The organism is Streptomyces sp. NPDC093591 (genome assembly GCF_044764885.1).
GTDB lineage: Bacteria > Actinomycetota > Actinomycetes > Streptomycetales > Streptomycetaceae > Streptomyces.
Window position 1 is genome coordinate 113,148 of the sequence record NZ_JBIWIY010000024.1, and the last position, 55,565, is coordinate 168,712.

General features: G+C 69.4%; 38 protein-coding genes and 6 pseudogenes (1 of these 44 only partly in view). 8 read left to right on the forward strand and 36 right to left on the reverse strand.

Annotated features, from left to right (window positions below):
• A protein-coding gene (locus ACIREI_RS40215) for a CitMHS family transporter (protein ID WP_403344255.1) crosses the window boundary here: on the forward strand, positions 1–824 show its 3' portion. The gene continues 472 nt to the left of window position 1, outside the view; the window shows 824 of its 1,296 coding nt (coding positions 473–1,296); the start codon falls outside the window, past its left edge; its stop codon occupies positions 822–824.
• Between the two features lie 180 nt (positions 825–1,004).
• Here ACIREI_RS40215 and ACIREI_RS40220 read toward each other — a convergent pair whose 3' ends face one another.
• Positions 1,005–2,000 (reverse strand): DMT family transporter, encoded by a 996-nt coding sequence (locus ACIREI_RS40220; RefSeq protein WP_403344257.1) that lies wholly within the window; start codon positions 1,998–2,000, stop codon positions 1,005–1,007.
• Positions 2,001–2,110: 110 nt separating this feature from the next.
• Here ACIREI_RS40220 and ACIREI_RS40225 point away from each other — a divergent pair, with 110 nt between their 5' ends.
• On the forward strand, positions 2,111–2,575 hold the full coding sequence (locus tag ACIREI_RS40225) for an Lrp/AsnC family transcriptional regulator (RefSeq protein WP_403344260.1): 465 nt from the start codon (positions 2,111–2,113) through the stop codon (positions 2,573–2,575).
• Positions 2,576–3,113: 538 nt separating this feature from the next.
• Here the strand turns inward: ACIREI_RS40225 and ACIREI_RS40230 are convergent.
• A complete protein-coding gene (locus ACIREI_RS40230; protein WP_403344263.1) occupies positions 3,114–4,868 on the reverse strand; it encodes an ABC transporter permease subunit in 1,755 nt (584 codons plus the stop codon).
• Between the two features lie 6 nt (positions 4,869–4,874).
• Positions 4,875–6,398, reverse strand: coding sequence for an ABC transporter substrate-binding protein (locus tag ACIREI_RS40235; protein WP_403344265.1), 1,524 nt, complete (start codon positions 6,396–6,398; stop codon positions 4,875–4,877).
• A 341-nt stretch (positions 6,399–6,739) separates the two neighbouring features.
• Between ACIREI_RS40235 and ACIREI_RS40240 the strand changes: the two genes are divergently transcribed.
• A complete protein-coding gene (locus tag ACIREI_RS40240; RefSeq protein ID WP_403344268.1) occupies positions 6,740–7,771 on the forward strand; it encodes a LacI family DNA-binding transcriptional regulator in 1,032 nt (343 codons plus the stop codon).
• A 41-nt stretch (positions 7,772–7,812) separates the two neighbouring features.
• Here the strand turns inward: ACIREI_RS40240 and ACIREI_RS40245 are convergent.
• The 7 genes and pseudogenes from ACIREI_RS40245 to ACIREI_RS40275 all read right to left on the reverse strand — a co-directional run.
• Positions 7,813–9,027: pseudogene (locus ACIREI_RS40245) on the reverse strand (MFS transporter); the annotation flags it as partial.
• Between the two features lie 912 nt (positions 9,028–9,939).
• Complete coding sequence (locus ACIREI_RS40250) at positions 9,940–11,565, reverse strand: AMP-binding protein (protein WP_403344271.1); 1,626 nt, start codon at positions 11,563–11,565, stop codon at positions 9,940–9,942.
• 2 nt (positions 11,566–11,567) lie between these two features.
• Entirely contained in the window at positions 11,568–12,458 is an 891-nt protein-coding gene (locus ACIREI_RS40255; protein WP_403344274.1) for a crotonase/enoyl-CoA hydratase family protein, read from the reverse strand.
• 35 nt (positions 12,459–12,493) lie between these two features.
• Positions 12,494–14,653, reverse strand: coding sequence for a 3-hydroxyacyl-CoA dehydrogenase NAD-binding domain-containing protein (locus tag ACIREI_RS40260; RefSeq protein WP_403344277.1), 2,160 nt, complete (start codon positions 14,651–14,653; stop codon positions 12,494–12,496).
• Positions 14,654–14,710: 57 nt separating this feature from the next.
• Positions 14,711–15,931 (reverse strand): acetyl-CoA C-acetyltransferase, encoded by a 1,221-nt coding sequence (locus ACIREI_RS40265; RefSeq protein WP_403344280.1) that lies wholly within the window; start codon positions 15,929–15,931, stop codon positions 14,711–14,713.
• 166 nt (positions 15,932–16,097) lie between these two features.
• Positions 16,098–16,808, reverse strand: coding sequence for a TetR/AcrR family transcriptional regulator (locus ACIREI_RS40270; protein WP_403344283.1), 711 nt, complete (start codon positions 16,806–16,808; stop codon positions 16,098–16,100).
• A 446-nt stretch (positions 16,809–17,254) separates the two neighbouring features.
• Positions 17,255–17,467 carry a hypothetical protein gene (locus ACIREI_RS40275; protein WP_403344384.1) on the reverse strand — a complete coding sequence of 71 codons (213 nt, stop codon included), beginning with the start codon at positions 17,465–17,467 and terminating at the stop codon, positions 17,255–17,257.
• A gap of 72 nt (positions 17,468–17,539) precedes the next feature.
• Between ACIREI_RS40275 and ACIREI_RS40280 the strand changes: the two genes are divergently transcribed.
• Positions 17,540–17,833 (forward strand): GH116 family glycosyl hydrolase, encoded by a 294-nt coding sequence (locus ACIREI_RS40280; protein WP_403344378.1) that lies wholly within the window; start codon positions 17,540–17,542, stop codon positions 17,831–17,833.
• Positions 17,834–18,038: 205 nt separating this feature from the next.
• On the opposite strand, the gene ACIREI_RS40285 is transcribed toward ACIREI_RS40280, so the two are convergent.
• Entirely contained in the window at positions 18,039–18,854 is an 816-nt protein-coding gene (locus ACIREI_RS40285; protein WP_403344285.1) for a helix-turn-helix transcriptional regulator, read from the reverse strand.
• 72 nt (positions 18,855–18,926) lie between these two features.
• On the opposite strand from ACIREI_RS40285, the gene ACIREI_RS40290 reads away from it, so the two are divergent.
• The gene (locus ACIREI_RS40290; RefSeq protein WP_403344288.1) at positions 18,927–19,643 is read left to right on the forward strand and encodes an SDR family oxidoreductase; all 717 of its coding nucleotides are present in this window, start codon (positions 18,927–18,929) and stop codon (positions 19,641–19,643) included.
• Positions 19,644–19,930: 287 nt separating this feature from the next.
• Here ACIREI_RS40290 and ACIREI_RS40295 read toward each other — a convergent pair whose 3' ends face one another.
• Complete coding sequence (locus tag ACIREI_RS40295; protein WP_403344381.1) at positions 19,931–20,773, reverse strand: SDR family NAD(P)-dependent oxidoreductase; 843 nt, start codon at positions 20,771–20,773, stop codon at positions 19,931–19,933.
• 129 nt (positions 20,774–20,902) lie between these two features.
• On the opposite strand from ACIREI_RS40295, the pseudogene ACIREI_RS40300 reads away from it, so the two are divergent.
• A pseudogene (locus ACIREI_RS40300) lies at positions 20,903–21,689 on the forward strand (ISAs1 family transposase); the annotation flags it as partial.
• A gap of 69 nt (positions 21,690–21,758) precedes the next feature.
• Here the strand turns inward: ACIREI_RS40300 and ACIREI_RS40305 are convergent.
• From ACIREI_RS40305 to ACIREI_RS40325, 5 genes and pseudogenes are all read right to left on the reverse strand, one after another.
• Positions 21,759–22,967, reverse strand: coding sequence for an amidohydrolase family protein (locus ACIREI_RS40305; RefSeq protein WP_403344291.1), 1,209 nt, complete (start codon positions 22,965–22,967; stop codon positions 21,759–21,761).
• Between the two features lie 170 nt (positions 22,968–23,137).
• On the reverse strand, positions 23,138–24,082 hold the full coding sequence (locus ACIREI_RS40310) for a fumarylacetoacetate hydrolase family protein (RefSeq protein WP_403344294.1): 945 nt from the start codon (positions 24,080–24,082) through the stop codon (positions 23,138–23,140).
• A gap of 14 nt (positions 24,083–24,096) precedes the next feature.
• Positions 24,097–25,056 (reverse strand): MBL fold metallo-hydrolase, encoded by a 960-nt coding sequence (locus ACIREI_RS40315; RefSeq protein ID WP_403344297.1) that lies wholly within the window; start codon positions 25,054–25,056, stop codon positions 24,097–24,099.
• Positions 25,057–25,222: 166 nt separating this feature from the next.
• Positions 25,223–25,330 (reverse strand): annotated as a pseudogene (locus ACIREI_RS40320) (oxidoreductase); the annotation flags it as partial.
• A gap of 333 nt (positions 25,331–25,663) precedes the next feature.
• Positions 25,664–26,169 (reverse strand): annotated as a pseudogene (locus tag ACIREI_RS40325) (ISAs1 family transposase); the annotation flags it as partial.
• A 1,428-nt stretch (positions 26,170–27,597) separates the two neighbouring features.
• Here ACIREI_RS40325 and ACIREI_RS40330 point away from each other — a divergent pair.
• Positions 27,598–29,027, forward strand: a pseudogene (locus ACIREI_RS40330) (type I polyketide synthase); the annotation flags it as partial.
• Positions 29,028–29,073: 46 nt separating this feature from the next.
• On the opposite strand, the gene ACIREI_RS40335 reads toward ACIREI_RS40330, so the two are convergent.
• From ACIREI_RS40335 to ACIREI_RS40380, 10 genes are all read right to left on the reverse strand, one after another.
• Positions 29,074–30,387, reverse strand: coding sequence for an RICIN domain-containing protein (locus ACIREI_RS40335; protein WP_403344299.1), 1,314 nt, complete (start codon positions 30,385–30,387; stop codon positions 29,074–29,076).
• A gap of 348 nt (positions 30,388–30,735) precedes the next feature.
• Positions 30,736–32,667, reverse strand: a complete 1,932-nt coding sequence (locus tag ACIREI_RS40340) for a glycosyl hydrolase 53 family protein (RefSeq protein WP_403344302.1) — start codon at positions 32,665–32,667, stop codon at positions 30,736–30,738.
• Between the two features lie 90 nt (positions 32,668–32,757).
• Positions 32,758–34,770, reverse strand: a complete 2,013-nt coding sequence (locus tag ACIREI_RS40345) for a family 43 glycosylhydrolase (protein ID WP_403344304.1) — start codon at positions 34,768–34,770, stop codon at positions 32,758–32,760.
• Between the two features lie 187 nt (positions 34,771–34,957).
• Positions 34,958–36,307 (reverse strand): right-handed parallel beta-helix repeat-containing protein, encoded by a 1,350-nt coding sequence (locus ACIREI_RS40350; protein WP_403344307.1) that lies wholly within the window; start codon positions 36,305–36,307, stop codon positions 34,958–34,960.
• 116 nt (positions 36,308–36,423) lie between these two features.
• A complete protein-coding gene (locus ACIREI_RS40355; protein WP_403344310.1) occupies positions 36,424–37,260 on the reverse strand; it encodes a carbohydrate ABC transporter permease in 837 nt (278 codons plus the stop codon).
• The gene (locus tag ACIREI_RS40360) at positions 37,250–38,266 is read right to left on the reverse strand and encodes a carbohydrate ABC transporter permease (protein ID WP_403344313.1); all 1,017 of its coding nucleotides are present in this window, start codon (positions 38,264–38,266) and stop codon (positions 37,250–37,252) included. Before ACIREI_RS40360 ends, ACIREI_RS40355 begins: the two co-directional genes overlap by 11 nt.
• Positions 38,267–39,550: an ABC transporter substrate-binding protein gene (locus tag ACIREI_RS40365; RefSeq protein ID WP_403344316.1), complete on the reverse strand. Its 1,284-nt coding sequence runs from the start codon at positions 39,548–39,550 to the stop codon at positions 38,267–38,269.
• Positions 39,551–40,109: 559 nt separating this feature from the next.
• On the reverse strand, positions 40,110–40,979 hold the full coding sequence (locus tag ACIREI_RS40370) for an SGNH/GDSL hydrolase family protein (RefSeq protein ID WP_403344318.1): 870 nt from the start codon (positions 40,977–40,979) through the stop codon (positions 40,110–40,112).
• A 34-nt stretch (positions 40,980–41,013) separates the two neighbouring features.
• Positions 41,014–42,084, reverse strand: coding sequence for a rhamnogalacturonan acetylesterase (locus ACIREI_RS40375; RefSeq protein ID WP_403344321.1), 1,071 nt, complete (start codon positions 42,082–42,084; stop codon positions 41,014–41,016).
• A 69-nt stretch (positions 42,085–42,153) separates the two neighbouring features.
• Positions 42,154–43,212, reverse strand: coding sequence for a glycosyl hydrolase 53 family protein (locus tag ACIREI_RS40380; protein WP_403344324.1), 1,059 nt, complete (start codon positions 43,210–43,212; stop codon positions 42,154–42,156).
• 864 nt (positions 43,213–44,076) lie between these two features.
• Here ACIREI_RS40380 and ACIREI_RS40385 point away from each other — a divergent pair.
• Positions 44,077–44,977: pseudogene (locus ACIREI_RS40385) on the forward strand (hypothetical protein).
• Between the two features lie 262 nt (positions 44,978–45,239).
• Here the strand turns inward: ACIREI_RS40385 and ACIREI_RS40390 are convergent.
• From ACIREI_RS40390 to ACIREI_RS40430, 9 genes are all read right to left on the reverse strand, one after another.
• Positions 45,240–46,478 carry a glycoside hydrolase family 5 protein gene (locus tag ACIREI_RS40390; RefSeq protein WP_403344327.1) on the reverse strand — a complete coding sequence of 413 codons (1,239 nt, stop codon included), beginning with the start codon at positions 46,476–46,478 and terminating at the stop codon, positions 45,240–45,242.
• Positions 46,479–46,720: 242 nt separating this feature from the next.
• A complete protein-coding gene (locus ACIREI_RS40395) occupies positions 46,721–47,605 on the reverse strand; it encodes an alpha/beta hydrolase family protein (protein WP_403344329.1) in 885 nt (294 codons plus the stop codon).
• Positions 47,606–48,133: 528 nt separating this feature from the next.
• Positions 48,134–49,135 (reverse strand): PaaX family transcriptional regulator C-terminal domain-containing protein, encoded by a 1,002-nt coding sequence (locus ACIREI_RS40400; protein ID WP_403344332.1) that lies wholly within the window; start codon positions 49,133–49,135, stop codon positions 48,134–48,136.
• 246 nt (positions 49,136–49,381) lie between these two features.
• Positions 49,382–50,143 carry a ribosome-inactivating family protein gene (locus ACIREI_RS40405; protein ID WP_403344335.1) on the reverse strand — a complete coding sequence of 254 codons (762 nt, stop codon included), beginning with the start codon at positions 50,141–50,143 and terminating at the stop codon, positions 49,382–49,384.
• A 154-nt stretch (positions 50,144–50,297) separates the two neighbouring features.
• Positions 50,298–50,576, reverse strand: coding sequence for a hypothetical protein (locus ACIREI_RS40410; RefSeq protein ID WP_403344338.1), 279 nt, complete (start codon positions 50,574–50,576; stop codon positions 50,298–50,300).
• A gap of 29 nt (positions 50,577–50,605) precedes the next feature.
• Complete coding sequence (locus ACIREI_RS40415; RefSeq protein ID WP_403344341.1) at positions 50,606–50,803, reverse strand: hypothetical protein; 198 nt, start codon at positions 50,801–50,803, stop codon at positions 50,606–50,608.
• 83 nt (positions 50,804–50,886) lie between these two features.
• Entirely contained in the window at positions 50,887–52,284 is a 1,398-nt protein-coding gene (locus ACIREI_RS40420; RefSeq protein WP_403344344.1) for a hypothetical protein, read from the reverse strand.
• The gene (locus ACIREI_RS40425) at positions 52,281–53,555 is read right to left on the reverse strand and encodes a glycosyltransferase (RefSeq protein ID WP_403344347.1); all 1,275 of its coding nucleotides are present in this window, start codon (positions 53,553–53,555) and stop codon (positions 52,281–52,283) included. Before ACIREI_RS40425 ends, ACIREI_RS40420 begins: the two co-directional genes overlap by 4 nt.
• A 917-nt stretch (positions 53,556–54,472) precedes the next feature.
• The coding region (locus tag ACIREI_RS40430) for a WD40 repeat domain-containing protein (protein ID WP_403344350.1) at positions 54,473–55,565 on the reverse strand (1,093 nt) is incomplete at its 5' end.

Here is a 55,565-nt window from a genome sequence, read left to right on the forward strand (position 1 = left end):
GCGCGGCCACCCGCGGCATCAGCGTCCTGCACCTGGATGCCAGTGAATACTTCGTCCACATGATCGGCCCGATGACGCTGACCAGCCTGGCCATCATCGCCGTCGCCTACTGGCTCGGCCTGCGCGAGCGCCGCAAGATCGACCCCGACAAGCTCAACGCCTATCAGCTGGAGGTCGCTTCCGGCGAGGCCATCCCCGCCGTGAAGGCCGACTGGCGCATGTGGGCCAACGCGGCCCTCACCGTCGCCCTGATGGCGCTGCTCATCCTCGAAGTCGCCGACCTCGTCGTGCTGTTCATGGTCGCGTTCGTCATCGCGCTGCTCCTCAACATCCGCACCATCGAGGACCAGCAGGAGCTCATCAAGCGGCAGGCCGCGAACGCGGTGCCCGTCATGATGCTCGTCCTCGCCGCCGGCGTCTTCACCGGCATCATGACCGACGCCGGAATGATCAAGGCCATGGCCGACGCGGCCCTCGCGGTCGTCCCCGACGGCTGGGGCAACCTCGTCCCCCTCTTCACCGCGGTCCTCGCCCTCCCTCTCGGCTTCTTCATGTCGAACGACGCCTACTGGTTCGGCGTGGTCCCCGTCCTCGCCGAGTCGGCCGGTCACTACGGCATCGACGCCAACGAAATCGCCCGCGCCGGAGCCATCGGCCAGATCCTCCACATGATGGGGCCCACCTCCGCGCCCCTGTGGGTGCTCCTCGGACTCGTCAAGGCCGAGCTCGGCGACTTCCACAGGACCGCCCTGCGCTGGGGAGTCCCCGTGTCCCTCGCTTACATCGCCTTCGCCCTGCTCACCGGCGCCATCTCCATCGCCTGAGGTCGGTCTCGGGCTGCGTCGACGGTCGGGATGCCGGTGGCACGACGAAGAGCGGCCCGACACTGGTCAGGCCGGCGAAACGCATGCCGTGCCGGGTGAGGCGTATGACTGAAAACGGGCCCGGGCGCGAAGCTCACGGCTCTGCCTCCCCAGTCGCGTACGGGCCAACGTCCCCAGCTGTCAGGCCACTTCGCTCGTTGATGCCGCGCCGGTCGGCGGCATCCCAGGCGTCATGCTGGGGGTGCGGTCAAGTGCCCTCCCCCCGGCCACTGGACGCTTCGGTCCGTTTTCGCGATGGCGGGGCGCGATGTTGAAGACCGTCACGCCGGTGACGATGAGCGCGAGGGCGGCGCTCACGCCTGGGGTGAGGGGCTCGTCGAAGAGGGGGATGGCGAGGAGCGCTGTCAGGACGGGACTGATCGCCCCGGCTGTCGCAGCGAGGTTGCTGCCGAGTGCGCGCACCGCGTAGGCGTAGCACAGGGTCGAGAGCAGTCCCGTCCCGATGTCCTGGAGGCAGGTGAAGAGCAGGACGTCGGAGATGGCGGCGGTGCCGGTCATCAGGTGTGAGGGCACAGCGGCGGAGGCGGCGAGCAGGGCGGCCATGATCGTGGCGGGGACGCAGATGGTGAGTACGACCCCAATGAGACCGAGCCCCGTCCGGCGCAGGCCGATCGTGTAGACGGCCCAGGCGCATCCGGCGGTCAGGAGAATGCCGATGCCCGCGGTCGTCGTGTTGGACGTCGTCTGTAGCGCGGTCGCCGCGATACCCGTGGTGATCGCGGCCAGGGCGATCAGACGTCGGCGGGAGATCCGTTCCCGCCACCCGAGGTACAGGATCACAGCGACGAACAGCGGGACCGTGCCGGGGATGAGGAGACCGATGAGCGCGGCGGACGTCAGGCGCCCGCCGAGCGCGGAGAGCAGAAAGTGCGGCAGCCCACCGATGCCGAGCATGAGCAGGACACCGATCCGTTCGCCCCTCAGTGCGCGGACGGTGCGCGCAAGCCATGGCGCCAGGATGACGACGGGTGTCGCGAAGCGGAGAAACGCCACGTCGATCGAGGTGAGGCTGGACGAGCTGATGCCCCTGACCGTCAGGGCGAACGAGGACCACAGAACGATCGCGGCCATGAGAGCGGCCGCTCCCATCAGCTTCGCCCGCATCTGATCGGCCATGGCCGGCTCCTTCCATCCCTGCTCCGATGCGAGCAATCCTAGGAAGGTGGCCGTAGCAGACGATTGCGAATTCTGCTGCTCAAGCGGCTGGCTGTGGCAGAATCTGCCACGTGGCGACTCTGGACGACATCGACCGGCACATCCTCCTCGAACTCCAGCGAGACGGCAGACTCACCAATCAGGAACTGGCGGATCGCGTGGGACTCTCGCCGTCGCCGTGCCTGCGGCGTGTGCGGCTCCTGCAGGAGAGCGGCGTGATCAGTGGCTACGCGGCGATGCTCTCCCAGGACGCGCTCGGGCTGTCGATCACCGCCTTCGTACGGATGACGCTCCTCGCACACACCCCGCAGGCCGTCGACGCCGTCGAAGACAAGCTCCGCTCGATTCCCGAGGTGGTCGAGGCATACCTGCTTGCCGGCGACGACGACTACCTCGTCAAGATCGTCATCGACTCCTTCGCCGCGTACGAAGACCTCGTACGGCGAGAGCTGCGGCCCCTCCCGTCCCTGTCCTCGATCAAGACGACCTTCGCGTTCGCCGTCACCAAACCGCCCTCGCCACTCCCCATCCCCTGAGCCGCACACCCTCAGCAGCCGTGACCACGGTGACCACCGGGCCGGGGACCCGGCGCATCAGAAGCCGGCCGCGTTTCCCGCGGCTCGAACCCCGGGGTGAGCGCGGGCCTAGTCGGCAGTGAACGCGCTCGCGTGCACTGCCGACGGGGGATGACCGCTCACACCAGCAGGAGCGTCTTGCCGATCGTCCGGCCGCAGTTGCCCGGCCGCGGCCTCCTCGAGTGCGGTGGTCGCCAGCTCGCGCAGGTTTCAGTCCCCTCTCCATCACCTGCCGCAGGCCGAGCACGGTGACACCCCGAGCCGTGAGCGCCGCGGCGTCCGTGTACGTGCCGCCGGCCGCGCCGGTCGGTACGAATCGCCCGCCGGCCTCGACCCAGAGAGGCCGCAGCGGCACCGATCTCGCCGCCCACGCCGTCGAAGACGACGTCGACCGCCGCGCCGCTGGTGAACGTGCGGACCCGCTCGATCCAGTCGGGCTGCGCGTAGGGCGCACCTGATCCACCCGCGACGGCGCCGGCGTGGTGCCCGCGTGGCCGGGTCACCTCTTGCGGGATCGCGAGGCCGTCGCCGTCACGGCGAGGACGGACAGCAGGACGAGTGCGCCGGCCGGTGCCAGTACGGTCCAGGGGGCCAGTTCCACGTACGGCTGGTTCTCCGAGAGCAGGCGGCCCCACTCCGGGGTGGGCGGCTGTTCGCCGAGGCCGAGGAAGCCGAGGGAGGCCAGGACGAGGACCGCGGTGGGCAGTCGTAGCAGCGCGTTGCGGACGAGGGCGGGCAGGACGGCGGGTATGTAGTGGTGGCGGAGCAGGTAGCGCGGGCCGGCGCCGAAGGAGAGCGACGCGAGCATGTGGCCGCTGGCCCGCTCCTCTTCGAGCAGCGCCGCCGTCTGGGCGGCGTACGGGGTCCAGCCCACCAGGCATACCGCGCACGCCGCACCCCACACCGACGGTCCTGTCACGGCCGTGGTCAACAGGCCCGCGAGGACGGCCGGGAGCGTCGAGATCACTTCCGTCAGGCCCGCGCTCAGCCGTCCGGCCATGCCGAGCAGGAGCCCGAGGGTCGCGCTGACCGCCGTGACCGCGAGGGCCACCCCGGCCGTGCGCAGGGCTCCGTGGCCCAGTCGGGCCAGGAGGTCGCGGCCGAGTGAGTCGGTGCCCAGCGGATGCGTGAGCGACGGGGGCAGCAGGCGAGCCGCGGTGTCCACGGCCAAGGGGTCGCGCAGCAGTCCGCCCACGACCAGAGCGAGGAGGGCGGCGGCGCAGGCTGCGGCGATCCAGCGTGTGGCGCGCTGTCGCGGCAGGGCCGCCGGGGGCGGGGTGGACAGGCCGCCGGCCCGTAGGGCGGGGCCCAGGAGGGCGCGCCGCAGGGTCTGGAGGAGCAGGCCGGCGGCGACGCCGAGGAGGATCAGGACGAGTGTCGCCGTCTGGAGGGGCGGGAGGTCCTGGGCGATGGCGGCGTCGAGGGCGAGGCGGCCGAGCCCGGGGATGTTGAAGATCTTCTCCACGGCGACCGCGCCGCCGACCAGGGCCACGACGGTGGGAAGGAGTTGCGGCAGTACGCCGGCCAGTGCCCGGCGCAGCGCGGTGCGGGCGACGAGGCCGCGCGGGAAGGCGAAGGCATGCCAGGTACGCGCCCACGGTTCCTGGAAGGCGGCGGGCAGGGAGCGCTCGACGAGCCCGCCGATCATCGCCCCGGACGGCACTCCGAGGGCGAGCGAGGGCAGCACCATGGACGCCGGCCCCTCCCAGCCGCTGGAGGGGAACCAGCCCAGCCACACCCCGCCCACGGTGGCCAGCAGCGAGGCGAGCAGGAACTTGGGCAGCGCGGCGAGGACGGCGGCCGCGGTGCCCGACTGCCGTCGCCGCAACCGGCGCCGGGAGCCGAGGTACAGGGTGCGGGCGCTGATCAGCGCGACGACCGCGACCGTCACCACGAACGCGCCGAGCATCAGCGTGAAGGAGACCGCGAAGGCGGAGGTCACCTGGGGCAGGACCGGTTCGCCGGACACCCAGGAGGTGCCCGCGTCCCCGCGCGGCAACCCGCCCAGCCAGTGCAGCAGGTGGGTCAACGGCCCCTGGTCCAGGCCGAGTTCCTCGCGTACGGCGGCCAGCTGCGCCGGGGTCGGATCCTGGTCCGCGGACCGGGCCCGCAGCACGGTCAGGGCCGGGTCGGTGCCGGACAGCCACGGCAGCAGGGCGACGGCCGCCGGCAGCGCGGTCCCGGCGGCGATGCGGCCGGCCCCGGCCCGCCACCAGGACGAGTCGGGGCCGGCTTCGGCCGAAGTGGCGCTCATCCGCCGCTACTTCAGGTGCGTGTCGACGTCGACGAGGGAGCGCTCGCGCGGGTCGAGGAGTACGCCCTCGACACCGGTCGCGATGCCCTGGACGACCTTCTCGTGGACGAGCGGCACCACGGCGTCGGTGCGCAGGATCTCCGCCTCCGCCCGCATGATCTTCTGGTGTCGCTTCGTCGTGTCGCCTTCCTCGGCGGCGGACTTGATGGCCTGGTCCACCTTGGAGTCCTTCAGCCCGGCGATGTTGTAGACGCCGTCGCTGGTGTAGTCGCTGGCGAGGTAGGCGACCGCGTCGCCGGTGTCGAGGAGCGTCACTCGGGAGAAGACGAGCGCGTCGTACTTGCCCGCGAGCAGGTCGGCCTCCATCTGCGTGTACTCGCGCACGTCCTGCTTCACGGTGAACCCGGCCTTCTCCAGCTGCTGTTGCAGGACACTGGCGGCCTCGGGGAGCTCGGCGCGGTTGGTGTAGGTGGCCAGACGCAGCGTCTTGCCCTTGGTCTCCGTCTTCACCTGGGCGGTGGTCGCGGCCTTCGCGCGGCCGGTCACCTCGACGCGGTCGTCGGCCGCCCAGGAGACGGCGGGCCCGAACAGGCCCTGCGCGGGGTCGGAGTAGCCGCCGAAGACGGAGTCGACGAGGGCGGATCCGTCCACGGCCTCGCGGGCCGCCGCGCGCAGCGAGGCGTCGGTGAAGATGCCGCTGCGGGTGTTGAGTACCAGGCTGTCGGTGCGTACCGAGGGCACCTCGTGGCGGGTGTCGGCGGCGAGCAACCCGGCCTGGGCGGTGGGGATCCACTCGGCGATGTCGACGTCGCCGGAGCGCAGGGCGTTGGCGCGGGCGGTGCCGTCGGCGATCCAGGTCACGTCGATGCCGGACGCCTTGGCCTTGCCGCCCCAGTAGCCGTCGTAGCGGTCCAGGGCGGCCTTGGTCTTGCCGGTGAGCTTGGTGATCTCGAAGGGGCCGGTGCCGGTGCCGACCGGGCTGACCGTGCCGTCCTTCGCGTAGGCCTTGGCGGAGAGGATGCCGAGGGCGGGGCTGGCCAGCCGCAGTGGGAGCACGGGGTCGGCGGTCTTGGTGGTGAGGGTGACGGTGTCGGCGTCGTCGGCCTTCGCCGTCAGCGTGACGTCACTGAGGACACGCGGCTTGACCTCGGCGGCACCCGCGTGGTCGAGCGCGTTCACGACGGACTGGGCGGTGACCTGGGTGCCGTCCTGGAAGGTCGCCTTGCGCAGCTCGAAGGCCCAGGTCGTGGCGTCGACCTGTCTCCAGGACTTCGCGAGGGCGGGCACGGCGGCCCCGTTCTTGTCCAGCGCGGTGAGGCCCTCGGCAACCGACAGCTTGCTCAGCACCGTCGCGTCGTTGCTGTACGGCGACAGAGCCTGCACCGGCGGCACCGCGAGCGCGACCCGCAGTCGCTCGCCCGCCCCTGCTCCCGCGTCCGTGCCCGAGCCGGCCTCTCCCGACGCGAAACAGCCGACCAGCAAGGGAGAGAGAGCGAGTGCCGCGAGGAGGCGACGAGGGGCGGTGCGCATGGGCGGGTCCTGTCGTGCGGGGAAGCGTTCATGCCCGGCACGCCGGACTCGGCGGCGAGGGCCGCGTCAGCATATAAGGCAAGCCTTACCAGATTTCACCCGGGTGGATGAATTCTCAACCACTGAGATCCTCTCCCCGGCGCCCGGCCCGGGGGGAACGTGATGGGTCCCGCATCCGGCCGGGGGAACGGGGTCTGGTCGGGGTTGAGGTCGTCGAGGGCGTGCAGGAACACCGGCGGTACTCCGTCAGCATCTTAAAGCGCTTTAGGTGCTGATATCATCAGTCCGGTTTCACGGATGCGTAAGGTGCGTTGCGCCGAGAGATTGCCGGGGAGGTCCACGTGGGCGATGCCGAGTCCGGGCGCCGGCGCAAGGGCGCGAACAAGCGCCCCCGGCTGGAGGACGTGGCCGCACGGGTCGGAGTGTCCACCGCGTCCGTGTCCCTCGTCCTGCGCGGTGTGCCCGGGCCCAGTGAGCGCACCCGGCAGCGCGTCCTGAAGGCCGCCGCCGACCTCGGCTACCAGGTGGACCGCACCGCCAGCATGCTCGCCAGCAGGCGCACCCGGCTGCTCGGCGTCATGATCGACGTCCACAGCCCGTTCCACGCCGAACTGGTCGAGCATCTGCACACGGCCGCCGAAGAGGTCGGCTACGACCTCGTGCTGAGCACCCAGACCCGCACCCGTGACGAGCACACCGCCGTCGAGACGCTGCTGGCCTTCCGCAGCGAGGCCCTGATCCTGCTCGGCCCGACCGCCCCCGCCGACACGCTCGCCGCCCTCGACCGCAAGGCCCCCGTCATCGTCGTCGGCCGCCGGATCGCCGACGGCGAGCTGGATGTCGTCCGTACCGCCGACGACGAAGGGGTCGGCCAGATCGTCGACCACATGGTGGGCCTCGGCCACCGTGCGATCGCGTACGTCGACGGCGGCAAGGGCGTGATCGCCACGGACCGGCGCCGCGGATACCGCACCGCCATGCGCCGGCACGGCCTGGACGCGCACATCAGGGTCCTGCGCGGGGCCAACACGGAAGAGGCCGGCGAACGGGCCGCCCGCCACCTCCTCGACTCCGGCGACCTCCCCACGGCCGTCGTCGCCTACAACGACCAGTGCGCCATCGGCGTCCTCGCCGCCCTCGCGCGCGCCGGAGTCGCCGTCCCCGGCGAGGTCTCCGTGGTCGGCTACGACGACGACACGCTCTCCCGCCTGAGCTGCTTCAACCTGACCACGGTCAGCCAGGGCGCCGAGGAACAGGCCCGGTACGCGGTCGCCGCCGCCGTGGAACGCCTCGACCAGGACCGCACCGAGCCCCGCGAGGTGATCCTCACCCCGCAGCTCGTGGTGCGCGGGACCATCGCCGGGCCTCGTTGAACCGCCGGCCCGTGTACCGGTGATCCCCCTGAGCCGGTGGCTCAGCGTTCCAGTGGCTTGTGGGCGGTCTCGGGGAGCCGCAGATACACGAGGGACGAGCCGAGGCAGAGGGCGGCGACGTACCAGGGGAAGAGGCCCGCGTGGCCGAGCTCCTTGAACAGGGTGCCGATGTACGGTGCCGTACCGCCGAACATCGCGACCGTCAGCGAGTACGGGAACCCGATGCCCGCCGCCCGCACCCGGGGCGGGAACACCTCGGCGTTCACGGCCGCGCTGATCGAGGTGAACCCGGTCAGCAGCACCATGCCCGCGCACTGTACGAGCAGCAGCACCGCGAAGGAGTCGTGCAGGGCGTGCAGCAGGGGCACGGTCAGGAGGGTGAAGCCCAGGCCGAAGAAGAGCAGGAGGGGACGGCGGCCGAAGCGGTCGGAGAGGAGGCCGCCGAGGGGCTGGAGCAGGCCGAAGAAGGCCAGCGAGATCGTTCCCGCGAGCAGCGCGTCCGACTTCTCGATGCCCGCGTTGAGTTCGGCGTACGTCGGCAGGTACGACGTCCACGTGTAGTACGCGATCGTGCCGCCCGCCGTGATCCCGCAGATCAGCAGGGACTGGCGCGGATGGCGGCGCAGCGCCTCCAACAGGCCGGGACGCGGGGCCCGTTGCTGCTCGGCGCTCCTCGTCTCCTGCGCGCCCTGCCGGATCCAGAAACCGACCAGGCTGAGCACGGCACCGAGCACGAACGGCAGCCGCCAGCCCCAGCCGTTCATCTGCGCGTCGCTCAACGTGTCCACCAGCAGCGTCGCGATACCGGACGCCACGAGCTGCCCGGCCGTCGTCGACACGTACTGGAAGCTGGAGAACAGCCCACGCCGGCCCGGCCCCGCCGACTCGACCAGGAAGGTCGTCGACGCCGCGAACTCGCCGCCCACCGACAGGCCCTGGAGCAGCCGGGCCAGGACCAGGATCACCGGAGCGAGGACGCCGGTCGCCTCGTACGTCGGGGTCAGGCCGACCAGCAGGCTGCTGCCGCCCATGAGGAGGATGGTGACCGTGAGCGCGGAGCGCCGCCCTCGCCGGTCCGCGATCGCGCCCATGAGCAGTCCGCCCACCGGACGCATGAAGAAGCCCACCGCGAAGACCGCGAACGTCGACAGCAGCGGCACCAGCGAATTGTCCGCGCTCTTCGGGAAGACCTCGGCCGCGATATAGGTGGCGAGGAACGTGTAGGCGTACCAGTCGTACAGCCTGACTCGTCTGCCGCTTTTTATTTCCGCAGGTCAGAGCTCATGTTTTCTCGCTGAACAAACTGTCCGGGTCGAATCCGGGTCGAATCTGGGTCGAATTCAGGTCCGCGTATTGTCCGCCCTGTCTAGCTGGCGGGTGGGCGGACAGGGCATATCGGGCGACTGGTTGATGCGACGGGCCGTCGGAAGGCGGCGGACAGGGGCCGGGAAGCCTCGGACGAATCGGGAGTATTGTCCGGCGCGTCCCCTGCGGTACAGCCGACGGATCCATGGGGGAGATCTGGGCACTCATCGGCAAGTCCAAGCACGCGGCACGGGTTCCAGGCCCGCTCCGCCTTCTGTCAGCGGCGATTAGAGACCTTCCCACGCACGGCCAGCTCGATTCCCCACATGGCAGTCACACTCAGTAGCCTCGGCGCTGGCTCGCGGACCTGGCGAATACAAGGGGCTGCGATCGTGTCACGTACCTGGTGTCCATCCGGGTGGAGTTGGTCTCCGCACACGGTGTAGACCTGTGGCCTCGCCCCGGCCGGGTCTTCGCCGCTGCGCGCTCGCACTCCGTCGCTCAGTTCGCCACGGCCATCGATCTCGCTTTTGGCCGCCGGGACTGGCTCACGTGCACCTGTTCACGTTGTCCGACGGCATACGGGTCAGCCCCCTGGACTGGTGGGACGACGAGGCCCTGGACGGCACCGTTGACGGCCATGCCGCCAAGCTGAGCAGGCTGCAGGCCGAGGAGCAGTTCGCGCCGATGCCGAAGCGGCCGACCCGCGGGCTCAGCGAGCCTCCGATCCTGCCGTGGTGGGGCGTGCCGCCGCGTGCGGTTCCGCAGAGGTCCGCGAGCCGGCCGACCCCGGCGTTGAAGTGGGTACCTGTCCGTCGGCTTGGCAGCTCTGGAAACCCACGCGGCGGCACGCCCCCGGTCGATCAGGGAAGCGGCTTCAGGCGGCCGTCGCAGATCTGCCGTCGCAGCAGGAACTTCTGGATCTTTCCCATGGCGTTGGCCGGGATGGTGTCGGCCAGGTACCAGTGGCGCGGTGTCTTGAGCGGGGCCAGGGCGGCACGCAGGTGGTCGTGGAGTTCGGCGGCGGTGGGCGGGTCGGCGGGGTCGGTGGCGTTGATGACGGCGGCGACCTGCTCGCCCCAGGCCGGGTCGGGGAGGCCGAGTACGGCGGCCTGTTGTACCCGGGGGTGGGTGCCGAGCGCCGCCTCGATCTCGGCGGGGTAGATGTTCTCCCCGCCTCGGATGATCATGTCTTTGAGGCGGCCGGTGACGGTGACGTAGCCGCGCTCGTCCATGACGCCCAGGTCGCCGGTGTGGAGCCATCCGTCGCGGTCGATGGTCTGGGCGGTGGCCTCGGGAAGGTCGTGGTAGCCGAGCATGACCTGGTAGCCGCGGGCGCAGATCTCGCCCGGCTCTCCCACGGGCAGCGGATCGGCGCCGGCGGGGCCGGTGATTTTGACCTCGACCTGCCACAGAGGGCGGCCGGCGGTGTGGAGTTTGTCTTGGGTGCTGTCGTCGGGGCCGGTCTGGGTGACGGAGGGGCTGAGTTCGGTCTGCCCGTAGAGGGTGGAGAAACGGGCGCCGAAGCGGCGCTCGGTCTCCTCGACCAGTTCCGGGGGCACCCGGTCGCCGCCGGACAGGACGGTCGCGCAGGCGCTGAGGTCGTAGGAGTCGAATGTGGGGTGGTTCAGCAGGGCGGTGAGCATCGCCGGGACTCCGGCGAAGAAGGTGGCCCGCCACTTCTGAAGTGCCTCCAGGACCAGGGTGGGCTGGAAGACCTGGACGAGTACGAGGGTGCCGGTGGCGGTGGCCACGCCGAGCACGGTCAGGTCGCAGCCGGCGGTGTGGAACAGCGGCAGCGCGCTGCCCCAGACCCCGTCCCGGGAGAATCCGGCGCGGGCGGCCACGAAGGTGGCGTTGGTGACGAGGCCGCGGTGGTGCAGGACGGCGCCCTTGGGGGTGCCGGTCGTTCCGGAGGTGTATTGGATCTGCGCCGCGGCACCCGGGTCGACCCGCGGTAGCGGTGAGGGGGCGGTGCCGCGGACCTCGGTGAGCCAGCCGGTGAAGGAGACCCGCTCGCGCAGTCGGGGAAGACGCGGCCCTATCCGCTTCACCGCCTCCGCCATGTCCGTCTCCCGGAAGGAGTCGGTGAGCAGTAGTCCCACGGCACCGGACTGGGAGAGCACGTGCTCGAGTTCGGCGTCGCGCAGTGCGGGGTTGACGGTGACCAGGACCAGCCCGGCCAGGGCTGCGCCGTACTGGAGGATGACCCATTCGGGGATGTTGGGGGCCCAGACGGCGATGTGCTCGCCCGGGGCGAACCGAGCGGCCAGCCAGGACGCGGCGTGCTCGGCGTCGTCCAGGAGCTCGGCGTAGGTCCAGGTGCGGTCGGCGCCGGACAGGGCGGCGCCCGGCGGGGCGATCTCGACCAGCGCCAGGCGGTCCGGGGCGGTCGACGCGGCGCCTCGGAGCACCTCCCCGATGGTGAGGTCGAGGACCGGGCGGGTGGTGTCGGCGGGCAGGTACGAGCGGGTCAGCGGTTCTTGCATCGTCACTCCTCCAGGTCTTGGGCTGTGGGGACCGGGCCGCCGCCGTCGGGAATCCAGCGGCCCGAGTCGCGCCACTTGACCGCCTCGTGGAATCCGTGGGTGGCGGCGAACTGCTGGAACCAGCGGCCCTCCGGTGAGTGCCGGGTGATGCCGTCGAAGAGGGTGGCCAGGATCTGGGTGCCGTGCAGGCCCATGTTGTCGTAGGCCTGGTTGATCATCAGTTTCTGCATGGCGAGCTGGTTGACCGGCACCCCCGCTATCCGGTCGGCCAGTTCCTCCACGCGCGCGTCAAGGTCCTGCGGCGGCGCGGCGTCCAGCACCAGGCCCCAGTCGGCGGCGGTCCGGCCGTCGATGGTGTCCCCGGTCAGCAGCATCCGCTTGGCGCGCTCGGCGCCCAGCCGGTACACCCACATCGCCGTGGTCGGGCAGCCCCACACCCGGGCGGGCATGTAGCCGATCCGCGCGTCCTCGGCCATGACGACCAGATCGCAGGACAGGGCGATGTCGCTGCCGCCGGCGACGGCATGGCCGTGCACCTTGGCGATGGTGGGCTTCAGCGACCGCCACAGGGTGAAGAAGTCGTCGCTGAAGCCCTTCATCCAGGCGAAGTCCTTGATCGGATCCCACACCGGGTTGCCGTCGGTGGCGCCCTGGGTGCCCTGTCCGTCCTCGGCGGAGATTTTCAGGTCGTATCCGGAGCAGAAGGCCCGGCCCGCCCCCTGGAGCACGATGACGTGCACGTCGGGGTCGTCGTTGGCCCGCCGGACGGCGGCGGCGATGTCACCGGGCATCCGGAAGTCGATCGCGTTGAGCCGGTCGGGACGGTTGAGGGTGAGGTACGCCTTGCGGTCCTTCACCTCGTAGAGGACGGTGGACTGCTGATCGTCGGTCATATGAGCTCCGTATTACGGCGGAATGCGGTGGTCGGTCAGAAGGTCTCGCCGTGCTCGGCTTTCTCGCGCAGCAGGGCGTTCGGGGCGAAGCGCTCGCCGTGCGCGGCGGCGAGGCGGTCGGCGCGGGCGACGAAGGCCGGCAGGCCGCCGGGGTAGCCGTTGATGTACTGCAGGACGCCGCCGGTCCAGGGCGGGAAGCCGATCCCCAGCAGGGATCCGATGTTGGCGTCCGCCGTGCTGGTCAGTACGCCTTCGGCGACGCAGTGTGCCGCCTCTACGGCCTCGGCGAACAACAGTCGTTCGGTGAGTTCGTGCAGGTCGATTCCGGCGGGGTCCCCATGTGGGGGAAACGCCGTGACGAGTCCCGGCCACAGACCGGTCCGGGCGCCCGAGGCGTCGTAGTCGTAGAAGCCGGCGCCTCGGGCGCGGCCGGGTCTGCCCAGCCTGGTCATCGTCTCCGCGACCGCCTCGGCCGGGTGCGCGCGGTAGTCGTCGCCGTCTGCGGCGCGCTTCTCGTCGCGGATCCTCAGCAGCAGCTCCAGGTTGAGTTCGTCCGCCAGCTGCAACGCGCCGACCGGGTAGCCGGCCCGCCAGGCGGCCTGCTCGACGGTCGCCGGGGCGATGCCCTCGCCGAGCATGGCCAGGGCCTCGTACACGAACGTCCCGATGACCCGGGAGGTGAAGAATCCGCGGCTGTCGTTCACGACGATCGGTGTCTTGCCGATCTGTGCCGCGAAGTCCAGAGCGCGCGCCAGGGCCTCGTCACTGGTCCGCTCACCGCGGACGACCTCCAGCAGCGGCATCCTGTCGACGGGCGAGAAGAAGTGCAGGCCGACGAAGTCCTTTTGCCGGTTCACCCCTTCGGCCAGGCCGCTGACCGGCAGGGTGGAGGTGTTCGAGCCGAGCAGCGCGTCGTCGGCGACCACCCGTTCCGCCTCGGCGAAGACGGCACGCTTGAGGGAGGCGTCCTCGAAGACCGCTTCCACGACCAGGTCGCAGCCGGTCAGATCGGCGTACTCGGCACTCGGCGTGATGCGGGCGAGAACCTCCTCCCGTCCGGCCTCGCTCAGCCGCCCGCGTGTCACGGCCCTGTCCAGGAGCCTGCGGGAGTAGTCCTTGCCACGTTCCGCGGCCTCAAGGGAGACGTCCTTGAGGACGACGTCGATGCCGCTGCGCGCGCAGGCGTAGGCGATGCCCGCGCCCATCATGCCGGCACCGAGCACGGCGGCCTTCGACACCCGGTGTCTTGGCAGGTCCTTCGGGCGTGAGCCGCCGGCCTTGATCGTGTTCAGGTCGAACCAGAACGCCTGGATCATGTTCTTCGCGGTCTGGCCGCGTGCAATGTCGACGAAGTAGCGGCCCTCGACTCTCAACGCGCCGTCCAGATCCAGCTGGGCTCCCTCGACGGCGGCGGCCAGGATGTGGTGCGGGGCCGGCAGCGGCGCGCCTCTGAGCTTCTTGCGCAGGGTGGCGGGGAGGGCCGGCAAGGTCGCCGCGAGGCCGGGGGATCCAGGGGCGCCGCCGGGGATCGCGTAGTCGGCCGCGTCCCAGCGCTGTACCGAGTGGGGGTGCGCGGTGATCCAGGCGCGGGCCTTGTCGAGCAGTTCCTCGCGTGTCGCGGCGAGTTCGTCCACCAGCCCGAGCCGTACCGCCTCGGCCGGTGGGTACCGGTTGCCCTCCAGGAGGACCTTGGTCAGGGCGCCGACGACGCCGAGCAGGCGGGTGGTCCGCGCCACGCCTCCTCCGCCCGGCAGCAGGCCGAAGGTGACCTCGGGCAGGCCGAACCTCGCGTGAGGAGTGTCCAGCGCTATGCGGTGGTGGCAGGCGAGCGCGAGCTCCAGGCCGCCGCCCAGGGCGGAGCCGTTCAGCGCCGCGACGACCGGCTTGCCCAGCGTCTCCAGCGTCCGCAGCCATCCTTTGACCTGTTCGATCTGCGCGGAGAACCGGGGTGCGTCGCTGTCGGTGACCCGGATCAGCTGCCGGAGGTCCCCGCCGGCCAGGAAGGAGTCCTTCGCGGAGGTGACGATCACGCCGGTGATCGCGTCCTTCTCGGCGGTGAGCCGTTCGACGGCCGCGGCGAGCGAGAAGCGGAAGGCGTCGTTCATGGTGTTGGCCCGCTGCCCCGGGTCGTCCAGGGTGAGCGTGACGACGCCGTCGGTGCTCTGCTCCCAGCGGATGGCGTTCGGGTCGGTCATGCGTGTGTTCCCGCTTCCTCGGCGCTTTCTTCGGTGGCCGGCCGCCTGATGTTTCGGTCAGAGGCGTTCGACGACGGTGGCGACGCCCATACCGCCGCCGGTGCACAGGGTGGCCAGGCCGTAGCGCATGCCGCGCCGCTCCAGCTCGTCGATGAGGGTGCCGAGGATCATCGCCCCGGTGGCGCCCAGCGGATGGCCCAGTGCGATCGCCCCGCCGTTCACATTGACCCTCTCGGGCGGGACGTCCAGGTCGCGCAGGAACTTCAACACGACCGCCGCGAACGCCTCGTTGACCTCCCACAGATCGATGTCGCCCACGGCCAGGCCCGCTTTCGCGAGCGCCTTGCGCGCGGCCGGGGCGGGAGCGGTGAGCATGATCGTCGGTTCGCCGGCCACAGTGGCCGTGGCGACGATCCGGGCGCGTGGGGTGAGGCCGAGGTCGCGGCCGGCCCGCTCACTGCCGACGACCGTCAGCGCGGCGCCGTCGGCGATCGCCGACGAATTGCCGGCGGTGTGGACGTGGTCGATCCGCTCGATCCAGTGGTACTTCTGCAGCGCCACGGCATCGAAGCCGCCCTGCTCACCGATGCCCGCGAACGACGGCTTCAGCGCGGCGAGCGCGGCCGGGCCGGTGTCCTGCCGTACCGGTTCGTCCCGGTCCAGAACGATGTGGCCGTTGACGTCGCGGACGGCGACGAGTGAGCGGTCGAACAGGCCGTCCGTCGCAGCCTTGGCCGCCCGGGCCTGGGACTCGACGGCGAACGCGTCGACGTCCCCGCGGCTGAATCCCTCGACGGTGGCGATGAGGTCGGCGCTGATCCCCTGCGGCACGAACGAGGTGCTGTAGGCCGTCTCGGGATCCGTCATCGCTGGTCCTCCGTCCGCGCCCATGGGCACCCGCGACATCGACTCGACCCCGCCCGCGAGGAAGAGGTCCTCCCAGCCGGAACGGACCTTCTGTGCGGCGATGTTGACCGCCTCCAGCCCTGAGCCGCAAAAACGGTTCAGTTGGAAGCCCGCACCCGAGGACTCGTATCCGGCGGCCAGCGCGGCGGTCCGGGCGAGGTTCGCTCCCTGGTCCCCGACCGGCGAGACCACGCCCAGGATCACGTCGTCCACCCGCAGCGGATCGAAGCCCGGATTGCGCTTGCCCACCTCGTCGAGGAGACCCACGACGAGGGAGATCGGTTTGACGGTGTGCAGTGAGCCGTCGTTCTTGCCGCGCCCGCGCGGGGTGCGCAGCGCGTCGTAGACGAACGCTTCTGCCGGACTGCCCATGGTGGCCGCTCTCCTGTCAGTACGTATGCTGGCGAGTGGTCCGGCCGTGCGTGCGGCGTCGGGGCAGCGCAAGGGCCGTGCTTGACTGGAAGTCACACAGTCGCTGCCGGTGCCCGACGGTGACAGGCCGCGGGCGTCTGGTGACCCGGCAGGCGATGTCGAGCGCTCAGCTCGTGGGTGCGGTCGATGCCCCGGTCGCAGGGCGGCTCTGCGTGACACGTGCCCCGTGTGCGGCACGCTCCGTCAGCCGTCCTTCCTGCGGACCGGCGGCAGCTGGGAAGCCTGGGGATTCGGTGAGCAGCGGCCGTACGATCCGGCCCCACCGCTCCAGCAGTTCGTCGCGGTCCGTGTCCTCCCGGTACAGCACGTCGGAGATCGCCAGGCCGCGCAGCAACTGCACGGTCAGCTCGGCAATCGCCGGGTAGGCAGGCGAGGTGGTGAGCTCGGGGCCCATCACCTCGTCGACCACCCGGTACAGGTCCCGGCGCGCCGTCCCCTCGGCGTGGCGCAGCACGTCCCGCAGCCGCGGGTTGGTGCGGGCCACCGCCCACAGCTCCATCTCCGCGCCGAACGAGGGCCCGCACATGACGGACCGGAGCACGCGCAACGAGCGGGACAGTGCGTCACCGTCCGGTGAGGCCGCCGCCAGTTCCTCACGCACCGCCCGCTCGTTCCGCGCCACGAGTAAACCGATCGCCGCCCCGAACAGGTCCTCACGGGTCGGAAAGTGATGCAGCAACGCACCCCGGCTGACACCGGCCCGCCGCTGCACCTCCAGGGTCGTCGTCGCCGCGACGCCCACCTCGATCAGCGACTCGACCGCCGCGCCCACGATCTGCGCCCTCGTGGCGTCGCGCTGTTCGTCACGCCTGGTCATGGCCTCCACCTTTCACAGTCAGCCTTGACTGCGAAATGAGCATCTCACGGTCAGTCCTGACTGTGAAGAGGTGAAGCGTCTCGGATTCCCCCTCCTCGTTGCGGGCACGGAGGGCGACCAGCCGGGAAGGCGGTGCGCCGAGGCAGACCTGCTTCGAGTTGCTGCCACGTGCACTGCGGGACTGGGCGTTCGTCCTGCCCCGGCCAGAGCTGCACACGGCACCCCCGGACGTGCGGCTTGCTGTGAGCTGGGTGGGGAAGGCGTCCCGCCCGCTGCCCGACCTGATGGATGGGGCCGTGATGCGGGCCGTGTGGCAAGTCCTCCAGTTGAAACAGGACGGTACGGTTGCAGCCGCCGAGTACCGCTGCCACCGATCCGGGACAGCATCCCTGGCCGCCGCGACGTCGTCCTGCCCAGAAGGGCCATCCACCGCACGCAGCAGCGCCTCACGCGCGGCCGGCCCCGGTCAGCGCCGGGAAGTTGGCGAGGTGGTCCGGGCGCTTGCGCGCGGCGTCCGACCGCTGGCGGATGAGCTGGTCGGTCTCGGAGCTCGAGCCGTACGTCATGATCTCGACCAGCGCGCGGACGCTCTCCGGCGACGGGTCGCTGTAGCCCTTCAGAAGGACCTTGAAGCTCTCGGAAGGACAGCCGCCGGGCATGAACCCACGACCCGGACGACCGAGTGGCCCGCGCTCGGTACCGTCTTCTTTGTCACCAAACCCCGCCAGGAGATCAACGTCTGGACCGGCACCAACTACCTGACAGCCTCGGTCTACCGGCGGGCCGGGACTCGCTTCGGGAAGCGGCAGCTCAGCGACCGTGGCGTCGAGATGGCCTCAGCCGTCGCCACCCAGGTCTGGGGGACCGAGCGCGACGGTTTCACATTCGACACCCCTGAAGCATGGGTCCGCGACGACGCGTCCCGCTACACCTATCCGGGCTACGAACGCCCCCTCGCCGTCTGGGACATTCTTGACGCCATCCAACCCGTGGAGCCCTTCTTGACGAGAGGCTCCGGCCGCTGACCGGATGCCTACCACGCAGCCTGTCTCCGATCCGCGTCAGAGTGCCCCGGGGCATCGGAACCTGAGAGCGGCCCATTGCCCCTACTAAAAGCCCGTGCAGATAGGCGGCGTGGAGAGCCTCAGTATCAAGGTGGGCACAGGCCCGAGTGAACATGTGGTTGCGACGCTCTGTGACTGCTGGGCAAACCTCTGCGCGTCTTCCGTTTCAGGTCGTCTGCCTGGCCAGCCTGTGCAGGGCCCGCGAGGCGGGTGATCCGGGGTCGGCCGTGATCAGGACGACTTCCTGGTCTTCCTCGGGTACGAGCAGGACGTCACAGTTCAACCGCAGCGTGCCGGCTTCCGGGTGGTCGACGGTCTTGGTGCGGTGCCCGGGAGCGTGGACCGGACGTGTCTGCCAGATCTGCCGGAACTCCTCGCTGCCGGCGTGCAGTTCGGCCAGCAGGGCGGTCAGCTGCGGGTCGTGCGGGTAGCGGTCGGCGGCCCGGCGCAGCCGCGCCACCACGATGTGCCCGAACTCCTCGGCGCCGACGCCCTCGTACATCCGTCCCTGGCCCAGGAAGCGGCGCCGGGCCAGGTTCGTCGTCCCGCGTGCGAGGTCGCCGCCGAGCAGGGCCTGGGCCAGGGGGTTCCAGGCGACTACGTCGTACGCCGCGTCGGTGACGATGGCAGCGGTCTGCGGCAGCCGCTCCAGCATCCGGGCCACGTGCGGGCGCACTCGCCGCACGACGTCGCTGCCGGGCGGCGCGCTCGATCCCGCCAGGCGGAACAGGTGGCTGCGCTCGGCCGGTGTGAGCCGCAGCGCCTGAGCCAGCGCGTCCAGGATCCGGGCCGACGGCCGCGGTCCGCGGGCCTGCTCCAGCCGCGTGTAGTAGTCGACCGACATGTGGGCGAGGTCCGCCACCTCTTCGCGGCGCAGGCCCGGCGTGCGGCGGGCGGTGCCCGTCGTCGTCAGCCCGATCTCGTGCGGGCGCAGGCTCGCCCGGCGGTCCCGCAGGAAGCGGGCCAGTTCCTGCCGCGCCATGCCGCCTCCTGCCGCTTGCCTGGTACAGGTTGTCCCTGGCAGGGCGCCCACCGCCAGAGGACCGTAGCTGCCATGAACGATCGCACAGCTCTGGTCACCGGTGCCAACAAGGGCATCGGCAAGCACATCGCCCGGCTGCTCGCCGCCGAGGGCCTCACGGTGTACGTGGGCGCCCGCGACCCGGGGCGCGGACAGCGGGCCGTCGAGGAGATCGGCGCCGGCGCCCGGCTGCTGGTCCTCGACGTGACGGATCCCGACGACATCGCACGGGCCGCGGCTCAGGTGGATCGGCTTGACGTGTTGGTCAACAACGCCGGCATCGCACCATCGTTGGCCTCGCCGGCTGACACCGGCGTCGAGGAGTTCCGGCGCGCGTACGAGACCAACGTGTTCGGGGTGACGGCGGTGACCAATGCCTTCCTGCCCGCCCTGCGCCGGTCCCCGCACCCGCGCATCGTCAACATCTCCAGTGGCACCGCGTCGCTGACCTGGAGCACGAACCCCAATCCCCAGTTCACCCCGGGAAGCGGCGGCGCCGCCGCCTACCGGTCGTCCAAGGCCGCCCTCAACGCCCTCACCGTCTTCTACGCCCAGACGCTGGCCGAGGACGGCTTCAAGGTCAACGCGCTCGCCCCCGGCCTGCGGGCCACCGATCTCACCCCCGGGGCCGCCGCTGCTGGCGACGACCCGGCCGAGGCCGCCCAAGGCGCCCTCCGCCTGGCCCTGCTGCCGGGCGACGGCCCCACCGGTGGCTTCTTCTCCTGGGACGGAACGCCCGTGCCCTGGTGAATCGGTGATCAGTCATGGGCAGCGCCGGGGGCGGGTGTCCCAGCGGTGGGTGGTCCAGGCTCGGCGGATAAGACTGCGGACGGTGATGATCGTGTCCGGGTGCCGTCGATGAGGCGTCGGAACGTGGACAACGCATGCGCCCGGGGCGTCAGGTGCCGGGTACCCGGCGAGTGCCGAGACACGAACCTTCTGTGTCGAGCCTGAAGCTGCAGCAACGCCAGCCTGCACCGGGAGGTTCCTTGCTGTCTCAACCGGTTCCCGCCAGGTTCACATCTGGTCCGGACCGGTCAGTCGCCGCGTGCCATGGCGATCATTCCTCTGAGGTCGAGTCCGGCTTTGGTGCCGCCGTCACAGAGGATGTCCACGCCGGTGAGGTAGCCGGGCTTGTCGCCCGCGCAGAACGCCAGGAGCTCGGCAATCTCTTCGGGGCGACCGTAGCGCTTGAGCGCGGCGTAGCCGGTGAGCTTGCCCGAGCCGCCCTTCTCCTCGAGCCGCCCCATCGCGGTGTCGAAGCTGCCGGGCGACACGGAGAGCACGCGGGCGCCTTTCGCGCCGAACGGGGCGGCGATCTGCTGCGAGTACCAGATGACGAAGTTCTTGCTGAGCGAGTACGCCAGACCGGGTCGCATGCCTTTCGGTGCCCGGCTCGCGCCAGCGGCGAGCTTCGCCGTGAAGCGGTCGCGATCGGTCAGAGCAAGACGGAAGATCCGCTTGGGGATGACCAGCCGCGGCGTCATGTGCCCGGCGATGGAGGCGAGGTTGACCAGCGCGAATCCCTCGGTGGCGACCGCGAGGGCGGCTTCGGTGATGTTGACGGTGCCGAGCGCGTTGATCCGGATGATCTTGTCCGCGGTGCCCATCTGCGGGCTGATGCCCGCGGTGTGCACGACCGCCCGCACGGAGCCTTCGCGGTCGGCCTGCTGGAACAAGGCCTCGACCGATGCTCGGCTGGTGATGTCGCAGGCGACCGCCGCCGCATCGACGCCGTGGTCGCGCAGTTCCGCCGCCGCAGCGTCGAGGCGTTGCCGGTTGACGTCGGTGATGACCACGCGGTGATCGCTGCCGAGAATCTTCGCGGTCGCGAGCCCCATGCCCCCTGCTCCGCCGGTGACGATCGCTGTCTTTGTCATTCGTGCTCCATCTCGGTATTTCCCGACCGTAGCACCGGGGCAGCCCCTGACCTGCGAACTCCAGCTTGATGGCGAGATGGATCGTCGCTTTCCGGGCAGCCCGCCGGGGGCCGGTACGTATACGTAGGTGTCGACTGCCGGCGCCGGGCGATCGCGCTGGACGGCAAGTGCCTGCGCGGCGCACGCCGGCCGGACGGCAGTCGGGTCTTCGTGCTGTCCGCCGTCCGCCACGGCGGTCGGCATCACCCTCGCCTCACGCGAGATCAGCGCGAAGACCAACGAAATTCCCGAGTTCGCGCCCTTGCTCGATCAGATCGACGACGCCGACCTCGCCGGGACGGTTGTCACCGCCGATGCCCCGCCCGCCCCACGCGACCACGCCACCTACCTGCACGAACGTGGCACCCACTACCTGCTGACCATCAAGAACAACCAGCGCGGCCAGGCCCGCCGACTCTACGCTCTGCCCTGGAAGAAGATCCCCGTGATTCACCGCGACGACGACCGGGGCCACGGCCGCCACGAACAACGACTCGTGCAGGTCGTCACCGCCGACGGCCTGCCCTGCCCGCACGCCGCCCAAGTCCTGCGCATCCAACGCCGCCGTCTCTATGGAGCGAAGAAGTGGTCCAGCGAGACCGTCCACGCCCTCACCGACCTGCTCGCCGAGCAGGCAAGTGCGGCCGAGATCGCCTCCTGAGCTCGCGGACACCGGACTGTGGGAAACACCCCCCACTGGGTGCGAGATGTCGTCTCCGGAGAAGACAAGCCCCAGGTCAGGACCCGTAACACGCCTGCCGTGCCCGCCGCCGTCCGCGACTTGATCCGCAGCGCGTCCAAGCTCGCCGGATACGTCAACACCGCCGCCGGACGCCGAGCCCACACCGCACGCCCACGCGTCCTCACCCTCCACGGCAATCACCTGACCAAACCGGACGACCCGGGCAAACACCAGGGCCCTGCGCCCTCGTCGCTCCTGGCGGGTTCACCGGGAGCTGTGCGTGGATGCGGTCGCGAGGCGGGTGCCCTGTCGCCAGACAGCGCGAATCGACAGGCTGTCGTTGATGGTCGTGGTGGGATCACCGTCGACCAGGACGAGATCTGCCCGCAGGCCTTGCTCGACGCGGCCCCGATCGTGGAGGCCGAACCGTCGTGCTGTCAGTGAAGTCGCCGAGCGCAGGGCTTCGGTGGGGCTGAAACCGGCCTGTACGAGCAGTTGCAGCTCGCCGTGCAGACTTGCTCCGTGGGTCACGCCGCGCACGGCCAGAGCCGCGGCGTCGGTGCCTGCGATCACGTCGACCTCAGCCTCGCGCAGGGCTGCGATCGTGGCCAGTGCCATGTCGAAGTGCGAGGCGGGCAAGCCGCCGAACGTGTCGGAGAGGTGCGCCCGCAATTCCGGCGCAAGCTTTCCCGCAACGCGGGGATCTTGCGCCAGGTCCATGCTGTGCGACAGCCCGACGATGGAGGCAAGGGGAGTCAGTGTCGGCACCACGAACACGTTCGCGCTTGCGATGCGGTCGACGATCTCCGGGGTGTGGGCCGTGTCGGCGAACAGATGGGCGAGGCCGTCGGCGCCGGCATCGACCATCTGTTCGGTCTCGTGCAGCGTCATGGCGTGGGCCATCACCATCTTCCCGCGAGCGTGCGCCTCGGCGATCACGGCGGTGTGAATCTCCAGTGGTACGTGCGGCAACTGGAAGCCGAACGCCCCGCCACTCTCGGCTATCAGCTTGATGTAGTCGGCGCCCTCGCTGATCCGATCCTCGACGAACCCGGCCGCCTCCGCCACGGTGGTCGCGGTCGGCCAGACCGGATCGTTGAGGCCCTTCCGGAACTGATGAGGGTGGCCGTCGAGGTGGGTGAGCGAAAACGAGGCGCTCCGCACGTCCGCGAAAGTCCGGTCGGCCTCGACCTCGGCGCGCAGCGGAATCATGGTGGCGGGGACCGAGCCCATGTCGAGTTCGGTGGTGACACCGAAGGTCAGTGCCTGGCGCAGCATCGCGGCGTCTGTGTGGGTGTGTGCGTCGATCAGGCCCGGCAGCAGGGTTGCGCCGGTGGCGTCGACGACTTCCACCCCGGTGACACGCGGCCCGCCCACCGAGACGATGACGCCGTCGGCGACGTGCACCTCGACCTGGCCCAGGTTCTTCTCACCGTCGAACACCTTCGCACCGACGATGACGAACTCGTTCATCGGACTCTCCTCGCAATGCTGGACATGTACTGGTTCGGGCTTCACGGCTACGACGTCTGCCGGACCGGCACGATGGCAGCCGAAGGGTGTCCGGGGGCGTGGCGACCGTCTGTTCGGCCAGGTGGGCGACGGCGACCCCACGTGGGGTCGCCGTTCCGCACAGACTGGGCCTACCGGCCCCGTCGTGCGGGTGGGATGGGAATCGGCTCGGCTCCTGGCACGACGCGGGTGGTCATGGTGCCGAGTTGTTCGACGGTGACGGTGACGACGTCGCCGGGTTGCAGGGGGCGGTGGGCGTTCAGGCCTTCGCGACCCCACAGTTCGGCGAGGCAGCCGCCGCCGCAGGTGCCGGAGCCGAGGATGTCGCCGGGGCGGATCTCGGTGCCACGGGAGGCGTAGGCGATCATGTCGGCGTAGGAGAACGCCATGGACGACCAGCGGTCCTGCCCCAGCCGTTCGCCGTTGATGTCGACGGTCATCGTCAGGTCGAACGAGGTGTCGGTGCGCCAGGGTTGCAGCTCGTCGGGGGTGACCAGGACCGGTCCGAGGGTGGTGGCGGTGTCCTTGCCCTTGGTGGGGCCGAGCCGGACCTGCATCTCGGCGAATTGGACGTCGCGGGCCGACCAGTCGACGAGGATGGTGTAGCCGGCGACGTAGGAGTCGGCGTCGTCGGGGTGGATGTCGCGGCCGGTGCGGCCGATGACGGCGGCGACCTCCAGCTCCAGGTCGAACATCCGGCTGCCGGGCGGTACGGGGACGTCGTCGGCGGGGCCGAGGATCGCGTGGGGGTTGGTGAAGTAGAACGCGGGTGCCTCGTACCAGCGTTCGGGAACGGTCGCGTCGGTTCCGCCGAGTCTGGCGACACCTTCGACGTGCCGTTCGAAGGTCATGAAGTCCCGCACAGCGGGAGGATCGGGGATCGGCGCGCGCAGCCGAAGGTCGCCGACCGCCCGGGTCGCGGCAGGCGCGGCCAGGGCCTGCTCCCCGGCCGCCCGCAGGGTGCCGTCGCGCAGGAGGCCGAGCATCGTGACGCCGCGGCCCAGGGGTTGGACCTGGTCGTGGTGGAGGACGCCGACTCGATCACCGTCGGCGTCGGCGTAGGTCACGAACCGCACAGTCGCGCTTCCCTTCAGACGGAGGTGTGCATCGGGCGGCCGAGCCAGGCGACCGCGTCCCCGAAGGCGGTGATCACGTCGAGGTCCCGGCCGGCGTGGTCGGCGTAGGCGCGGTGCAGGTTGAGCACGATCCGTTCGGCGTCGCCCCAGTCCGTGAACTCGCCCAGGTCGACCTGGCGGGCGGCCTGCAGGGGCGTCAGACCCCGGGAGAGCCCGTCCTGGGCGGTGTCGAGGAGGAGCCGGTAATAGCGGCGGTGCTCGTCCAGGACCTGGGTGATGCCGGTGCCGGTGAGGACCGGGCCGTGGCCGGGGACGATGACGTCGGGCTGCAGGGACTCCAGCCAGTCGACCGCGGCGAGGGCCCCGTCCACGGAGCCCATGAAGACCAGCGGGGTGAGTCCGGCGAACACCAGATCGCCGGAGAACAGCACGCGTTCTTCGGGCAGCCAGGCGATCAGATCTCCGGTGGTGTGCGCCGGGCGGCCGGGGTGCAGCAGCTCGATCCGCCGACCTGCGACGTGCAGGGTGAGTGCGGAGCCGGCCGAGATGTCGGGAAGCCTGCGGGTCACCGGTCCCCAGTCCGGGACCGGGTTCCACAGCGGTGGGCAGCCGTCGATGACCGGGTCGGCCTGAAGCCCTTCCCGCATCCGGCTGTGCCCGACGATCACTGTCGTGGAGGGGAGGAGGCTGTTGCCGTAGGTGTGGTCACCGTGTTGATGGGTGTTCACCGCCAGCCGGACGGGCGCCCCGCCGGTGGCCGTGTCCACGGCGTCGAGAAACCGGCGGGTGCGAGCCGCGGTGGCACAGGTGTCGATCACCAGGACCCCGTCGTCGCCGGCCACCGCGCCGGCGTTGTTGACCCACCAGGTCCCGTCCGGCTGCACCCAGGCGTGGATTCCGGGAAGCAACTCCTGGAGTTCCGCCGCGTCCGCTGTGGGAGGAGGAGCGGAGTTCGTGTCCGATGTGTCGGTCATGACCCGGCCTGTCCGTTGTCCTTCACGGTGGCGACGCGGCTGCGGCCGTGCTGTTCGTACGTGGCGAAGCGCATGGCATTCCTTGGGAGCTGGGTGGGTTGAGGCGGGCCGGGGGCTCGGCGCCATGGCAGGGTGGGGGAGTGCGCCGGGCCCCGGTGTCATGGGGTCAGACCGGCGGAGCGACGAAGACACCGCGGTCGACGTCGTTGAGCATTTCCTTGGCGACCATCTCGTTCATCGGGTTGGACGTGCCCCACTGGTCGGCGTTCTCGGGCTACGTCAGGTCGTAGATGTTCGTCCAGTGCCGTATGCAGGTCGAGCGCTCGGCCGTCCGGGGCCATGAGGCCCGGGAACCTGGTCTCGCCCGCTGCCGAAAAGGTGCCGGTGGCGAACGGTCCGGAGAAGGGATGAAGGGTGCCGACGCGGCTGCAGATGTCACGGAGACGTCCTCCCGATTGCGGTCCCACTAATCTGGCCCCTAGATTGCAATCAGGGAAATCGATTTCCTGAATACAGGAATCCAGCCGCTGAATACTGGTGGCGCCGGCTCCGGAATTGGGGCACGGCCGTGGCGTTTGCCCGGGTTGTCCGGTTTGGTCAGGTGATTCCCGTGGAGGGTGAGGACGCGTGGGCGTTCGGTGTGGGCTCGGCGTCCGGCGGCGGTGTTGACGTATCCGGCGAGATTGGGCGCGCTGCGGATCAAGTCGCGGACGGCGGCGGGCACGGCAGGCGTGTTACGGATCCTGACCTGGGGTTTGTTTTCTCCGGAGACGACATCTCGCACCCAGTGGGGGGTGTTTCCCACAGTCCGGTGGCCGCGAGCTCAGGAGGCGATCTCGGCCGCACTTGCCTGCTCGGCGAGCAGGTCGGTGAGGGCGTGGACGGTCTCGCTGGACCACTTCTTCGCTCCATAGAGACGGCGGCGGCGTCGGATGCGCGGGACTTGGGCGGCGTGCGGGCAGGGCAGGCCGTCGACGGTGACGACCTGCACGAGTGGTTGTTCGTGGCGGCTGTGGCCCGGTCGTCGTCGCGGTGAATCACGGGGGTCTTCTTCCAGGGCAGAGCGTGGAGTCGGCGGTCCTGGCCGCGGTGGTGGGCGCCACGTTCGTGCAGGGCTGACGGTGTCTCAGGGACGGTTCAGGGAAGCCGCCGTGGACGGCGGGCCGAGACGCGCACGATCGCGGCCTGATGGCGGACTTCGTCCGAGGACGCTGGAGCGCCGAGCTCGAGGACCTGTTCCTGTGAGTGACCGGAAGATTCGGCCGGGTCGGCGCGGCGCCGGATGCGGGACTACGTCCGGGCCTGCTGAGCTCGGTCGGCCGCAAGAGCAGCTGGCAGTTGGCCGAGGACGCCGGTCACAACGGCCCGCACGGGCCGCAGCGCCTCGTTGGTTATGGAGCGGGTGACCGAATCGGATGGCGTCCCGCCGGGTGGTGTAGCCGGTCAACGGACCGGAACTTGCAGGTCACACCGGGTACTTCGGCCGGTTCGCGCCCTCCCGGCGTCTGGCCGGGCGCCTCCGCGTGACGCGCCCTGCGGAGAGATCGTCGCGAGCCGGATACCGGACGGCAAGGCGCATGACCGCTTCCACCGCCTCGCGGGACGCGACCTGCCCTGACTCACGAGGACACCTGGGAGTCGGCCGGTGGCACCCGCCTCCTGGAGATCTCGCACCCCGCTCCGGGACTGCCGCTCGGCCGGCCCGAACGGTTTGACCAGGTTGATCGCGTCCGGCCAGGGGGGCGGTCGTTGTTACCGCCGGTAGCCTATCTGCATGGTACCGATAAAATAAAAAGGGAAGGTTAACGGGCGTCGCGGAGTGTGCAGATATCCACGGTCATGACTTCGGGTGGTGGCTCGCCATAATGTGGCGTGAGGGTCTGATATGTGGGCATGGAATTCCTTCTTTCTTTGCAAAGTGACGGATGTTGGGGAGCGTTGGGCGTCCCGCGTCCGTGGCCTTATGGTTTGCCTGGTCGTCCGGAATCCATAGGCGAATTCGGTGGACGCGGGGGAAGCCATGGCTGACGGCGGCCGAGAAACGGTCGATATTGCGGCGACTGCACAATTTGCTGTGTCTTCGGCGCACCAGAACTTTGGACGCACATGACCACTGATGTTCCTGGTTCTCCTGCGCAGGCACCTGCCGACAGCGGTGAAGACCTGCGGAACCGGCTGACGGACCTCGCCCCGGTCGCGCAGCACTCCGTGTTGCTGGACCTGCTGAAAAGGCAGATCTCCCAAGTGGCGGAGCCGGACGGTGGCGGCCATATCGGCGCCCACGCTCCGTGGCGGCGGCTGGGCGTCTACCGGCACCTGGCGCAGCGGCTCCGGGACGGGCGCGCTGAAGCGACCGGGGTGCGGTTGCCCGCCACCGTGCTGTTCGACTACCCGACACCTGACACGCTCGCCGAGTACCTGCGCGGCGAACTGCTCGGCTCCGGGGCGGCACGGGAAGGGACTTCGGGCCCGACGGCGGCCGGGGCGGCGTACGGCGGCGGACACGCGGACGCGGCGGACGACCCGGTGGTCGTCGTCGGCATGGGCTGCCGACTGCCCGGCGGTGTGGACTCCCCGGAGGCGCTGTGGCGGCTGGTCGCCGAGGGCAGGGACGCCATCGGCGGCCTTCCGGACGACCGTGGCTGGGACCTGGACGGGCTGTACGACGCGGACCCGGAACAGCACGGCACCGCGTACACCCGGTGCGGCGGGTTCCTGGAGGGGGGTGGGTGACTTCGACCCCGGCTTCTTCGGCATAGGTCCGCGCGAGGCGCTGGCGCTGGATCCCCAGCAGCGGGCTGATGCTGGAGGTCTCCTGGGAGGCGATGGAGCGTGCGGGCATCGACCCGCAGGCGCTGCGCGGCAGCAGCACCGGTGTCTTCACCGGCGTGTCGCTGCAGGACTACGGACCCGCCTGGCACGAGGCGCAGGGGCAGATGCTCACCGGCAACGCCCTGGGGGTCGTCGCCGGCCGTATCGCCTACACCTACGGGTTCGAGGGACCGGCCCTGACCATCGACACGCAGTGCTCGTCCTCGCTGGTGGCGCTGCACGTGGCCGCGCAGTCGCTGCGCAGCGGGGAGTGCGGCCTGGCACTGGCCGGGGGCGTCACCGTGATGTCGACGCCGGGCATGCTGCTGGAGTTCAGCCGCAAGCGGGGTCTGGCCCCGGACGGGCGCTGCAAGGCGTTCTCGGCTGACGCGGACGGCACCGGCTGGGCGGAGGGCGCCGGCGTGATCCTCCTCGAACGGCTGTCGGACGCCCGCCGGGCCGGCCGGCGGGTGCTGGCGGTGCTGCGGGCCACCGGCACGAACCAGGACGGTGCGAGCAACGGCCTGACCGCGCCCAACGGGCCGTCCCAGCAGCGGCTGATACGGCGGACCCTGGAGGCCGCCCGGCTGACGGCGGCGGACGTGGACGCGGTGGAGGCGCACGGCACCGGCACCGCGCTCGGCGACCCGATCGAGGCGGGCGCCCTGATCTCCGCCTACGGCCAGGACCGGCCCGAGGACCGGCCGCTGTACCTGGGGTCGCTGAAGTCGAACATCGGGCACACCCAGGCCGCGGCGGGCGTGGCAGGGGTGATCAAGATGGTGATGGCGCTGCACCACGAACTGCTCCCGCGCACCCTGCACGTGTCGGCGCCGTCCCCGCACGTGGACTGGTCGGCCGGCCGCGTCGAGCTGCTGCGGGAGCCGGTGCGGTGGCCGCGCACCGGCCGTCCGCGCCGGGCGTCGGTGTCCGCCTTCGGGGTGAGCGGCACGAACGCGCACGTCATCGTCGAGGAGCCACCGGGCGCGGCGGCCGTCGCCGTCGAGACGCCCCTTCCGCTCGTGGTGTCGGCGCGGGCCGAGGCGCCCCTGCGTGAGCAGGCGGGACGGCTCGCCACGCACCTGGCCGACCACCCGGACATCGCTATGCTGGACGCCGGGTTGACCCTGGCAGCCCGCGCCCGCTTCGAGCATCGCGCAGCGCGCTGTCGGGGCACCGCCCGAGCGGTGCCCCGACAGGTCCCGGTCAGACGCGGCGGCGGGTGAAGCGCTGGTTGGGATTGCCGGTGTAGGTCCACTGGGAGATGCGGGCACCGTCGGTGGTCAAGTACTCCCAGACATCCATGGCCAGGCCGGACTCCCGGTTGACGAGGCTGATCACGTCACCGCCGTGGTCGACCACGCGCCACTGCTGGCCGGTGGCGCCGCTGTCGGCCTGCTGGACGACGTCCGCGCCGGTCGCGGTGCCCGTGGGCTGGAGGAACAGGCCACTGTGCAGCGCCTTGACGCGGACGTGGCCGCCGCCGGCATCGATGAACTCGAAGTGCTGGTTGGGGCGACTGCTGGTGGTCCGCTGGACGAGCCGTGCGCCGGCGGCGGTGGAAGCCTCGTTGATCTCGGCGGCCTTGCCGCTGTGCTGGGCCAGCAGGGTGTAGGGGCCCGGACCGCCGGGCGAGTCGCCCAGCTGGGCTTCCCACCTGGTGTTGGACCCGGCCGCGTCGGCCGGGAGGCGGTCCCGGGCGGCGGTGTCGCCGTACATGGTCCAGCGGGCCCAGTCGACGACGGTCCTCGGGAAGCGCTGGTCGCTCCAGAAGCTGGTGTGGCTGCCGCCGACGAAGGTGAGGAACGCCTTGGGCCAGGTGATCTCCGAGTACGCCTGCCGGGCCGAGGAGTACTGCGTGGTCGAGTCCCGGTCGCCGTGGACGAACAGGACCTTGGCCGAGACCGAGCTGGACGGATTGCCCATGTCCACGCAGGACTGGGGGGTGGCGGAGATGATCCGGCTGTCGGGCCAGGAGGTCAGCAGACCGTGGGTGACCATGCCGCCCAGGGAGTGGCCCGAGACGCCGACGCCGATGCCGGTGTTGATGTGCCCGGCCAGCGGTCCGCTCGCGTTGAGCGCGAGGGTGTTGGTGAGGATCTGCGAGACGTCCTTGGAGGTGTTGCCGTTGTTGACGTCGTTGAAGTTGTGGTTGAAGTGCGGGGCGGGGACGATGAAGCCCGCCGAGGCCAGGGCCCGGATGATGAACAGGGAGTTCTGCGGGCTGCTCCCGTAGCCGTGGGTGAAGTTGTAGACGGGGAAGACACCGGCGGCGACCGGGGCGTCCGTCACCGGACTGCCGCCGGCGGTGCCGGTGGCCGGGTAGTAGACGTACGTGGTGCACGGGCGGCTGCCGCGGGTCCAGTTGTACCGGCGCACGCCGACCGCGAACGGCGTGGTCGGCGCGGTGTCCAGTGGCCCGGCGGCGGCCGGTGCCTGCCCTGCCCCTAGCAGGGACAGGCCCACGCCCGTCGCTCCGGCCGCGGTCATGCTGAGGAAGGTCCGTCGTCGCAGGGTCATGGTGACTCCTTGGGTGCGGGGATGAGTGGAGGGTTCGGCGTTCGGCTGGTCCCGTTGCCGGGTGCGTCCCGTCGGCGCCAGAGGTCGACAGATCGACGGGTCGCGCGGCGCGACAGCGGGTCTGGGTGCTCCTGCCACCCGCGAGGGGCGGCAGGAGCGGCATGCGGTTGGTCGGGTGCACCGGATGCCGGGGTGAGTGTGGCCGTTCCGGTCGAACACGGCCTGGTTCTCCCAGGCGCTGCTGCAGTTGTTGCTGTTGGCCACCGAGTGAGCGGAGCACTGCTGTGAAGCGGTGATGATGTCGCCGGTGCCGTCGTGGTCTCGGTGGTGCGACGTCGGTGAAGCAGGCTATGAGGTGGTCACGTCGTGTTCGCCGTGGCTGGGCATGACGTCGATGACCGCCGTGACCGGTCCTGTGCCGGTCGTCCCGGTGACTGTCACCTCACCCGGCCTGTCCGTCGCGCCAGGTGGCAACGGCTGCCAGCGGACAAGGACAGCGGTGATCTTGTTGTTGGCGGTGGTGAGCATGCGGATGGAGGAGGGCAGCTTTGGGGCGGCCCTCACCATCGTGCTGGTGTAGATGGTGTCCTGGAGGATGTGCTTGGCGCGGCTGGCGTTGAAGACGTTGATGGACGCGTGCGGCTCCCACGTGTTCGCCAGTCCGGGCACGGCCCGGAACATCGGCTGGTAGCCGGCCGGTTCCCACACCAGTGCCCCTGAACCTCGGTTGTCGACCACGTCGTTGGCGGCCTGGAACACCCTGCGGATCGCGTCCGCCTGCCCCTGAATGGTTCGCGGGTACGGCGAGTTGGGCAACGGCGAGCCGTCGCCGCCCGACGCGGGGTAGGCGGTTTCGGCGATGTCGATCTCGTAGCCGGGATAGGTGGTGGCCATGGTGTTCAGGTTGAGATCCAGCGCCTCGGGCGTACCGTGCCACTCCGGGTAGTACGAGATGGCCAGCACATCGGGGTTCTGGCCCTTCGCTTTCACCCGGGTGAGGAACTGGTGCCAGAACTCCATGGTTTTGGCGAGCTTGTCCTTGTCGACGATCACGTGTATCTCGACCTTGGATGTCGGTGACGCGTCTCGGACGGCCTTGATCCCGGCCGCGGCCAGGGTGGTGAACCGGTCCCACGACTGGTCGTAGAGCTGCCGCTCCACCGAGTCGGCCGACCGCCAGTACTTCCACAGCAGGCCACCGCCGGGCTTGGACTGGTAGATATCGGCCTGGTCGACGAAATACGGCGGACTCGTCGTGCCGATGTGGGCCGCCTCGCTGCCGTACATGAAGCCATTGATGATCTCGTTGCCGACGGCCACCTTCTCCGGCGTGGTGCCCTGCCGGATCAGCCGCTTCAGATAGTCGGCGGTGAAGTCGTACACGGCATTGGACAGGTCCGCGAACTCCAGCTCGGCCCAGGCGCGTGGTTTGGGTTGCTTGCTCGGGTCCGCCCAGGAGTCCGCGTAGTGGAAGTCGATCCCCAGGCCCATGCCCCGCTGCTCGATCCACTTGGCTGAGGCCAGTGAGCGCTCCGGACCCTGGCGCGGTATCGGCGTCGGTTGACCGGTGCTCTCGCTGCGCGGCTCGTTGAATATCCGCAGCCGGCTGTACTCGATGCCACGGTCCTTGGCCACGTCGAGCAGGTGTGGCCCGGCGCCGCGGTCTTCGGCCAGGGGGTCGACCCAGTACTGCTGGTCCTGGACGTCGTCCATCCAGGACAGATCGGCGCCGAGGGTGAGGTCGTCGCGCAGGTAGTTGAAGACCTGGAGCTCGCTGACACCTGCCCGGGACCGGCCAGGCCCACTGGTGAACGTCAGCCGGACGAAGCGCGTTCCCGGCCGGGTGAACAGGTGCACGTCCCCTCGCGACACGGCCCGGTTGTGGGACCTGTCGGCGATGGCCTTCCACCGGCGACCGTCGGATGAAGCCTCGACGATGTACCGGTGGGCCACGCCACGGTCCGGGAAGAGCACCTTGACCTTGCGCAAGTTGTCGTAGGTTCCACCGAGGTCGACGGTGAGCCACTGCCGGGCGCCGGCACGACCGGGTTGCCAGGACGTCGTCGGGTCGCCGTCGATGGCCAGACGGGCGCTGGACGAGCCGGAGGCGGCCGTCGCCGAAGCCCAGGGCTTGGCAGCGATATTGCTCTCGATCGGCTTGATGTCCGCGGTTCCGAAGGTCGCGTGGGCCGGCTCGGGCACCATGAGTAGGTTCGCGGACACCATGGTGACCAGCGTCGTCGCGACCGCGATGACGCGGGGCAGACGCGTTCTGCTCATGTCCTTCTCCTGACGATGTCACGTACGGGCGGCATGGGCTGTTCCGTACGCTCTGCCGGTCGCAGAGACCGGCAGAGCACGGGGCGTCAGTCAGCCGACATCGAGGTAGTCGACGTTGGGCAGTCCGGCTGCCGCGGTCGGATCCAGTCGGATGGTGTTGCTGCCGGCGTTCAGCGGGACCGTCACGGTCTTGGTCGTCCACGTCGTCCACGCGCCGGTGGACTCGAACGAAAGAGCCCCTGCCGTGGCTCCGTTGACGACGAGGTTCGCGGGCCTCGCACCGGTGGTGGCACCATTGGCGAACCGGATCCCCAACGTCGCCGTACGGGCGGTCGCGGAGTTCACGGTGAACTCCGCGAAGGCCCCCACAGCGCCGTCGCCGTTGCAGAACCCGCTGCCGGAATAGCCGGCTTGATTCGAGTCGATCGTGCCCCGGCACTGTGCCGGAGCGGTCTCTGCCTCGTAACGCCCCGGAGGCGCTGGTGTGTCGGCAGAGGTCTTGACGAGTGAGAGCTGGTCGACGGTGACGCCGCCCGAACCCGACGCCCGCACGGTGACGGTGGCGGCCCCGCCGGGCAGCTCTATGCCGGTGAGCTCGCGCTTGGCCCAGCCGCTCGACGACGGGATGCCGAGGGTGCGCTGGCTGCCGTTGGCGCCGGTGATCACGACCTGTCCGGCGCTACCCCGAGCGTGCAGGGACAGGGTGTAGGTGCCTGCGGGCACCGACTCGACCCGCTGCTCGACGCCGCCGCTGTTGCTCACCTGGAGGGCGAAGCGAGACCCGTTCACACCACCGTTGACGTTGGTCACCGAACCGCCGAGGTTCCGCCATCCCCGCACACTGGAGACGATGATGCGGTCGGCCTGGATGTCCGGGTTGAGGATGTAGTTGTTCGCCGGCCCGACACGCCACTCCCCGGTCGTGACGTTGAACTGCCACTGGCTCACCGAGTGGAACTGCGGCCGCGCGCCGGACTTGGTGATCGGCACCCACTGGTTGTACCCGATGCCGTTCCAGGCGAAGTCGGCCCAGCGGTCGCCGGCGTAGATCACCGTGTTCTGCTTGGTGCCCTTGACCGTCACGAAGAACCCGGTCTGGGTCACGTGGCTGTAGTCCATCTCGGTGCCGGCAAGGACGTACTCGCCGCTGTAGGAGCCCTGGACGTTGCTGCTGGTCGACTCATTGACGTAGTTGACCGAGGTGTTCCAGCCGTGCAGGTCCGACGCCGCGTGGTAGTACTTGCCGTCGAGCTTGAACATGGCGTTGCCCTCGCGGCCGGCGCCGCTGCGGATCTGCACGCCTGGCTCGATCCGCAGCGAGTCGGACTCGCGGAACTTGGACACGAATCCGCGCGACCGTCCTTCGCGGTTGGAGAAGATGAGGTAGTCCTTGCCGTCCTCGTCGGTGAAGACGGTCTGGTCTCCGGTGCCGGTCGTCGGCGAGTTGGTGATCTGGGTCTGGAAGTAGCCGTAGTCGAAGGTGTCGGTGGGTGAGTCGCCCTGCAGCAGCAGGACCCCGTGCCCGCCTCCGACGTAGGCCTGGACGGCGAGCACGTACTTGCCGGTGTTCTCGTTGTACGTGACCCCGAGCCGCCCGACCCATCCTGCCTGGCCGAGGGTGGCGCCGTTTTGGATCGGGGTGGACCGTGTCGCGATCCGGTTCTCGAACTTCCAGTTCACCAGGTCCTTGGACGAGTACACCGGGATGGACCTGAAGCTGACCTCGCCGTCGTACTTCCGCGTCGGATTGGCCCGGTAGGACTCGGCGCCGAGGTAGTGCACGCCGTACCAGTAGTAGGTGTCACCGAACTTGAAGACCCCACCGCCCTGCGAATAGATGGGGTTGCCGCTGGTGTCGTTCCAGAAGGTGTTGTTCGTGATCGTCTGGAACGTGCCTTCGTCGGCAGCCTGCAGATCGCCGGCGGCGTTCATCAGGGCCGTCTTCGCCTTGGCGACCTCCGACTTGGTGGCCGATGTGTCGTCGGCTACCGCGTCCGCGGAACGCAACGCCTTGGCGAAGGGTTTCCAGGAGCCGGCCGTGTACTTCGACGGAGCGCGGGTCTCGTACTCGGACACCAGGTACTTCAGGCCACGATCCGCCACCGGTCCGGCAGCGGCGTCCTGGGCTGGGAGCTCCTTTGTCGATGTCTGCGCCGTCGATGTCTGTTGTGCCGGGGCCTGCGCCGACGCGGTGCCAGCCCAGACGGGCGCTGCTAACGACACGGACAACAAGGCGGCCGCGGCCAATTTCCAGTGCTTCGAGACGGCACGCATTCGGTATCTCAAGATGTCACCTTCCATCATTCTCGAAGGCGCCGAGGTCCGGCGCACTTCCGCTGAAGGGCAGTCCCACGTTGGTGCCCTTGTCGATCAGGGCACTGTTCGCCGCGAGGCGGAGGTGGGGCAGCACGGGCAGGCTCCCGTCGCTCTGGCGGGGCGCGTCCCAGCCGGACGTCGACACACTCTGGAACTGGGAGTCCGACAGGGGGATGCCGAGGTTCCAGGTGTTGTACGCGGCGTTCGTGCCGCTCATGTACGACGTCGCCGTTCCGGTGTAGGCGATGTTGTTGCGCAGGTTGCCCCGGCCGACGGCGGCACCGCTCGAGTTGATTCCCCGCATGTTGAAGTTGGGGTGGTTTCCGTAGCCGGTGTTGTTGAAGTAGTCGTTGGCCACCGGGTGGTGGTTGGCGTAGAAGCCAGCCGCTTTGTTGAGGAACGCCACCGAGTAGCGGACGGTGTGCTTCGGCGCGTTGGCCTCGTAGTCGCCCCCGTAGCCGCCGGACTTGAAGCCGGCTCCGTTGCCGGAGGGCGTGGTCGTCCCCGGCACGTACCCGTTGCGCCAGGCCCACGAGTTCTCGATGATCACGGGCGAGTAGGTGGAGATGAGGTCGAACCCGTCATCGGCGTTCCACCACGCGCGGGAACCCCGGAACACGTTCGCGGGGCGGCCGGCCGGCGTGTAGTGCGAACCGAACCCGTCGGCGTTCTCGCCGGGCCCGTCGTTGCTGCGCAGGTCGTAGTTGTCATGCGCGTCCGAGTTGAGGACGAGGTTGCCGCCCCCGCCGCTGATGAACAGGCCGGTACCCATGTGGTGGTGGGTGTTGATCTGCTCGAAGACGTCGTTGCTGCCGGAAACCCAGATCCCCCAGGACTCGGCGTTGCGGTTGTTGTTCTGGGGAACCCCCTTGACTTCCAGTCCTTTGAGGTGGATCCAGCTGCCGGTGACGCTGAAGCCCTTGATGCGGCAGTTGTCCGTCATCCGCGAGAAGTCGAAGACCGGTTTCTCGCCCGGCTGGGCCCAGTACCGGATCGGGTTGCCCGAGCTGCCGCTCTTGTTGAGGGTGATCGCGTCGACCTTGGCGGTCTGGCTCGAACAGGCGCTGTTCGCGCGGGTGTAGGCGTAGGTGCCGCCCCGGAAGTAGACCGTGTCGCCCGCCTTGGCGACGGCCTGTGCACGGGCGATCGATGCCCACGGGGTGGCCTGCGTGCCTGCCGCACCGTCGTTCCCGTTCGGGGCGACGTAGTAGGTGTTTCCGGCCGCCGCATCGCTCGCGGACGCCGAGCCTGGGGCCATGGCGACGGAACTCGCCGTGACCACCGAGAGCAGGAGGGCAGGGGTGCCGAACTTCGCGGTTCTCACAGCGTCATCTCCCGAGTCAGGTGATTTCCCGTGCGGCAGTAGGGCTCGTGCCTGCCTGAAGAACTCGGCGCAGGCGCAAGCTGCTTTTCGAGGGGTGGGACCACGCGCGTGTTTCTTCAGAACTTCATGGCGCCGGCGGCCAGGTTGGCGATGAAATGGCGCGAGCCGATCAGGAAGACCCCGATCAGCGGGATCACTGACATGAGTGCTCCGGCGATGACCATCGACTGGTCGGTGGTGTAGACGCCGTTCAGCTGCTGCACGGCCACCTGCAGTGTCACCTTGCCCGGGTCGGTCATCACGATCAGTGGCCACAGGTAGTCGTTCCAGATGTGGAAGAAGGTGAAGATCCCCAGGAAAGCCAGCCCCGGGCGGAGCACCGGCAGCCCCACCGTCCACCACTGGCGGAAGAACCCGGCCCCGTCGACCCTCGAGGCCTGGATCAGCTCGTCGGCGATCGCCCCCTGCGCGTACTGGCGCATCCAGAAGATCCCGAACGCGTTGGCCGCACCGGGAATGATCAGCGCCTTGAGCGAGCCGACCCAGCCGAGCCAGGCCAGGGTGACGAACTGCGGCACCAGCGCCAGCTGCATCGGAATCATGAAGGTGGCCAGCACGATCCAGAACAGCACTCTGCGCCCGGGGAAGTCGTATTTGGCGAAGGCGAAGGCGGCCAGCGAGTCGAAGAGCAGCACCAGGAACGTCACGGTTGTGGCGGCTACGACGGTGATGCCCATCGACCCCCAGAAGTCGATCCCGTCGAACACCTTGTTCATGTTCTCCCACAGGTGGGAGCCCGGGATCAGCTTGGGCGGGTAGGCGAAGATGTCCCCGGTGGTGTTCGAGGCCATCACGAACATCCAGTAGAACGGGAAGATCGTGATCAGCACGCCCAGCAGGAGCACGGCGTGGCCCACGATGGTCCGCGACCGGGCGGCGGTCTCAGCGCGCACGGGACTTCCCCTTCCGCTTGCCGGTGCCGATCGCGTCCTCGTCCCGGCCGCCGATCAGCCGCCAGTTGATGACGGAGAACACCGCGATCAGGAGAAACAGCGCCCAGCCGACGGCCGCGCCGTAGCCGAACCGGTTGAAGATGAACGCCTGCTGGTAGAGGTAGAGCACGATGGTGGTGGCCTCGCCGCCGGGCCCGCCGACGTTCCCGTTGTCGTCCACCGGGAACAGCACCTGCGGCTCGGTGAACAGTTGCAGGCCGCCAATGGTGGAGGTGACGGCGACGAACAGGATCACCGGGCGGAGCATCGGGATGGTGATCCGGAAGAAAGTCTGGCGGTTGTCGGCGCCGTCGACCTTGGCGGCCTCGAACACGTCGCTGGAGATGGCCTGCAGGCCGGCCAGGCAGATGATGGCGTTGTAGCCGACCCATCGCCAGATGGTGATCGCCGCCACGGAGATCTTCATCGCCCACGGGTCGGACAGCCAGCCGACCTCGCCGGAGTTGATCGCCCGCAGCGCGCTGTTGAGCAGCCCGGAGCTGTCGCTGAAGACGGAGCCGAGCACCAGGGTCATCGCCACGATCGAGGTGATGTTCGGGACGAAGTAGGCCACCCGGTAGAACGCCTTGAACCGCACTGCGGTGTGCAGCGCGTAGGCGATGACCAAGGCCAGAAAGACCATCGGGACGGTGGACAGGATCCAGATGATCAGGGTGTTGCCGATCGACTGCCAGAAGTCGGAGTCGGTCACCAGGTACGCGTAGTTCTCCCAGCCGATCGACCGCGTCTCTCCGATGCCGTCCCACGACATGAACGACAGGTAGATGGAGAAGCCGACCGGGAAGACGCCGAAGACGGCGAAGAGGATGAAGAACGGGGAGACCGCCGTGTACATCGGCCAGTAGCGGCGCCAGCCGGGCAGCGGCCTGGACCCGTCCGGCGGTGGCTTGGCGGTCGTCCCGCGCCGCTCGACGGTCTTCCCGCGCAGCGCATCGGCGAGGCCCATTCAGATCGCCCCCTCGCGGGTGAGTTCACGCTCGATGGTGTTCTGGGCGTCCCTCCATGCCGTGTCGACGTTCTTGCCGGACTCCACGTTGGCGAGCTCGGCGGCGAAGACGGGGTCCATCACCCGGTCGTACGGGCTCTTGTAGACGGTCCTGACCTGCCGCGCCGACGGTCCGAACACCTCGACGGTGCGCTGTCCGCCGTAGAAGGGCCGGGGCTCACGCATCTCCGGCCTGGTGAAGGAGTGCGGGGAGGAGGGGAACAGCGACATCTCCGTGAACGCCTTGACCTGGTTCTCCGGAGACTGCAGCCAGGTGATGAACTTGTAGGCCGCCTCAGGGTTCTTGGAGTACTTGGTGATCGCCAGGAACGAGCCGCCGACGTTGCCGGCGCCGCCGGGCGGGTCGGCCACCCGCCACTTGCCCTCGGTCTTCGGCGCGGCCGACTCCGGGAAGGCGAGGCCCCACCACACCGCGCCGATGCCGACCGGCTGGCGGCCACTGGTGATCACTCCGTACAAGTCGGGGGAGCCCTCCGGGGCGCCGGCCGACAGGCCGTCCCTGCCGATCCGGTAGGCCAGTTCGAATGCCTCGCGCAGTTCGGCTCTGTCGCCGATGTACCGGCCGTCCTGGGTCATGAACTTGCTGGCCAGCTGGCCCAGCCGGATGCTCCAGACGTGGCGGATGTTGGGGCAGATCACCGCGCGCTGCTGGGACCTCCGCAGTTCCTTGCCCAGGGCGATGAAGCCGTCCCAGTCCGGGGCCCGGGCGGCGAGCTCCTTCGGGTCGGTGGTGATCCCGGCTTCCTGAAGCAGGTCGGCGCGGTAGAACAGCCCGGTGGGGCCGGTGTCCATGGGGAACGCGATCATCCGGCCCTCGGGCGTGATGCACTCGCTCCACTTCCAGTCCAGGTACCGGCTCTTCAGCTCGGCCGCGCCGAAGGCGTTGAGGTCGACTAACACGTCCTGGTTGGGGAAGTAGGTGGCCACGTCGGAGTTGATGCCGATGATGTCCGGCACCAGGGACTTGCCGGCGAGCGCGGTACGCACCTTGGTGTTGAAATGGCCGCCGATGTTGGTGCGGCTGAGTCTGAAGCCCTGGGCCCCGGGAATGCCCTTCGTCTCCGCCCGGGCGACCAGCTCGTCGCTCACCGACCGGTCCCAGGTCCACAGAGTGATCTCATCCGGGTCGCCGAGCGAGCGCTGCGACCCGCAGCCGGCCGGCCCGAACCCTCCGGCGGCCGATCCGGCGCCCAGCGCCAGAAACCGTCTTCGTGACACTGCCATGGACGCGTGTACCACCTTCCGAGCGAGCGGCCCACCCCCTGATCGCTCAGGCGGTGGCCGAACAGACATCGCGAACGGCTGCTCTGGTTGAACGGGGGGCGGCGTGCTTGAGGAGGCTCGGCACCGCCGCCGACACGCTGCACACATCGCTGCCCACGAGCGCCGGTGCGGACCTCATGGCCCACAGGACGAAGTGGCCGCGCAGCTCCGTGTCCGTGAGCCCGGGCGGCCGACCTCCGGCATGCCCCGGCCGTTGATTTCGGTGATCCACGCGAACGCGGCCACTGTGGTCGCCGATGATGGCCTTGGGCGAGCACCAGTCGTACGTGAGGCAGCCCAGGCCCGAAGCGGCGAACTGGCGGGCGTCCTGCGTGTGCCCGGTCGCACCCTCGCCCCGGCCTCCTTCTTCGTCGCACGCCGCGGCCTGGTCGGAGCCAAGCCGTTTCCGTACGCCATCGTCAGGTTCAGGTAGGGACGACTGCGTCCTCGGTCTGCTGCACCGCCGTCGTTGAGGTCACCCGCGAACCGACCGGCCTCGGTTCGCGCCCACCGCCGCGTGCTACGTGAGATACGCGGCGAGCGGGAGGTTCTGGCGGCGCACGTCACCGGCGACGAGCCCTGCGACCCGCTGGGCGCCGTAGGTGTCGAAGTGGGTGTGGTCGTTGCAGAAGAAGGTGCCCAGGGGACCGCTGCCTCCGTAGTCGCCGTTGTTCGGGCAGAAGTGCAGACTGTTGTAGAGCGAGACACTGAGCGTCTGCAGGTCGATGACGGGCGCCCTGGTGACGGCGCCGGCGGCGAGGGTCTGGGTGACAAAGCCTCGGTTCTTTGTCGCTGTGCCGCCGGAGCAGGTGATGGCGGCCACCGGGGTGAGCAGCACCGGGTGCGCGCCCCGGGCCAGGGCGGCCTGCGCCATCTGGGTCATCAGCTGTTGGTACCGGGCCGGGCCGACGTGCCGGGGGCAGGCCGAGGAGGAGTCATTGATGCCGAACTGGATGAGCAGGTAGTCACCGGCCTTCATTCCGGTGGTCGAGTTCAGCATCGCCTGCCAGCGGGACGAGTACGTGGTGGACGTGAGGCGGCACTCACCGTCCGAGCCCTTGGTGCCGCTCACGTTCCCCTCGTACAGCCAGGTCTGGATGCTGCGGCCTCCGACGGCCTGGTTCTTGACGGTCACTTCGCTGTTGAACAGGGCGTCGAACTGGCTGCCCCAGCCGACCGGGCACCGGCCGGAGCTCGGGTTGGCCATGGTGGAGTCGCCGGCCAGCCACACGGTGACCGGCGCGGCGGCCGCCTGTGCGGCCGGGGCCTGGGCGCGGGAGGCACTGGTGCAGTCCGTGGCGACGCGGTCCGCCGCGGATGCGGCGCTGACACCGAGGCTCGGCAAGGCGATCACGAGCGCGGTCGTGATGAGAATCCGTAAGTTCCTCAACGGGTCCCTCCTTGGGACTGGCGCCGGGCGTCGGTCAGCGCAGGTACGAGGCCAGGGGCAGGCGCTGCTCGCGGATGCTCTGGAGCACCAGCCCGCCCATCTGGCTCGCGCCGTACTGCGAGAAGTGGGTGTTGTCCGTGACACCGTCGACGGATGAGCGCAGGAAGAGCTGTGCGGAGGCGGACGGGCCGAGGGATTCGACCAGTGTCTTGCTCTTGGTGGTCAGATCGATCACCGGCACGTTCTGCGCGGTGCCGACCGAGCGCATCTCGGCGGGCAGGTTCACTCCGAGGCCGTTGACGTGCAGTGCTGTAGGCGTGAGCCGGCTGCCGTTGAACTGCCGGCGGACCGGCGGGGTCACCAGAACGGGAACGCCGCCCTTCGCACGGACCTGCGTGATCATGGAGGTGAGGTTGCTCCGGAAGGCTGACGCGCTGGTCTGCTTGTCGTTGTGGCCGAACTGGATGAAGACCGCGTCGTTTGCCTTGACCTTCGGCAGCAGGGCCGGGAAGAGCGCCGAGTTCCTCAGGAAGCTGCCCGAACTCTCCCCCGAGTCGGCGTAGTTGGCGACGGACGCTCCGGGACCCACCGCCGGCGTGATCATCTGGCCCCATCCCGTGTACGGGGCCACGGGCTGGTCGCACACGGTCGAGTCGCCGGCCAGGTAGGCGACCAGCGGCTGGGCCGCCGGTTTCACCGAGACGGCCGACACCTGCGGGTTGGTCCCCGAGAACCGGATGTCCAGACCGGGGTTTCCGGTGCCGCCCTGGCCGGTGGGCTGCCCCTCCGGCTGCCGCACGTTGACCGTGAACGAGTACGTGGCGGCGGCACCGGCCGCCGTCTTCGTCGCCGGAAGCGTCAGGCGCCGGGCCTCCACCCACATGTCGGTCTCGGCGGCACTGGCACCGCCGATGGAGACCGTCACGTCGTAGTTGCCGGGTGAGACGGCGTAGTGACACTTGATCGGCGCGCTGCCGGAACAACCGGCCGGCAGCGCCCGCGTGGCGGCATCGGCATGCGCCGCACCGGTGCCGACCAGCATCGCGAGGGTCAGCAGACCCACTGCTCCCAGCCTGACCCCGTGCCCTTCGAGACTCAATGTCATGCCCATTACAATCACCAATCCCAGTCCTTGACCGGAGAGTTGCCCGGGTTGAGGTCCATGGCCCGCCGCTCAGGCCTGGGTGAAGCCGTTCATGATCGCGGTGGGCCGCTTGCTGGAGGAGTCCCAGGCGCCCATGTTGTAGCCGGTGAACGGGGACATGCACTCCGGCTCCCAGTAGAAGATGCCCTGCCCGCCATTGGCCTTGAGGGCCTTGATGTAGGCGACCAGCGCGGCCTGGGTGGAGGAGGCACGGTCCACCCGACCGCCGAACTCGCTCTGCAGGAATGGTTTGCCGTAGGCGTCGGAGATCTTCTTCATGTTCGCCACGATCCCGGGGGCGAGGTCGGCGCTGCCGTAGGACGAGAACACCGACATGTCCCACTTGCCGCCGCTCGCCGCGTAGCGGCTGAAGAACGTCGTCATCACGTCGTACTTCTGCGGCTGGGCCAGGTGGATACACACGGTCGAGTTCGGTGACACCGCCTTGACCTGGTCGTATGCGGCGTTGAGCAGCCCCGTCATCTGCGCCCCGTTGGAGACGCTGCCGACCGGGCGGCAGATCCCGCTGTTGATCTCGTTGCCGATCTGCACCCAGATGGGCAGCACGTCGTTGTTCCTCATGACCGTCATGGTCTGGTTCACGTACGCGCCCATCGCGGTGCGCATCTGGCTGTAGCTCATGTTCCGCCAGGCCGCGGGCGGGTTCTGCACGCCGACGGAGTTCCAGGTGTCGCCGAACATGTAGTCGAGCATGATCGACATCCCGGCGGCCTTGACCCGCTTGGCGAAGGCGGCCACCTCGTTGATGCCGCAGTGCCCGTTGGCCGGGTCGTTGGACGGCTTGACGAAGGTGCGCAGGCGTACGGCGGTGATGCCGTAACCCTTGAGGATCGTCAGCAAATCCTGGGTCTGCCCGCCGGCGTTCTTCCAGGAGTAGCCGCGCGCCTCCATCTGAGGTGCCCAGCTGATGTCGACGCCCTTGACGAAGCTCGCCGCGGCCTCGGCAGGCGTCTCGAGTTCGGCGAACGCGACAGCGGTGGCGAGCGCCCCGGCGGTGGCGGTGGTGGCCTTGAGCAGGGTTCGCCGGCTGATGTGTCCGGCAACTGGTGTGGGGGGTTGCGGGGACATGTCCGGTCCTTTCCTTCCGTCGTTCGCAGGGGAGACGTCGCGGTCGGCGGAGAGCGCGTCAGTGAGGAAGAGACTTCCAGGAGCGAGGCGGGTGATTGGGGCAACTGACTCTCACGCCCGAGGAGTTGGTGTAGCCGCGTGCGATCCAGCCGATGAGCCTCCCTCGGTGTGGCAGCAACTAAGGCAGGAGTGCTTACGAGTGGCACGTGTCGAGGGGCGCGGCCTTGGCATGCCAGGGACGCTCCTCCACGCCTGAACTGTGAGCGATCACAGAGGTGTTGGCGGCGTATGTGCGTAATCGCATCACAACGAACTTGAGGTGCATCACGCAGCTTCTCGATCGGGCACGAAGCTGTCAACCATTGCTCACCAATCCATGTAAGAAGTAGTGCGATCCTGTGGGTGGGGGCACGCCGCGCCTCGGCCGTGAGTTGTCTGAAACGGCGGGAGTCAGCGCAGTTCAAGTGCCTTTTAGGAGGAATGCAGCGACGGGACGAGGCTGCGCACGGAACATCTCGTTGACTCGCATCCGAACATGCGTGAACAGAAAAGCCCAACAGAAGCTTGACGGGCCATCAGTGAACATCTATCTTCCCAGCGAATGGGAACGTTCCCACATCTGTGGTTGGACCACCCTCTCCGCGATCTTCATACCCCCACACCGGAGGTCGTAGTGACCGCCCCGCACCGGCGTCCGCGCACCGCATTGCGCCCATGGCGATTCCAACGCAGGTCAAACAACTGGCTGTTCGGCGGCCTGACGGCCGCCACCGCACTGACCCTCTCCGCACTCACCGGAATACCGCAGACCGCGCACGCCGCGACCGCGCGGCAGGTGGAACGCCTCGACCGGGGCCGGACGCGATGCACGTGGGCGACCTCGACTCGCCCCGGCCGGGTCTGGAGGAGTTCAAGGTCGACGAGGACAGCTCCAAGCCGTCCTCCTGGACGGCGGAAGCGAGGACCGGCCAAGTCCTCTGGTCCACCCCGGCCGGCGGTGACAACGGCCGGTGCGTGTCCGGTGACATCTGGTTTGGCAGTGCGGGCGCCGAGTCGTGGTCGTCGCTCGTGAGTGGCGTCCGCAACCCCAGGGGCGCGGTGGTCGCCAGTCGTAAGCGCGGTCCAGCAACTTCCTGGCGTGGTGGGACGGCGACACTGCGCGCGAACTCTTCGACGGCACCGACATCGACAAGTACGGCACCTCCGGGCGACACCCGCCTGCTCACCGGCGCCGGGGTCCACTCCAACAACGGCACCGTCGACGCCGTCCTTGTCCGGCGACATCCTCGGCGACTGGCGCGAGGAAGTCATCTGGCCGACGTCCGACAACACGGCCCTGCGGATCTACTCCACGCCGTACCAGACCAATACGCGGATCACGACCATCCTCCACGACACCCAGTACCGCACGGCCCTGGCCTGGCAGAACACTGCCTACAACCAGCCCCCCGCACCCCAGCTCCTTCATCGGCGGCAACATGCCTACGCCACCCCGCCCCACCGTCGCGCTGCCGAGCAGTCACTGAGCTGGACAGCGGCGTGCGGTTCCGGTCGGGCTGGGCCAGCCGGATCAGATGGTCCCGTTCCTCCTCGGCCAGACGCAGTGTGTGGGCCACGGCGGCCATCACCTCGGTCGACATGGTTTCGCCGTAGCCCTGTTCCAGGCGTGCGTAGTACGCGTATGACACTCCCGCCGGCTCCTCGCGCCGCAGCCCGGGTACCCACCGCCGCTCGTATGAGGGCAGGCCGATGTCCTCCGGATTGAGCCGGGCTCTGAGAGACCGCAGAACCTACTGAACTCGGCACGCCGGCCAGCCCGGCAGACACCTCGTCGTCGGTCGCTACACGTGAAGACATCGCTGTCCTCCGTTTGTCAAACGTGCTCCCAGATGCGGAGCAGCGTAGCTTCTCCGGCTGGTCGGCGCGCAGTTGACGAGATCGCACACCGTGTGGCATCACCACTCGGCCCAACTGCGCGCCCACGAGTTGTCCAGAGGTATGTACCCGTCGCCGAGACTCGGGTCCTGCTACGTGCCGGACGGAAGGCCGGAGGCGGCGACACTGCCGCTGACGCCGGTCATGATGGCGTTGATGATGCCCTGCTGGGTGACCGTGAGGGAGCGCCGGTTGAACAGCCCGAACCCGTACCGATCGGTTGCACCGTTGTCCCAGTAGATGGAGGCCGCGCCGTACTTCTTGGCGGTGGCTGCGACGGCCCGTGCGAAGTCCGCGCGATACCTGTTGTTCGACGAATCGAAGGATGACTTGTCGATGGCGCCGTATTCGCCCACCACCACCGGATACCCCTTCGTGACGAACACGTCGCGCATCATCTTGAACTGCGCGTCCAGATAGTCCTCCTGTCCCCAGGTCGACGTCCTCGACGGGTTGGTCGCTGCTCGGCCCCATTGCGTGATGGTGCCGCTTTCCTCTCCGGCGAAGTCCCAGGGGGCGTAGTGATGAACGGAGATCATGATCCGCCGCTCGTTTGCCGGAATGGAGGGGGAGCGGTACTGGTCGGACGGAAGGGCGAAGCCGTAATTCCCCGCGGTGTAATCGATGTTCGTGTTCCAGCCGGCCACGAGCAGCCACCTCGAACTGTTGTTGCCGCCCGTCTTCCGCACGGTGTCCACGAAGATCTGGTTGTAGCTGTTGATGTTCGAGTAGCACGGTTGGGTCGGACGGCCGTACTGCCCGTCGAACTCCTCGTTCATGGACTCCAGGATCAGGCGCTGGTCGTAGTTCTTGAACCTGTTCGCGATCTGCTGCCAAGCTTTCTCGTACTTGGCCTTGATCGTCGCCTGGGAGGGTGAATCGCAGATCAGCCAGGAGCCGTTGACGCTCTTGTACCCGTCGCCGTGCATGTTGATCAGCACATGCAGGCCCCTGTTATAAGCGTAGTTGACGACCTCTTGGACTCTGTTCAGCCAGGAGGCGTTGATCGTGTAATTCGGGCCGGACCCTATGTATCCCAGGTAGGAGACCGGGATGCGGATCGTCTTGAAGCCCGCCGCCTTTACTTTGTCGATGAGGGCCTGCGATACCGTCGGCTGGCCCCACGCTGTTTCACTGGGGTATCCGTTGGTGGTGGCTTCGAGTTGGTTCCCCAGATTCCAACCCGCGCCCATGTCGGCCACGATCTGCGAAGCGCTTGACTGTGCCACGGTATCGGCCGATGCCTGATGCGCCGCGCCGTACACAGATGCGGCAACTGCCAACAGGACGGCAAGGAAAATGACTCTGATCTTCCCTGCTAGTGCAACCATGAGCTTTCCTCTCTTGCGCCCTTGAGGGTGTCGGACCCCCAAGTGGACCTATCTGTACGAGTGGGAGCGGCCGGAGCCGCCCGCCGTTCGGGCGGTGGTGCCCACGCTGGCCTGGAAGCGAACACAGTCGATTGCGCGGCGGCTGACCTTGCGGGCGTCCGCGGGCGGCCACGCACCCTGCACTGCCCGGATGCGCGGCGATCACGGCAGACCCGCGCACCCGGGCCATGCCTGGTTGCCCCTCAGCTCAGGGCGGATTCCCAGGTGGTCGTGCTGGATGCGGCGTCGGCGCGAAGGCGGTCGCGGGCCCCGGTGTCGCCGTAGAGGCTCCACCGCATCCAGTCCACGGAGGTGTTGACGGTGCGGGAGTCGCCGAAGTAGTTGCTGTGCCCGGCGCCGCGGAAGGTCAGGAACGCCTTGCCGGCGGGCAGTTCCCGGTACGCCTGGCGGGCGGAGGAGATCGGGCACGTCCCGTCCCGGTCGCCGTGCGTGAACAGGACCTTGGCGCGGACCGACGGGCTCGGGTTGCCCATGTCCACACAGGACATGGGGATCGCGGCGGTGATCCGTGCGTCCGGCCAGGCCGTGAGCAGGCCGTGGGTGGTCATGCCGCCCATCGAGTGGCCGGAGACACCGACTCCGACCGCTGGGTTGATGTGGCCGGCCAGCGGGTCGCTCGCCGTGTTGAGGGCGAGGGTCCGGGTGATGACCTCGGAGACGTCCTTGGACTGGTTGCCGTTGTAGACGTCCTGGCCACTGAGGTTGGCGAAGTGGGGGGCGGGGACGATGAAGCCGGCCTCGGCCAAGGGACGGATGATCGCCAGGGAATTCTGCGGGCTGCTGCTCAAGCCGTGCATGAACTCGCAGACCGGGAAGACGCCTTGGGCGACGGGGGCGTTGGTGACCGGGGAGCCACCGGGGGCGCCGGTGGCGGGGTAGTAGACATAGGTGGTCCACCGGCGGCTGCCGCGGCTCCAGGCGTACTGGCGCACGCCGACCGCGAACCGCTGGGTCGGAACTCCCGCCCGCGCGGTGGCACCTGCCTGGCCCGTGCCGAGCAGGGACATGCCTACGCCCGCGGCTCCGACCGCGCTCAGGGTCAGGAAGCTACGCCGCTGCATGGTCATGAAGACTCCTGGTGTGGGGGGTGTGCGGAGCGCAGCTCGGTCAGGCGCCGGGAAGAGACGTCGGTGATGCCGCGGCGGTGAGGCTGACCCGGGTGGTGGGGGGAGTGGTCGTGGGGGTGGTCAGGTCGGCGAATCGCGCACGGTGGAGGACGTTCCGGTCCTGCCCGTGGTGGTCATCGGCGTCGTGTGGCCTTGCCGGCAGAAGACGCGGCGAGCCGCTGAACACCGGCCGAACCGTGACTCATTGTGGGAGCGGCCCTCCGCGCCCACCTGCCCGCCTGTCTGATGGGGAGGTGTTGATTCTGCGGAAGCGGCGCAAGGGTGCCTCTCCTTCCACTCGTCGCGTGCCGCAACTCTGGGAGCGTTCCCACATGTCCTGCAACAGGTACATTCACGATCGGGCGCCGATCTGTCAATCGTTGGCGCCCAACTCTGTTGTCTTCGACGCGGATTCGACAGATCGCAGGCGCTGGAGGCACCGTGTGACGCCTTCGCAGCCCGCCCGATCACACTCGCGGCGGCCTGCCGTCAGCCGTGGCCGACACCCGCACTCATGCCGGCGATCGTATGGGCCCTGATGTCGGGGTGCGGCCCCTGCGCGAATCGGGTCACCACGGAGCGGACATGGTCCTGGGCCGGCTGGAGCAGTCCGTCGTACACCGCGACGCAGACTTCCCGCGCCCGCGACCGGGGCCAGCCGGACGGCAGCAGCCCGATGGGGAGCAGCGGGTCCAGAATGGGGAAGTGCCGGTAGGCGTGCATGACCTCGGTCCGTGCGCGCACCGCGTCGGCACCGGTGACACGGTCGGTGCTGATGTGCGGAAGCAGGCCGCTCCAACGGTCGATGAAAGCCCGGTAGTGCTCGGCGATGCCGGGCAGGTCCCACGCCTCGACCGGGTTGCGGTCGGCCTCCGTGTCCAGTTCCTCCTGCCGCGCGCGGAACACGGTCACCGCTCCCCGCGCCAGGTCGGCCACCTCGATCCGCCCCTTGGGGGTCAGGGGGTGCGGCGACACCCAGAGCGCGTCGTACAGCGGCGCGAATCCGCGCCACCGCAGCGCGGTGCGCAGTGCGCGCCGCCGCGTGCTCTCCTGTTCCGGGACGGAGAAGGCGATCAGTGTCCACCGACCGTCCCATGAGTCGGGTTGGGTGGTGAAGGTGGCGATCGAACTGGCGCCGCTCCACAGATCGACGGCGGCCTGCGATGTCAGCCGGTAGGAGCTGTACCGCCCTTGCCGGCTGCTCTCCAGCACCCCTCGGCGCATCAGCCTGCTGATCGTCGTACGGGCGGCACCCGCGGTCACGTTGAACTCTCCGAGCAGTGCCACGATCGCCGCCGACGGTAACCACGCCCGGACGGGGAACGTGTAGTCGGCGATCAATGTCACCGTGAGTCCCTGCGGCGATACGTCGCTTTGCCAGCCGGGCGACCGCACGGGGCCGGCGGCACCGTCACCCTCGTCGGAGAAGATCTCCTCGAGGTGGGACAGGTTCGGCAAGGTCGGCTCCGGCGCGGTGGACAGGGTCTGCATCACTGTAACGGTTGTGGAATCGCCGGGTGCGGCTCCGCCGCGATCGCTCCACCAGGCGGGATCTCCGCGCGCAGGCGATGGCGCCCCGGCAGCGCCCAGGTGTGTAACGCCGGTGTACTTGGAGCGTGACGGCAGCGAACAGTCGTCCTTGGCACCGTGCTTGCGGGGCCGCGGCGCGTTGGGCGATGTGGGCGTTCGTCATCGTCAACGGTTGGTGTGGCCGATGAAGACATCGCTGATGCCGGCCTAGTTACGTATCAGGCCGACCTGCTGTGCGGTGACGAAGACGTCGGACCCGTTGTCCATGCCATTCGCGATGCGGTTGGCGATGGGGCGGAACCGGGAGGCCTCGGTGATGGCGATGATGTAGCGCAGCATGCCGCGCGCCTGGGCGGTGCGGTCGGTGCTGCGGATGCCGAGGTCCCTGAGGCTGTTCTCAAGGCTGAACTCGTTCAGGTTGACGGCGGTCAGCGACTGGTTCGCGACGCGGGCGAGGGCGTCGTAGCCCTCCTTGCCGAGGAACCAGTTGTCGTCGGCGTCCTCATGGTTGGGGACGTCGGAGGCGAGGTTCAGGACGAAGTCGTGCGGGGTGTCGCTGGAGAAGAACCGCACGACGCAGAAGTCGCTGAGCCGTACGATCGCATGCACCGCGGGGGTGTGGTTGCCGCTGCTGATCACGATGTCGGCGAAACTCTGGCTCTCCGTGTTGCCGGTGATGGCGACGTTCACCTCGGTGTCGACGTTGGGCATGACGCGGCCGTCGGCCGAGGTCTCGGCGAGGTTGCGCAGCTGGTCGAGCATGGTCAGATAGGCGCCCGAGCCGCGGTTGATGTTCCAGGGGACCTGTGGGAAGTCGACGTGTTTCTTGCCGGCGACGGTCTCGGCGTTGATCGTCACATGGTCCGCCGCCGTCGAGGCGGATGTCTCGGTGTCCCTGGGCACTGTGAAGAGCACCAGGATCCCGAGAAGGACGGACAAGGCGACCGCGATCAGGACGCTGGTGGGCATGGTGTGCTCCGGTTGTTCGGCGTGCAGCGATGTCACGACCGACGCTCACAGCCGGGAGGTTGTCTGGCAGGCCCCTTTTGCCGCCGCATACAATTCCGGAGGATCGAGTTCCACATTACTTGTCCGGACGTAACGCTGTCGTCGCTCCACGCCTTTACCTTGCGGGCGACACGCTGGTGCAGGACGCCACCGGCGTATGGCGGCTGCCGGGCAGCCTGCTCGACGCCCCGCCCGCCTCTTCGCGCCGGCGGCCGAAGTCCTCGCCCGCGCGCTCGCCCCGCGCACGCTTCCCGGAGCGACCCAGGAGGATCCGTCCGGTCGTCTCCCACGTCGCAGGGCTCACCTGGATGTGGGCGGTGATGGCGTTCGAGTCCCGGGACCGGCGCTGGAACGGCTGGTCTTCGTAGAGCGCCGTGGGCGTGGGTGGGGCCACCGTCAGCCCCGCAGTAGCGGAAGCACAGGTCAGACTGGCGGTGCCAGCCGCTCCAGCCACAAATCGACGGCGTATGAACCGGGGCCGGTGACCGGCACCTCGTAGGGGACCCGCAGTTCCGTGACCACTTGGAAAGCGTCGCTGGCGTCGGGGCGGAAACCGTCCTGCTGCCACAGGTCGAGCCACGCGCGCTCCACGAGCAGCGGGTAGCGGGAGTTGTGCAGCATGCCGAGCGCGTCCAGTTCGCCCTAGTGGACGCTGGCACCTCGAGGGCCGCAGAGCCCTACCGCCCTGAGGGCACAGTCGGCCGTCATGGACGCACAACGACGGTCCATCCGGGGGTGTAGGTGTCCGGCACCGGAAAACGTGGCCAGTCACGCGCCCAGTGCGGTGGCTTCCCCTCGCGAAGGACCAGCGCACTGGGGTGCGCCGGGGGATCCGTCTCCGTGACAGTGCAGCCGGCGGTGTGGGCGATGGGAATCGTCGAAGTGTTCCCCGCGAGGACACACGGCGGGTGTACCCCGTGCTCGCGCAGCACGGAGGCGATCCGGACCCAGTCTCCGCGGGCCCGCTGCTGGATGCCCGCATGAGTGTGGACGAGCCCGATCTGGATGCCCCAGTGCCCGAGGAGTGCCAGGGCGAGGACCGCGGCTGTCGGCCGCGAACGGCGGGTGCGGGTCCGGTGGACGACGGCGAGGAGCCCGACAGCGGCTGGGAGCGCCAGCAGGGCGTAGGCCGGCAGCAGGAACCGCGGCGCGGCGTAGGGGACGAGGAAGAGATACGGCGCCGCCGTGGCCGCCGCCACCGCCACCGACAGCCACAGCGGTGCAGCGGACCGGCGCGCCCGGCGCTCCGCCCACAGTCCCAGGCCGACCAGCAGCGGAAGCAGCATCCACCACTCCGTCACGTGCAGCTGAACGCTGTCGCCCGTACAGGGACGGCACAGCAGCGGGCCGTCCAGCGCGGTGAGATGGGCGCGCAGGGAGAAGACGGCCCGCAGACCGCCCTGGACCTGGTCGGCCTCCGCGAGCCGGCTGCGCACCCCGCCGAACCGCAGCTCGGCCTCGACGACCCAGGGCAGCGCACCCGCCACGAGTCCGGCCGCCACGGCCGACAGGCACCCCCTCAGGTGGCCGTGGCCGCGCAGTGTGGGCATCAGTACGGCGGCCAGGAGCAGCGGCGCGGCGACGGCCACACCGTCGTTGGGCCGCATCAGGGTCACCACCGCCAGGCCTGCCGCGACACCCGCGTACCGGGGACGCGGCGCGAGGAAACAGCCCACCGCGGCGGTGGCACCCATCGCGGTGTAGTGGTTCGGCATCGCGGAATTGGCGTAGAACAGAGTGATCCACAGGCTGCCGTACAGCCCGGCCGCCACCCACACCGCCGCCGGGCGGTGCAGGATCCGCAGCCAGGGCCGGAATCCCAGCCAGAGCGCACCGCCGGCCAGCAGGAGCAGCCACACCCTGAGCAGCACCGTCGAGTCGCTCCAGGAGGCGATCGGAGCAAGCAGCAGGGGGACCCCGCGGGTACGCGGGGCGCTGAACGGGGTCGCGGGACCGTACGATCCGAAGCGGCTGGCGTACACGATCTCGTCCCAGCCGAGCGGCAGCGTGAGCGGTACGAGGACGGCCGACAGCAGACAGAACCCGGCGGCCACGATCCACAGCATCCGCTGTGCCGAGGCCGCTGTGCGATCCGCGTTCATCCGACCCACCCCAGCTTGCGCCGCCCGCGGCGCACCGCTCCGCGGGCGAGGATGCCTGCCGTGGCGGCGAGCACGGTGGCACGGTCGCGCCAGTCGGCCGTGCCGGGCGGTGGAGCGGACCGCTCGGCCCGCTCCTCCACCAGGGTGCTGAACAGCCGCTCGTAGCGATCGGCGACGCTCTCCGAGGTGAATCGTTTCGCCGCGCCGGCCCGGGCGGCCCTGCCCATCTCCGCACGCCGTCCGTCGTCCCGCATCAGTGCCAGCAGCGCGTCGGCCACGCCCCGGGTGCTGTCGCGCGGGACGAGACAGCCGTCCACACCGTGGCGGATGATCTCGCCGGGCCCGTGGGGGCAGTCGGTGCTCACCACGGGCAGGCCGCAGCGCATGGCCTCCACGATCGTCATTCCGAACGACTCGTGCGCGGAGGTCACCGCGGCGATGGAGCCCTTGACCCACTCGGTCTCGATGGGCGTGACCGAACCCATCAGGAAGACCCGGTCTCCCAGGCCGTGGTGGGCTATCCGGGCGGCTATCCGGGCACGCTCCGGGCCGTCCCCGTAGATGCGCAGGGACCAGTCGGGGCAGGCCGCACCGGCCAGGGCGAACGCGTCGACCAGCATCTCGTACCGCTTGACGCGGGCCAACCGGCCCGCCGCGACGACCACCTTGGCCGCCGCGTCGGCCGGCGGCACCTGGGGTTCGGGGACGCTGTTGGGGATGGCCAGCACCCGGGTGCGCGGCAGCCGCATGCCGCGCCGGTGGTCGCGCGCGTCCGCCTCGGTCATGGTGACCAGCGCGTCGAGACCGCCGTACCAGCGCTGGAGTTCCGTCCGCAGTCGGTGCGGGTGGTTGTCGTGGGTGAGGTGTTCCTGGCCGACGCGTACGGCATGTCGTGGCCCGAACCGGGCCAGCAGCGCGTTGAGTCCGGCCCTGGTGCCCACGACGACGTCGGCGTCCGTCTCCCGCAGCCAGTCGATGACCCGCTGCTCGGCGAGCGGGTGGTACTGGTGCGAGCGGCTGTCCCCCTTCGGGAAGACCTCCCCGGCCTGCCGGGTGAGAGGGTCCGCTGCGTCCGCGGATCCCGCGCGCCGGTCCACCAGGGCCCGCAGCGGCACCTTGGGCGACCGCCCCAGGTGTGGTTTCTCGCGGTGCCGGAAGACCGACACGAGTTCCACCTGGTGTCGCCCGGCGAGCGTGTCGGCGAGTGTCATTGTGGTCCGTACGGTGCCGCCCATCGCGTAGGCGTTGTGCAGCAGGAAGGCGATGCGCACGTGCGGCGTCCCCCGGTTTCCTGTGAAATGGCTGGTCAGTGTCACTGTGTTCGCCTTCGGCGAGGCGAGCGCACCCGTGCCGGCGAGAGCCGGCGGAGCTATGGGCGGGCCCTGCCGCCCGCGTTCTGCGAAGGCCCCGCGAGGACCGACAGCGCCAGGGTCGTGACGACCGAGCCGACGGTGATCTTGCGGGTGCGGCGTCGCTGCGGGATCCGGGCCTTGCTGCACCGACGCTCGCAACCGGAACGTTGTTTGGCACGTCCCTTTTGCCAGGTCAGACAATTCGGTGGGCGGTTGCGGACTGGCCGGCGTCAGAGGCTTCTGCCTCTGCCGGGACGCCCCTGGAGATTGCTTGCCCGGTGCCCGCGTACGGTTCTCGGCTCCGGCGACCAGGCGGCCGCCGTCGCCTCACGCTCTGGGACGGCGCTGAAGGCCAAGGCCGTACGACACCGGACCCGGCGCTGAGGACTTCGGCGAGGCGGGATCACGCCGGCCGTCGGCGGTGGGTCGCCGGCGAGGGGGACTGTTTGACCCGGTGGGATGGTTGGAGGGACAACTCCCGGGCCCTTGACGATCGACCCGTCGCTGCCCCGGTCCGGACTTCCCCCTCGGTCGGGGCAGCCCGCCCTGATCAACGGGTCGAGAAATCCGACGGGAGAGCTGCCCATGAAGATCCGGAAGACCGGCCGCCGCCGAACGGCCGTGCTGACATCGGCCCTGTCCCTCGCGCTGATCCCCTCTCCACGGCATGTCGCAGACCGAGAAGTGGGAGGTGGGCAGGACCGCCGACGCCACCACCACGTCAGCGGAAGCAGCAAGCAAGGTAGGCGGGCGGGTACTGGTTCGCGCCGTACTGGCGCGAGTCCCGGGGCTGGATCGCCTGCTGACCCGGCCACTTCCATGATCCACCAAGACGGTCAGGGGCAGACCCGCCTGTACGGCCGGTCCGGAACGTAGGTGCGCCACTGCGCCCGGGTCAGCTCCGCGTTCCCGGTACGGGAGCAGACGAGGGACACCGCGCGGTCCGGATCCACCACGTACCGCTGGAGCGGGACGTGCTTGCCGCCCGCGTACAGCGTGGTGCTGTCCGGGCTGAAGGCGAGCGTGTCGACGCTCTCACCGGGGGTGGGCAGAGAAGGACCGAGAGGTTGCTGGGTTGCGATGTCCCAGAGTTGGACGGTGCCCGCGTCGCCGCCGACGGCGAGCGTGCTGCCGTCCGGACTGAATGCGAGGGCCGTGATCGTCTCGGCTGAGTCGGAGGACGGATCGACGGGCGCCAGAAAGACGTTCCTCAGGATGCCCGCTCGGTGCCGGAGGTCGCCGTCCCAGACGGCCACCCGCCCCGTCCCGTCGCCGGCCGCCAGGCCGGAGCCGTCGGGAGCGAAGGCGATCGCTGCGATGTCGTCGTGCTGGACGAGGTCATGGGCGTGGGACCGGCCCGCTCGGACGACGCGGTTGTCGGTCACGAGGAGCCCGCCGTCTCGGCTGACGGCCAGATGACGGCCGGCCGGGCCGGGGAGGAGCGCCGTCCTCCGCCGCTGCGTGGTGTCCCATGTCTCGTTGACGAAGCCGTCGTCGGTCAGACGTGCGGTGAGGAGCGTACGACCGCCCGGTCCCAAGGCGATCGCGTCCGGCGGCATCGCGGACGCCGTCGCCATGTCCACAGTGGTCTTCGCCCGTCCGGCGGCCACGTCCCACACCGTCAGACGCTGAGGCACCGTGTCCCAGCCGGCGGCGGAGACTCCGTACGCGAACACGCCGCCGTCGGGGCTGAAGGACAGCAAGGGCTTGGTGACGTCCGCGGGGACCGTCGGTATGCCGGCGCGGAAGACGGGATGAGACGGGTCCGGCAGGGTGCGCAGCAGACGGCCGTCGCGTGTGCTCCGCAGCCGGAAGACGTAGCGGTCACCGATAGGTTCGGCGGTGGCGAGCGTCCTGCCGTCGGGGCTGAGCCGGACCCCGGCGAGCGGACTCTTGCGCCAGGCGCGGGTGAGCGTCGTGGTGAGGTCG

Coding starts and splice junctions, on each gene's coding strand:
- ACIREI_RS40380 (WP_403344324.1), bottom strand. CDS start 43,212: ATGTCCCCGCAACCCCCCACACCAGTTGCCGGACACATCAGCCGGCGA.
- ACIREI_RS40405 (WP_403344335.1), bottom strand. CDS start 50,143: ATGCCCACCAGCGTCCTGATCGCGGTCGCCTTGTCCGTCCTTCTCGGG.
- ACIREI_RS40235 (WP_403344265.1), bottom strand. CDS start 6,398: ATGCGCACCGCCCCTCGTCGCCTCCTCGCGGCACTCGCTCTCTCTCCC.
- ACIREI_RS40275 (WP_403344384.1), bottom strand. CDS start 17,467: ATGCCCGGCGGCTGTCCTTCCGAGAGCTTCAAGGTCCTTCTGAAGGGC.
- ACIREI_RS40395 (WP_403344329.1), bottom strand. CDS start 47,605: ATGACCATGCAGCGGCGTAGCTTCCTGACCCTGAGCGCGGTCGGAGCC.
- ACIREI_RS40230 (WP_403344263.1), bottom strand. CDS start 4,868: ATGAGCGCCACTTCGGCCGAAGCCGGCCCCGACTCGTCCTGGTGGCGG.
- ACIREI_RS40315 (WP_403344297.1), bottom strand. CDS start 25,056: ATGACCGACACATCGGACACGAACTCCGCTCCTCCTCCCACAGCGGAC.
- ACIREI_RS40335 (WP_403344299.1), bottom strand. CDS start 30,387: ATGACCCTGCGACGACGGACCTTCCTCAGCATGACCGCGGCCGGAGCG.
- ACIREI_RS40295 (WP_403344381.1), bottom strand. CDS start 20,773: ATGACAAAGACAGCGATCGTCACCGGCGGAGCAGGGGGCATGGGGCTC.
- ACIREI_RS40270 (WP_403344283.1), bottom strand. CDS start 16,808: ATGACCAGGCGTGACGAACAGCGCGACGCCACGAGGGCGCAGATCGTG.
- ACIREI_RS40420 (WP_403344344.1), bottom strand. CDS start 52,284: ATGAACGCGGATCGCACAGCGGCCTCGGCACAGCGGATGCTGTGGATC.
- ACIREI_RS40290 (WP_403344288.1), top strand. CDS start 18,927: ATGAACGATCGCACAGCTCTGGTCACCGGTGCCAACAAGGGCATCGGC.
- ACIREI_RS40360 (WP_403344313.1), bottom strand. CDS start 38,266: ATGGGCCTCGCCGATGCGCTGCGCGGGAAGACCGTCGAGCGGCGCGGG.
- ACIREI_RS40305 (WP_403344291.1), bottom strand. CDS start 22,967: ATGAACGAGTTCGTCATCGTCGGTGCGAAGGTGTTCGACGGTGAGAAG.
- ACIREI_RS40390 (WP_403344327.1), bottom strand. CDS start 46,478: ATGGTTGCACTAGCAGGGAAGATCAGAGTCATTTTCCTTGCCGTCCTG.
- ACIREI_RS40285 (WP_403344285.1), bottom strand. CDS start 18,854: ATGGCGCGGCAGGAACTGGCCCGCTTCCTGCGGGACCGCCGGGCGAGC.
- ACIREI_RS40340 (WP_403344302.1), bottom strand. CDS start 32,667: ATGAGCAGAACGCGTCTGCCCCGCGTCATCGCGGTCGCGACGACGCTG.
- ACIREI_RS40220 (WP_403344257.1), bottom strand. CDS start 2,000: ATGGCCGATCAGATGCGGGCGAAGCTGATGGGAGCGGCCGCTCTCATG.
- ACIREI_RS40415 (WP_403344341.1), bottom strand. CDS start 50,803: ATGCTGCACAACTCCCGCTACCCGCTGCTCGTGGAGCGCGCGTGGCTC.
- ACIREI_RS40255 (WP_403344274.1), bottom strand. CDS start 12,458: ATGACCGACGATCAGCAGTCCACCGTCCTCTACGAGGTGAAGGACCGC.
- ACIREI_RS40260 (WP_403344277.1), bottom strand. CDS start 14,653: ATGACCGACCCGAACGCCATCCGCTGGGAGCAGAGCACCGACGGCGTC.
- ACIREI_RS40400 (WP_403344332.1), bottom strand. CDS start 49,135: ATGCAGACCCTGTCCACCGCGCCGGAGCCGACCTTGCCGAACCTGTCC.
- ACIREI_RS40250 (WP_403344271.1), bottom strand. CDS start 11,565: ATGCAAGAACCGCTGACCCGCTCGTACCTGCCCGCCGACACCACCCGC.
- ACIREI_RS40265 (WP_403344280.1), bottom strand. CDS start 15,931: ATGGGCAGTCCGGCAGAAGCGTTCGTCTACGACGCGCTGCGCACCCCG.
- ACIREI_RS40375 (WP_403344321.1), bottom strand. CDS start 42,084: ATGACATTGAGTCTCGAAGGGCACGGGGTCAGGCTGGGAGCAGTGGGT.
- ACIREI_RS40365 (WP_403344316.1), bottom strand. CDS start 39,550: ATGGCAGTGTCACGAAGACGGTTTCTGGCGCTGGGCGCCGGATCGGCC.